Source organism: Streptosporangium sp. DT93, from assembly GCF_049844535.1.
Classification (GTDB): Bacteria; Actinomycetota; Actinomycetes; order Streptosporangiales; family Streptosporangiaceae; genus Streptosporangium.
In genome coordinates this window covers 170,215-214,143 of the sequence record NZ_JBNCLF010000002.1, presented here as the reverse complement: position 1 = coordinate 214,143, position 43,929 = coordinate 170,215, and the positions used below count along the sequence as shown (strand labels likewise).

General features: G+C 74.2%; 31 protein-coding genes (1 of these 31 only partly in view). 13 read left to right on the top strand and 18 right to left on the bottom strand.

Translation table 11 applies throughout. The annotated features are described in order from the left end of the window. Positions 1 to 104: 104 nt before the first annotated feature. From ACLQ2R_RS06205 to ACLQ2R_RS06195, 3 genes are all read left to right on the top strand, one after another. Positions 105 to 701, top strand: coding sequence for a hypothetical protein (locus tag ACLQ2R_RS06205; protein ID WP_425958663.1), 597 nt, complete (start codon positions 105 to 107; stop codon positions 699 to 701). A gap of 572 nt (positions 702 to 1,273) precedes the next feature. After that, positions 1,274 to 4,381 (top strand): chromosome partitioning protein ParA, encoded by a 3,108-nt coding sequence (locus ACLQ2R_RS06200; protein WP_425958344.1) that lies wholly within the window; start codon positions 1,274 to 1,276, stop codon positions 4,379 to 4,381. 127 nt (positions 4,382 to 4,508) lie between these two features. Further along, the gene (locus ACLQ2R_RS06195; protein ID WP_425958343.1) at positions 4,509 to 4,943 is read left to right on the top strand and encodes a YkvA family protein; all 435 of its coding nucleotides are present in this window, start codon (positions 4,509 to 4,511) and stop codon (positions 4,941 to 4,943) included. A 42-nt stretch (positions 4,944 to 4,985) separates the two neighbouring features. On the opposite strand, the gene ACLQ2R_RS06190 is transcribed toward ACLQ2R_RS06195, so the two are convergent. Next, positions 4,986 to 6,203 (bottom strand): winged helix DNA-binding domain-containing protein, encoded by a 1,218-nt coding sequence (locus tag ACLQ2R_RS06190; protein ID WP_425958341.1) that lies wholly within the window; start codon positions 6,201 to 6,203, stop codon positions 4,986 to 4,988. A 115-nt stretch (positions 6,204 to 6,318) separates the two neighbouring features. On the opposite strand from ACLQ2R_RS06190, the gene ACLQ2R_RS06185 reads away from it, so the two are divergent. Together ACLQ2R_RS06185 and ACLQ2R_RS06180 are read left to right on the top strand one after the other, a co-directional pair. After that, positions 6,319 to 6,945 carry a TetR/AcrR family transcriptional regulator gene (locus ACLQ2R_RS06185; RefSeq protein ID WP_425958340.1) on the top strand — a complete coding sequence of 209 codons (627 nt, stop codon included), beginning with the start codon at positions 6,319 to 6,321 and terminating at the stop codon, positions 6,943 to 6,945. Positions 6,946 to 7,208: 263 nt separating this feature from the next. Beyond that, positions 7,209 to 7,670: a VOC family protein gene (locus tag ACLQ2R_RS06180; protein ID WP_425958339.1), complete on the top strand. Its 462-nt coding sequence runs from the start codon at positions 7,209 to 7,211 to the stop codon at positions 7,668 to 7,670. Positions 7,671 to 7,717: 47 nt separating this feature from the next. Here ACLQ2R_RS06180 and ACLQ2R_RS06175 read toward each other — a convergent pair whose 3' ends face one another. The 4 genes from ACLQ2R_RS06175 to ACLQ2R_RS06160 all read right to left on the bottom strand — a co-directional run bounded on the left by ACLQ2R_RS06175 (position 7,718) and on the right by ACLQ2R_RS06160 (position 13,424). After that, a complete protein-coding gene (locus ACLQ2R_RS06175; protein ID WP_425958338.1) occupies positions 7,718 to 8,083 on the bottom strand; it encodes a VOC family protein in 366 nt (121 codons plus the stop codon). Positions 8,084 to 8,148: 65 nt separating this feature from the next. Beyond that, the gene (locus ACLQ2R_RS06170) at positions 8,149 to 9,870 is read right to left on the bottom strand and encodes an MDR family MFS transporter (RefSeq protein ID WP_425958337.1); all 1,722 of its coding nucleotides are present in this window, start codon (positions 9,868 to 9,870) and stop codon (positions 8,149 to 8,151) included. A gap of 340 nt (positions 9,871 to 10,210) precedes the next feature. Beyond that, positions 10,211 to 11,740: a hypothetical protein gene (locus tag ACLQ2R_RS06165; RefSeq protein WP_425958336.1), complete on the bottom strand. Its 1,530-nt coding sequence runs from the start codon at positions 11,738 to 11,740 to the stop codon at positions 10,211 to 10,213. 418 nt (positions 11,741 to 12,158) lie between these two features. Next, entirely contained in the window at positions 12,159 to 13,424 is a 1,266-nt protein-coding gene (locus tag ACLQ2R_RS06160) for a pentapeptide repeat-containing protein (protein ID WP_425958335.1), read from the bottom strand. A 259-nt stretch (positions 13,425 to 13,683) separates the two neighbouring features. Between ACLQ2R_RS06160 and ACLQ2R_RS06155 the strand changes: the two genes are divergently transcribed. Beyond that, positions 13,684 to 14,352: a hypothetical protein gene (locus ACLQ2R_RS06155; RefSeq protein ID WP_425958334.1), complete on the top strand. Its 669-nt coding sequence runs from the start codon at positions 13,684 to 13,686 to the stop codon at positions 14,350 to 14,352. A gap of 156 nt (positions 14,353 to 14,508) precedes the next feature. On the opposite strand, the gene ACLQ2R_RS06150 is transcribed toward ACLQ2R_RS06155, so the two are convergent. The 3 genes from ACLQ2R_RS06150 to ACLQ2R_RS06140 all read right to left on the bottom strand — a co-directional run bounded on the left by ACLQ2R_RS06150 (position 14,509) and on the right by ACLQ2R_RS06140 (position 20,729). Next, on the bottom strand, positions 14,509 to 15,174 hold the full coding sequence (locus tag ACLQ2R_RS06150) for a tetratricopeptide repeat protein (RefSeq protein WP_425958333.1): 666 nt from the start codon (positions 15,172 to 15,174) through the stop codon (positions 14,509 to 14,511). Positions 15,175 to 15,308: 134 nt separating this feature from the next. Further along, complete coding sequence (locus ACLQ2R_RS06145) at positions 15,309 to 19,601, bottom strand: AAA family ATPase (RefSeq protein ID WP_425958332.1); 4,293 nt, start codon at positions 19,599 to 19,601, stop codon at positions 15,309 to 15,311. Continuing rightward, positions 19,602 to 20,729: an exonuclease SbcCD subunit D gene (locus ACLQ2R_RS06140; RefSeq protein WP_425958331.1), complete on the bottom strand. Its 1,128-nt coding sequence runs from the start codon at positions 20,727 to 20,729 to the stop codon at positions 19,602 to 19,604. Positions 20,730 to 20,868: 139 nt separating this feature from the next. Here ACLQ2R_RS06140 and ACLQ2R_RS06135 point away from each other — a divergent pair, with 139 nt between their 5' ends. Continuing rightward, positions 20,869 to 22,383 (top strand): alpha/beta hydrolase family protein, encoded by a 1,515-nt coding sequence (locus tag ACLQ2R_RS06135; RefSeq protein ID WP_425958330.1) that lies wholly within the window; start codon positions 20,869 to 20,871, stop codon positions 22,381 to 22,383. A gap of 114 nt (positions 22,384 to 22,497) precedes the next feature. Here the strand turns inward: ACLQ2R_RS06135 and ACLQ2R_RS06130 are convergent, their stop codons facing one another. Together ACLQ2R_RS06130 and ACLQ2R_RS06125 are read right to left on the bottom strand one after the other, a co-directional pair. Continuing rightward, the gene (locus ACLQ2R_RS06130; RefSeq protein ID WP_425958329.1) at positions 22,498 to 23,541 is read right to left on the bottom strand and encodes an alpha/beta hydrolase; all 1,044 of its coding nucleotides are present in this window, start codon (positions 23,539 to 23,541) and stop codon (positions 22,498 to 22,500) included. 5 nt (positions 23,542 to 23,546) lie between these two features. Continuing rightward, a complete protein-coding gene (locus ACLQ2R_RS06125) occupies positions 23,547 to 24,428 on the bottom strand; it encodes a crotonase/enoyl-CoA hydratase family protein (RefSeq protein WP_425958328.1) in 882 nt (293 codons plus the stop codon). 139 nt (positions 24,429 to 24,567) lie between these two features. Between ACLQ2R_RS06125 and ACLQ2R_RS06120 the strand changes: the two genes are divergently transcribed. Beyond that, positions 24,568 to 26,139 carry an LCP family protein gene (locus ACLQ2R_RS06120; protein WP_425958327.1) on the top strand — a complete coding sequence of 524 codons (1,572 nt, stop codon included), beginning with the start codon at positions 24,568 to 24,570 and terminating at the stop codon, positions 26,137 to 26,139. A 79-nt stretch (positions 26,140 to 26,218) separates the two neighbouring features. Here ACLQ2R_RS06120 and ACLQ2R_RS06115 read toward each other — a convergent pair whose 3' ends face one another. Further along, the gene (locus ACLQ2R_RS06115) at positions 26,219 to 28,660 is read right to left on the bottom strand and encodes a polysaccharide lyase 8 family protein (RefSeq protein WP_425958326.1); all 2,442 of its coding nucleotides are present in this window, start codon (positions 28,658 to 28,660) and stop codon (positions 26,219 to 26,221) included. A gap of 155 nt (positions 28,661 to 28,815) precedes the next feature. Between ACLQ2R_RS06115 and ACLQ2R_RS06110 the strand changes: the two genes are divergently transcribed. Beyond that, positions 28,816 to 30,225, top strand: coding sequence for an Ig-like domain-containing protein (locus tag ACLQ2R_RS06110; protein WP_425958325.1), 1,410 nt, complete (start codon positions 28,816 to 28,818; stop codon positions 30,223 to 30,225). A gap of 63 nt (positions 30,226 to 30,288) precedes the next feature. Here the strand turns inward: ACLQ2R_RS06110 and ACLQ2R_RS06105 are convergent, their stop codons facing one another. From ACLQ2R_RS06105 to ACLQ2R_RS06085, 5 genes are all read right to left on the bottom strand, one after another. After that, positions 30,289 to 33,528 carry a poly(A) polymerase gene (locus ACLQ2R_RS06105; RefSeq protein WP_425958324.1) on the bottom strand — a complete coding sequence of 1,080 codons (3,240 nt, stop codon included), beginning with the start codon at positions 33,526 to 33,528 and terminating at the stop codon, positions 30,289 to 30,291. A 2-nt stretch (positions 33,529 to 33,530) separates the two neighbouring features. Then, entirely contained in the window at positions 33,531 to 35,519 is a 1,989-nt protein-coding gene (locus tag ACLQ2R_RS06100; RefSeq protein ID WP_425958323.1) for an RNA ligase family protein, read from the bottom strand. 148 nt (positions 35,520 to 35,667) lie between these two features. Next, complete coding sequence (locus ACLQ2R_RS06095) at positions 35,668 to 36,681, bottom strand: enolase C-terminal domain-like protein (RefSeq protein ID WP_425958322.1); 1,014 nt, start codon at positions 36,679 to 36,681, stop codon at positions 35,668 to 35,670. 327 nt (positions 36,682 to 37,008) lie between these two features. After that, on the bottom strand, positions 37,009 to 38,361 hold the full coding sequence (locus ACLQ2R_RS06090) for an MFS transporter (protein ID WP_425958321.1): 1,353 nt from the start codon (positions 38,359 to 38,361) through the stop codon (positions 37,009 to 37,011). A gap of 80 nt (positions 38,362 to 38,441) precedes the next feature. Beyond that, a complete protein-coding gene (locus ACLQ2R_RS06085) occupies positions 38,442 to 39,491 on the bottom strand; it encodes an aldo/keto reductase (RefSeq protein WP_425958320.1) in 1,050 nt (349 codons plus the stop codon). A gap of 216 nt (positions 39,492 to 39,707) precedes the next feature. On the opposite strand from ACLQ2R_RS06085, the gene ACLQ2R_RS06080 reads away from it, so the two are divergent. The 3 genes from ACLQ2R_RS06080 (at position 39,708) to ACLQ2R_RS06070 (ending at position 41,985) form a co-directional block, all read left to right on the top strand. Next, entirely contained in the window at positions 39,708 to 40,124 is a 417-nt protein-coding gene (locus ACLQ2R_RS06080) for a MerR family transcriptional regulator (protein WP_425958319.1), read from the top strand. A gap of 281 nt (positions 40,125 to 40,405) precedes the next feature. Continuing rightward, positions 40,406 to 40,768 carry a YciI family protein gene (locus tag ACLQ2R_RS06075; protein WP_425958318.1) on the top strand — a complete coding sequence of 121 codons (363 nt, stop codon included), beginning with the start codon at positions 40,406 to 40,408 and terminating at the stop codon, positions 40,766 to 40,768. Next, positions 40,765 to 41,985, top strand: a complete 1,221-nt coding sequence (locus ACLQ2R_RS06070; RefSeq protein WP_425958317.1) for an RNA polymerase sigma factor — start codon at positions 40,765 to 40,767, stop codon at positions 41,983 to 41,985. Before ACLQ2R_RS06075 ends, ACLQ2R_RS06070 begins: the two co-directional genes overlap by 4 nt. Positions 41,986 to 42,339: 354 nt before the next feature. Here ACLQ2R_RS06070 and ACLQ2R_RS06065 read toward each other — a convergent pair whose 3' ends face one another. Then, entirely contained in the window at positions 42,340 to 42,858 is a 519-nt protein-coding gene (locus tag ACLQ2R_RS06065; RefSeq protein WP_425958316.1) for a CGNR zinc finger domain-containing protein, read from the bottom strand. Positions 42,859 to 42,884: 26 nt separating this feature from the next. Here ACLQ2R_RS06065 and ACLQ2R_RS06060 point away from each other — a divergent pair, with 26 nt between their 5' ends. Further along, a complete protein-coding gene (locus tag ACLQ2R_RS06060; protein WP_425958315.1) occupies positions 42,885 to 43,061 on the top strand; it encodes a hypothetical protein in 177 nt (58 codons plus the stop codon). Between the two features lie 290 nt (positions 43,062 to 43,351). On the opposite strand, the gene ACLQ2R_RS06055 is transcribed toward ACLQ2R_RS06060, so the two are convergent. Continuing rightward, positions 43,352 to 43,929 carry the 3' portion of a VWA domain-containing protein gene (locus ACLQ2R_RS06055; protein WP_425958314.1) on the bottom strand. Its footprint extends 577 nt past the window's final position, so 578 of the gene's 1,155 nt are visible here — the last part of the coding sequence; its start codon lies off the right edge, out of view; the stop codon is at positions 43,352 to 43,354.

Sequence of the window (43,929 nt, the reverse complement as noted above, 5' to 3'; positions counted from 1 at the left end):
CCGGGGAGATCGAGCCCGGCAGGTCCGGTGACGGGGAGATCGAGCCCGGCAGGTCCGGTGACGGGGAGATCGAGCCCGCCGCGAGCGTCACCGCTCCCGAGGGCATGGACGAGGACCTGCTCGGCCCCTTCGACGAGCGGCGCAGGGCCGAGATCGTGGCGGCGTTCATGGCGGTCGAGCACGCGGCCGAGCCCGTGCACGAGGCCCGCTTCCCGGCGCTGCGGGAACCCTCGCTGCGCCACACGCTCGCCGGGATGCTGGAACGCCGCGGCCGGGTCCTGGTCCACGAGCGCGAGACGTGGACGTCGGGGTACGCGGACGGTGTGGCCGGGGCGGTCCCGGCCCTGGGCGAGGCCGAGCGGGCGGTGCTGGTGCTGGTTCTGGTCCATTCGGTGGCCATCCCCCGGGCCGACGGGCTCCTTCCCGCCGACAGCTGGCTGTCGCCGTTCCCCGCTCAGGCCGACGAGTTGCGACGGCACACCCGGCTGCCGATCGGTGAGCTGGAGGCGGCTCTGCGCGTCCTGCGCCACGCGGGGCTGGTGACCCAGGTGAAGGCGGGCGAGGAGGCCGGCGGCTACGTGCCGGGGCCCCAGTTCCATCGGCTGACCCCGCAGGCCAGGCGCCGCCTGCAGGAGGAGCTGATCCTCGCCGCGGGTCCGCACACGCCGCTGGCCGCGGCCGTACGGGCGAGCCGACGATGACGCCGTCCGGCGACGGAGGAGACGGGTGGCGACGGGTGAGACGGACGGCGACGGGTGACGGGCGGTATGCCGGGACGAACGGCATCCCGGGTGCCGGCCGGTGAACGTCACCGGGGCGGTGCTCCGATGCCACGAACATGACGCAGGGGCCGTGAACACGATGGAAGAGGGGAACGGGGTTGACCGACCAGCGGAACCAGGCCGCGAAAGGCTCACGCGGGGGCCGAGCGAGGACCGCGTCCCCCGACAGGGGCACCTCCGGGGCCGAAGCCGCTTCGGCCCCGGAGTCCCGGGGCGAGCCCGCTGCGGCCGAGCTCCCGGCGACCCCCGAGAGCGCCGGAGCCCCCGGGAACTCCGGAATCCTTCGCACCCCCGGGGGTTCCGGAGCCGCCGAGAGCACCGGGGGTTCCGGAGCCGCCGGAAGCGCAGGGGGTTCCAGAACCGCTGGTAGCACCGGGGGTTGCGGGGCCGCCGGAAGCGCAGGGATCACCGGAACCCCCGTAACCCCCGAGAACTCTGCGAACTCCCGGAGCTTCGGGAGCGCGGCCGGGACGCAGGCGACCCTGGTCGCCGTGGACGTCCGGGCGGGCGCGCCGACGGAGAACGTGGTGGGCGACCGGGTGCTGGTCGCCGTGCAGCCGGTCAACATCTCCCGGCTCTCCACCCATCCGGTGCCGACCGTGCCGGGCACCCTGATCGTGGTCGCGGGCGCCGGGCCGAAGGACTCCAACGGCGCGGGCAAGTCGTCGTTCATCGCCATGATCACGGCGCTGCTCGGGGACGAGCAGTGGCGGTTCGCCTCCGGTGCCAAGTCGGTCGCGGAGCTGCTGTTCAACGCCGAACTCGCCGCGGGCGGCGGCGGGCGGACCTGGGCCAGCGCCGACCACGGGTACATCATCGGCGTCTTCGCGCCGGCCGACCCGGTGCCCGGCGCCTTCCCCGCCCCCCGCCACGACGCCTCTCACGCCTCCCGGCAGGATGCCTCTCAGGACATCTCTCGCGACATCTCCCGCGACGCTTCTCGCGGTGTCTCCCACGATGCTCCTCCCGGCACCTCCCCTGACGCTCCCTCGCGTGAGGACGTCTCGCTGGACGCGGTCACCGTGTGGCTGCGCGTCAACCAGGAGGCGCCGCACCTGGAGATCCGGTGGGTCCCCGGCGTCCACCTGGCCTCGGCCGCCTCGGAGGCGGAGCGGGTGGCGCGGGCGGACGAGCTCTGGGCGGCGCTGCCCCGCTCGGCCGGGCGCCGCGACGTGGTGGCGCGCGACCTGACCAGGTTCCTGTACGGCGACCGCGTCCGGTGCGTGTCGTTCCTGTCCACCTCGGTGCGGAGCAAGGTCGCCACCAACCTGCTCTCCCAGCCGCTGAACGAGATCTCCCCCGAACGCGTCTTCGAGGCGATCGCCGCGCTGACCGGCCTGGACGCCGAGCTCGACCAGGAGCGGGAGGCCCGCCGCGACGAGCACGCCCGGCGGGTGCGCGCGACGCGGGCCGTGGAGCTGCTGCGCGAGTTCGAGGACGAGTCGCGGACCCTCCTGGAGACCTTCGACCGGCGCGACCGGGCTCGCGTCCGGCTGGCCGACGCGCTGCGCTGCTGGCGGGGACGGCTGGCGCGCAGGCTCGCCGACGCGGCGCGGCGGGACGAGGAGCTGGCGCTGGAGCTGGAGCGGGTCCGCGCGGCGGGCGACCGCGCCGTCGAGGCGATCGGCCAGGTGCGGGCGGAGATCGCGGCGCTCAAGGACGACACGCTCGAACGCGGCCTGGCCCAGGCCCGCAGGGAGCTCGCCGACCTGCAGTCGCGCGCGGCGAAGCTGGACGCCGACCGGGCGGTGGCGGAGAACTCCGCGGACGAGCTGCGCGGCTGGATCCCCGGCCTGGAGGAGCAGCGGCGCCTGGCCGACGGGCGTGACGTGACCACGGCCGGCGCCGAGCTGGCCGAGGCCAGGGCGCGGCTGAACGAGGCGCTGAAGGCGCTGGGCGTGGCCGACCGCGAGAGCGAGGGGGCCAGGGCCGCGCTGGACGACGCCGAGGGCGGCCCGGCGGCGGCCCAGCTGAACGCGCTCGCCGGGGCGGGCGTGGGGGCCACCGGGCTCCTGGACGCGATCGACGTCGCCGAGCAGGCCCGCGACCAGGGAACGGCCGGCGGCCGGGCGGTGCCCGCGCCGGGGGCCCGGGGGTGGCCGCACGAGCACGCGGTGATCGTCGACGCCGCCGACCTGGAGGCCGCGGCGCGGGCGCTGGACGCGCTGCCCGGTTCGGTGCTGGTCAGCGCCGCCGGTGTGACCGTGGTGGGATCGTTCGAGGTGGCCGTCACCGGCAGGGAGGCCAGGATCAAGGCGGCCGAGCAGCGCCTGCACCGGGCACGCGACGTCCAGGAGAGCGCGTCGGCGGCCGTGCGGGCCGCCGAGGACGCGGTCGCCGAGGCGGGCAGGCGGCTGGAGGGGGCCAGGGCCGCCGTGCAGCTCACCGACATCGAGCGGCGGCTGTCCGAGCGCCGGCACGCGCTCATCGAGCTGGCCGAGGCGCTGACCGCGATCGCGCCGAAGGTGGGCGAGGCGGAACGCGGGGTGAGTTCGCTGGACTTCCGGGCCCGCACGCGCAGCATGGAGGCCGAGCGGCTGGAGGGCCGCCGGGCCCGGTACGAGGCCGACCGGGACCAGGCCGCGGAGCAGGCGGCGCGGACCGCCGCCGACCGGGAGGCGCTCGGGCTGGACGCGCTGGCCGGGGAGTGGGGCGGCACCGCCGACGGGGCCCGCGACTGGCTGGAGGCCCTCGACGAGCAGGAGCGCCCGCTGACGGCCGAGGAGTGGTGGCGGTCCGCCGAGCGGCGGCTGGACGAGGCGATGCGCGACACCTTCCCCGGCGAGGACGAGGAGATGCCCGAGGAGTTGCGCTTCCTGGTCAGGGAGCGGGCCGCGCCCGGCGCCGGGCGTACCGCGCGCGAGCAGGCGACGTTCCCCGGTGTCTGCTCGGCGCTCGCCTCCTACCTGCGCGGGCAGGAGGAGTACGAACGGCACCGGCGGCGTCAGATCGAGACGCAGATCGTCACCCGGCAGCGCGACCTGACCGCCGCCGCCCGGGGCGCGGAGGAGGCCGCCCGGTCCACCGCCGCGCACCGGGCCGCGCTGACCGCCGCGATCAGGGCGCGGCTGGCCCGGGTGGCGGAGGAGTTCGACAGGCTGGACACCTCCTACGGAGGCTACGGGGCGACGCTGGAGTTCCCGGTGCCACCGGCCCCGGCCGATCCCGAGCAGCGCTGGGCCTGGCGGGTGACCCCCACGTGGCGCCGGGGCGAGGGCCAGGGGTTCGTGCCGTACGACCGGCGGGCCAACACCGCGCTTATGGACGAGAAGGCGGTCAAACTGGTCTGTGCGGCGGCGATCGCGTCCTCGGGCGGCGGGCACCTGTGCCTGGTCCTGGACGAGCTGGGCCGCAACCTCGGCAAGGAGCACCGCAGGGAGGCCGTGGCGCTGTTCCGCCGGATCGGCGAGACGTACGGGATCACGGTGATCGGCGCGCTCCAGGACGACATGGAGCCCTACGCGGTCGACGCCTGCGGGCAGTACGTCAAGCTGCGCCGTTCCTCCGACGCCATGCCGTACAACGAGCCGCCGGTGATCATCGGCCATGACGGCCACGCCGCCCGGGTACGCGCCCTGGCGGCGGCGGTCGGCCGGTGAGCCGGTCACCGGGCGCCGCGATCCGGGAGCACGCCCGTCCGGCCCGTCGTGGAGTGGGACGGGCCGGGACGTGGCCCCCGGGTGATGAGGCGGCGAGAAGGACCGAACGGGGCGGGAAGGACTCACCGTGGATTGGAACGTCGGGGGCATCGGGAACGTCGCGCTCGGCGTGGGCGTCGCGCTGGTGGCCGGGTGGCTGCTGCTGGTCGTGACCCTGGTCGTCGTGCGACCGGAGACCGGGTTGTTGCGGGAGGCGCTGCGCATCCTGCCCGACCTGCTGCGCCTGCTCCGGCGCCTGTCCGCCGACGCGGGCCTGCCCCGTGGCGTGCGGGTCCGGCTCGGCCTGCTGATGCTCTACCTGGCGATGCCCATCGACCTGATCCCGGACTTCATCCCCGTGCTCGGCTACGCCGACGACGTCATCGTCGTCGCCGCGGTCCTGCGCGGCGTGGTGCGGCGGGCCGGGCTGGAGGCGGTGCGCGGCCACTGGCCCGGCACCCCGGCGGGGTTCGACGTGCTGTGCCGCCTCACCGGCCTGGGCCCCTCCGGCCCCGGTCGCTGACGCCTCTTCGAGACCGTCTCCCCGGCGCGTCACCCGCGACCGTCACGGGATCGTCGTGGCGGGCGGACCGGATCGCATGGCGGGTGAGCTGTGGACGGACGGGCCGGCCTTCATGGCGGGTGAACTGTAGACGGACGGGACGCGGAAGCCGCCGAGCCATTCGGTCAGGCGCGACGCCTCGTCGTCGAGGGCACGGCGCGTGGCGGCCGGCACCGGCTCCAGCAGCCGTACCCGCACGACCCCGGCGTCGTCCTGCACCCAGCAGCCCACCACCCGGCCGTCGGCCCAGGCGGTCGTCCCGGCGTTGCCCCGGCGGTCGAAGAGCAGGTCGCGGTGCGGGCCGAGGTAGAAGTCGCGCCCCTGCCAGCCCATGACGGTCGGATCGAGCACCGGCAGCAGCGCCGCCCACGGGCCGGGGTCGGGGGTCGCGTCGAGGTCGTCGGGCAGCACCCAGCCGGTGGCGCCCCGGTCGAGCGAGACCGCGACCGCGCCGAGACCGGCGAGCGCCGCCCGTACCACCGTCTTGGTGGCTCCCAGCCACCACGCGAGGTCGTCCACGGTGCCGGGGCCGAACGAGTACAGCCAGCGGCGCACGATCTCGCGGTAGCCGTCGGCGGCGCTCATGGGGGCGGGGACCTCGTCGAGCCAGTGGCGCATCAGGGTCCAGCGGGGCCGCGAGGTGTACCAGCGGGCGCCGTTGACGCCGCGCACGATGTCGGCGGTGGCTCCGAGGTGGGTGAGAACGCGCGACGCCGACCAGGGGTCGCCCGGCGAGGCCGTCACCCTGACGTCGATCATCGGTACCGCCTGGCGGATGTCGAGGGCCGAGCGGCCCTCGGGCGCGTCGGCGAGTGCCGCGAGGACCTCGGCGCGGGCACGGTCGAGCCAGTCGTCGCCGTCGGCGGCGAGCCCCGCCCTGACCGCGTCCTTGGCCATGCGGGCCCGTTCGGTGCCCGCGACCCTGGCGGACGCGCTGGACCACGCCGCGGGCAGCAGGTCGCGCGGGAAGACGAAGAGGGTACGGCGCATGGCCAACTGCTTCACGAGGTCGCGGTCGTCGTAGAGCGCCCGGTCGACGTCGGCGAGCGCGAGCGAGGCGACGCGCGCCCGGCAGGACAGGTGAACCGTCGCGGCCTCGGTGGCGTGCAGCACGGTCATCGCCCGGGTGGCGGCCTGCGGGGAATCGACGCGGAACGCCGGGGCCAGCGCGTGCCGGACGGCGAGCCGGGCACGGCGTTCGTCGTCGGACATGTGGAGCATCGCGCCATCGTGCCACACCGGGCCCCCGGTGGCACCAGTATCGGAACTACGCAGTTCCGGAACTTGTCAGTTTCGGAACTGCCCGGTATCGTTTCTTCATGAGAGGAGTTCGCCCATGACACCTGGCACGCCTGACGGCACGTCCACACCCGAGCAGACCGGACGTACCGGCAGGAAGCGCGACCACACGCGGGACGCCCAGATCCTCGACGCGACCCTCGACGTCCTCGCCGAGGTCGGTTACGCGGGCATGACCATGGACATGGTCGCGGCACGGGCGAAGGCGGGGAAGGCCACCCTCTACCGGCGCTGGCCCTCGAAGGGCGAGCTCGTCGTCGACGCGGTCGCCCGGATGAAGCACACCATGGCCGGCGTCGAGAGACTTCCCGACACCGGCACACTCCGCGGCGACCTTCTCGCCCTCCACAGGCCGCAGTCGGTCGGGGAGGGCGAGCGAACCCTGAGGATCATGGCCGGGCTCGCCTCGATGATCTCCATCGACGACACCTTCGCCGAGGCCGCCGACACCGCGGTCGTGAAGCCGTGGGCCGACGCGCACCTCGCCTTCATGCGCCGCGCCGTGGACCGCGGCGAGATCCCGGCGACGGCCGACATCGAGACCCTCTCGCAGGTCGTCCCGTGCATGGCGGCCCACCGGGCGCTCGTCCAGCGCAAACCCTTCGACCGCGCGTTCCTCGTCACCCTGGTCGACGGCGTGATCATGCCCGCACTGCTCGGATAACCGCGACCGCGCCGCTCGGATAACCGCGCCGCTCGGACAAGCACGCCGCTCGGACAAGCACGCCGCTCGGACAAGCGCGCCGCTCGGACGATCCGGTCGGCCGCGCGCCGATCACCCGATCGGCGCGTCGTAGCGAAATCCCCCTCATCCCGCTCGTCCCATCTCGTCCCATCTCGTCCTCTCCGGCCGGCGTCATCCGTCACCGGGCAGGCCGGGCGCGTGACCGCGCCCGAAAACCCGTCACCAACGACCGAGGAGCCGTCATGGCCATCAGCACCACCGTTCACCTCAACTTCCGCGGCGACGCCCGTGCGGCGCTGGAGTTCTACCGGACCGTGTTCGGCGGCCACCTCACCGCCGTCGCGTACGGCGACTTCGGCATGCCGAAGGACCTCCCCGACGCCGACAAGATCGTCTTTGGCCAGGTCACGGCTGGCAACGGCTTCAGCGTCATGGCCTACGACGTGCCCGGCCAGGCACCGGCCGCCGCCGCGCCCGCCGCCACCACCCGCGAGCACGGCATGACCCTGACCGGCGAGCGGTTCTTCGTGTCCGTCCGGGGCGAGACCGTCGAGGAGGTCGGCGCGCTGTGGGACAGGCTCGCCGACGGCGCCGACCTCATCGAGAGGTACGGCCCCTCGCGGTGGGCCCCGGGCTTCGGGATGCTGACCGACCGCTTCGGCGTCACCTGGATCCTCGACGTCGCCACCCCGTACGCCGGCTGACCACCGGCACGCCTATCCGGTCCGGGCCTGCCCGCCCTGGCCGGTCGTCACCCCGGTCCTTCGTCCGGGGACGTGTCGGTGTAGAGGCAGAAGGGGTGTCCGGCCGGGTCGAGGAGCACCCGTACCGTCTCCTGCGGCTGGTGGTCGGGGAGCGTCGCCCCCACCTCGATCGCGTGCGCGACCGCGGCCTCGAGGTCCTCGACCTCCACGTCGAGGTGCATCATCATCTGCTGGCGACCGCCGGTGGCCGGCCAGACCGGCCGCACGTACTCCGGCTCCGTCTGGAAGGACACGTAGGCGACCCCGTCGGAGGGCATGAGCACCACCCATCCCGGTTTCTCCGCGGTGATCCTCCACCCGAGGAGACGCACGTAGAACCGTGCGAGCTCCCCCGCGTCGGGTGCGTCGAGCACCACTCCCCACCACTGAGACCCTGATCGTCCGCGCATGAGGGGGTGGTTGCCCGAGAGGATCGCGACTATGCGGCCCCGCCCGCCTCGCCGTCCTCGTTCGGGACCGGGGTCCCGGTGAGCGGGCGCTCCTTCAGCAGCAGCGCCAATACCAGCCCCGCCCCGAAGATGCCGGCCAGCCAGAGGAACATCGGCACCAGGCCGTCGGCGTACGCGGTGGCCACGAGCGCGCGACCGGCGGAAGGCAGCGCGGCGACCTCCTCCGGGGTCAGGCGGGACGGGTCACCGGCCCCGCCGGGAACGGACCCCAGCGCGGCCGCCACCCGGGCCGCGAACACCGAACCGATCACCGCCGCTCCCACCGTCACCCCGATCTCCCGGACGAAGACGACGGTCGAGGTGGCGGTACCGACCGAGGACTGGGGCACCGCGATCTGCACCGCGGTGATCGACACCTGCATGAAGCACCCGACCCCGAGACCGAGCAGCACCAGGTAGACGCCCAACGCCCAGGCGGGCGTCTGCGGGGTCATCGACCCGAGAAGCAGCATCGAGACGGCCGCCAGGGCGGTACCGGCCACCGGGAAGATCTTGTACCGCCCGAACCTGCTGATCAGGAAGCCCGTGCCGACGTTGGTGGCCAGCAGGCCGAGCGTCAGCGGGACCAGGAACAGGCCCGCCTCGGTGGCGCTCATCGAGTAGACCATGCGCATGTACGACGGCACGTAGCTGACCACGCTGAACAACCCGGCCCCGACCACCAGGCTCAGCCCACCGGCGACCAGGACGGTGCGGTCGGCGAGGATCCCGAGCGGGATGAGCGGATCGGCGGCACGGCGCTCGGCGAGGACGAACAGGAACGTTCCCACCAGGGTGAACGCCACCAGGCCGAGGATCACCGGCGAGGCCCAGCCGTACAGCGTGCCGCCCCAGGTGCCGATCAGGACGAGTGCGGTCGTCGTGACGGTCATCAGCACGGTGCCCGTCACGTCCAGGGGAGCCGAGAGCCGCCGCTTCGGCAGCCGCAGCGACGTGACGGCCAGCACGAACGCCACGATGCCCAGCGGCAGGTTCAGCCAGAAGATCCAACGCCAGCCGGCACCGTCGGTGAGCGTCCCGCCGACGAGGGGGCTGATCACGGTGGCGATGCCGAAGACCGAGCCGAGCGGGCCGAGGAACCTGCCCCGGTCACGCGGCGGGACCAGGTCGGCGACCACGGCCTGCGACAGGATCATCAGCCCCGCGGCTCCGAGGCCCTGCAGGGCGCGGGCCAGGACGAGCTGGACGATGTCCTGGGCCAGCCCGCAGAACATCGACGCCGCCAGGAAGACGACGATCGACCCGAGCAGCAGCGACTTGCGCCCGAGGGCGTCGCCGAGCTTCCCGAACACCGGCATGGCCACGGCCGCGGCGAGCGCGTAGGCGGCCACCACCCACGACATGTGCTCCAGGCCGCCGAGTTCCCCGACGATGGTGGGCAGGGCGGTCGCGACGATCGTCTGGTCCAGCGCGGCCAGGAAGGTCACCAGCAGCAGGCAGACGAAGACCCGCCAGAGCCGGGGAGCGGGTGCCGCCTCCTCGACGTTCCCGGCGTTCCCCGATGCGTCTCCCGGTGGGACGACGGCGGACGGTGAGGCGGTGGCGGTGGCGGTGGCGGTGGCGGAGGCCGGGACGGTCACGGACGTCGGGACGGCGGCTCCGGCCGGAAGGGCGGAGGACGCCGGGACGGCGAGAGGGGGAAGGGCGTCGGCCCCGGCGGGGATGCCGGGCACGACAGAGGAATGATCCACGAGAGACGTCTCCGCGGGGCTCCGCGCGCTCTGTGCGGCGGTGACGGCGGCAGGAGGCGCGGCGCGGAACACGATCGTCCCGGACCGACGGGCTGCGATGGCGACAACGCGCCCCGTCGTCGATGCGAGTGTCCCACGCCCCGCCCCGCCACTCCCGCGCCGGGGTGCCCCGCTGAAGGCGGACCTCGTCACGAGATCGGCGCGGGCGGCGGCCCCGACCCGCCTGCTCGTGAAGCACCTTCGTCGGCGACAGCGGGGACTGGAGCTGCGAGAACGGCGCGTTCGGCCCATCCGGCCGGCTCGGCCGACTCGACCGGCCCGCCACCGATCCCGGCTCCCCTCAGGGGGTGATCTCGACGACTTCCGGCTCCGTGGCGCTGACGCGGTTTCCGGTCACCGGGTCGATCCGGAAACTGCCACCGGCTCCCCGGATGACGTTGTTCCCCTGGAAGAGATAGAGCTGACTCCTGACCGCGCGGGGGGTGGGCACGGACCGTACGTCCCGGGAGCCACCGGCGACGGCGTTGTTGACCGCGGTGATGGCGGTGAGCATCGCGTCGTGAGCCATGATCCCCCAACCGTCGTCCAGGTGCCGGAGAGGGAACACCTGTCCGTGATGGTTCCGGGAGAATTCCGCCGCGAACTCCCGGTAGTGGACATGGTGGGGATTGTTCTCGCTGTTGAGATACACCGGGTCGGCGAGGGGAACGTACATCAGCGAAATCGGGATCTTCGCGTCGTGAAGTGCGGGGGTGTCCTTGGGCTGAGCGGCGGCATCCGAACCGGTGACCACCGTGATCGGACCCAGGGGGCAGGGACGGCCGTGCAGCTTCTCCAGGAAGGTCGACAGGTACGTCTGGCGAGCGGCGTAGAAAATCATGTCGGGATGCCTGCCGCACAGGCCGTTGGTGATGGTCTCCAGCGAGTGCGCCTCGTCGCCCTTGCCCTCGGGATTGAAGGGGAACTTGAGCCTTCCCCTGTCGAGGTAGGGCTTGAGCAGGAGTTGTGGGTTCTGGAACGCCTTGCCGAGGGAGACGGTGTACAGGTCCGGGGTGTCCTGGGGGGTCTTGTCGGACCACACCAGGACCGCTTCCTTCAGTTCACGGCGCTGCTTCAGCCTCTTACCGATCACCCGAATTTGATCGTCGACATCGGGAGCCACCCGGACCAGTCCGTCGATCGGCCCGCGCCAGGAGGCCCGGTCGTCCTTGTCGATGGTGCCCGTGGAGTTGAAGCCCCTGGCGGTGATGATGTCACTGACCATGGGAATGGCCGGCACGGTCGCCAGGAGACGGGCCGCCTCGACGCTCTCGTACTGGCTGAGGCCCATTCCGGTGACCGCCACCAGCGAGTCGGGGGCTTCGACCATGGGCTTCAGGTGATCGACGGCGGTACGCCAGTGCGTCTCGTCGCTTCCCATGTTGGCGAGCACCAGCCGGATCTTCGGGTACTTCGTGGAGGCGTTGGCCCTGCGCTGGGCGACGAAGGCGCCTTCGACCTCGTGGGCGGTCCGCCCGCCGGTCAGGTCCTTGGCTCCGGACCCCATCGGGGCCATGAAGGCGACGGTGACGTAGGTGCCGGGACCTCCCTTCTCCACCTCGCGGTTCTCGGCGGCGATGGCCGTCAGCGCCGGCTGCAGCTCCCGGCCGAAGACGGCCGGGCCGGCACTGCCGTCGGTGACTCCAACGCACTCGTCCGTCGGGGTGGTGACCAGGGTGGGGGTGGTGGTTCCGCAGTGCTGGGCGCGGGAGGACCGCCACCAGGCACCGGCGGCGCCGACGACCACGATGCCGGCCAGGCAGACCGCGAACAGCGGCCTGACCCGGCGGCCGTTTCCGGCGCGTCGCTGATCCCGTTGCGGGAAACTCATTCTGACCCGGCGCCGACGCGATTGAAAACCGGTGATCTCTTCCTCCTCGAAGTGGTCCTCGTCCTTCTCGCGCGCTCCGGCCGGAGACGTGCTCCACGGACCGCCCCGGCCTCACCTTTCCCGCGCGCCGACGCGAGGAAAGGCAGACCGCCAGGGTCCGTACGGGCGTCGCGACGCCTCGTCTCGTTCGACGCGACGTTTCACTCGCGACGACGATTACGTGGTCGCGGGTCCGGTCGCCGGGCGCATCCCGGACCGCGCGTTCCGAGCGTCACCCGACGACTACACCGAGGTTCAGGATTTCAGGTTTTCCCATCCCTGCGGGGACCTTTGCGGAAACCGCCCCCGATTCATCGCGACGTCTCCGGGTAATTCCTCCGAACCGCCGGGACATCGGCTGTCCGGGCTGCGGGGCCGGTCAGGAGAATTGCGTTTCCGCGTCCGTCCGCGCCTCCAGCGTGATCGCCTCCTGCGACTTTCCCCTGATCTTTCTCAGGTCGGCGCCCTCCAGGATCGCGCCTCCCAGTTTCGTACCCTTCAGAACCGCGTCTCTCAGATCGGCACCGGTCAGATCGGCACCGGTCAGATCCGCGTCGGTCAGGTCCGCACCGATCAATTTCGCGCCCCGAAGTTTCGCGTCCTTCAGGCTTGCTCTGCTCAGGTAGGAACCGGTCAGGACCGTATTCGTCAGAATCGCCTTACCCAAATTCGCCTCTACCAAGATCACATTTTTCATTTCCGCGCCGGTGAGCGTGGCACGGGACAGCCTCGGCCCCGGAGAAAGGACCCGCCCTCCCGCTCCAGCCGCGGCGCCGGGCAGGTCGGCGCGGCTCAGGCGTACGCCCGTCAGGTCCGCCCCGTCCAGGGTCACGCCTCTGACGATCTTCTCGTGCAGGGTCGCACGCCGTAGGTTCGCGTCGCTCAGATCCGAGCCCAGCACGTTCACCCGGGTCAGGTCCAGGCCGTGGAGGTCGACGGCCCTGAGGTCGAAGACGCGGTCGCGGGCGGGGTCGGGATCCAGCTGAACGATCACGGTCAGGGCGGCGAACACGTCCACGGCGGCCTGCTCCCCGACGACCTCGGAAGCCTGCTTCCGGACGACCTCGGAGGCCGGCGGCCGGGCGTGGACGCTGACGTAGGCGGTGAGGACCTCGAGAACGGTCGGCCGGTCGCGGGCGGAGTCGACGCCGAGGCGCTGGAGCGCGTAGATGCCGCCGAGCCGCACATCGATCTTCGGTGATCCCAGTTGCTCGACGGCCCTGGTGTACCGGTCGGCGATCTGCCCGTCACGCGTCGCGTCCAGGGTCCTGGCCGACACGTCCAGGGTACGGGCGGTGTAGACGAGGCCGGCCCCCGTGAAGATCAGGCCGCCGACGACCACCAGGCCCGTCGCGGCCTGAAGGAGCGTGGTGCGCGCGTTGCCGACCGCGTCGATCCTGTCCTTCACCGACAACTGCTCGCGATCCTGGGCGGTGAGGGGTTCGTGCTCCCCGGCCATCCGGCGCGCGACCGGTCCCAGGAGAACCGCCATGCTCAGGCCGGTCCCGGCGGCGACGACGACACCGGTGATCACCCAGGACGACCACTCCGGGAGCGGCGGGCCGAGGATCGCCCACCAGATCACCACCGGGGAGACGACGGCGATCACCGCCGGCAGGCGCCACATGCTTCCGATCCGCCGCATCGTTCCATTCCAGCCGAATCCCGCGGGGGACGCGTGATGTCGGGAAGGTCGTCGCCCGAGTGTGATCTGAGACGGCATCGGAAGGACCGACGAGAACGATCGACGGCAGAATACGGGGGTGGGCGAACGCGACACGGAGATCATCCGGTTCTCCGGCCGGATGAGCGACGGTCCGGTACGTCGTGTCCGTTCACCGTGAACGGTGTCAGGCGCTCGTCGAACACGGCCGCCGGTGCCGCCCTCCCCGCGAAAGGAATCCATGAACCTCGACAAGGCGATCTCCCCCCGTACGGCCGCACGGGCCGCGGCGGGCGCGGGCCTGGCGACCGCGCTGGTGTCCACCCTCGTGGTCACCGCTCCCACCGCCGTCTCCGCCGCCGCCACCCCCGGCACCGCCGCCGTCTCCACCACCGCCGACGTCGCCACGGTCTCCGCCACCAGGGTTCTCCGCCTTCGCGCCGGCCTGACGCTGCGCCTGCCGGACACGTGGAAGGTGTACGGCAAGGGCGACAGGATCCAGGTCGTCACCGGCGCCTGCGCCAGGCCGGGGGCGGGATGGGGCGTACCGGGATGCGACGGGTTCCTGGTGCTCGGCCCTGCGGCCATCAAGACCGGCAACGAGCTGTTCAGGCCCTACACCGCCGAGCGGCCCTACTACCCGGCCACCGACGTCCAGCTGTGCCCTCGCGACCGTAGATGGACGATCCGGCTCGGCGCCGCCGGGGTCAGGGGCCTGCGCCAGGTCGGCGCCGGTCACAGGGCCCACTACCGCGAGTGGAAGGCGACGTGCGTCCCCATGACGGGCGGCACGGTCAAGGCGAGGTTCGTCCAGCGCGAATGGTTCCTGCCCCGGAGCAAGGTGCTCGTCGTCGACCAGTGGAACACCCCCGGCCTGGCCGGCGTGCTGAGGCGTGCGACCTGGAGGTGAGCACCGGCCCGCACCGGCCCGCACGGCCGCGCCGCGCGGGCCGGTGACCGGTGACCGGGTCCCGGCCGGGGACGGCGCCCGGTCTCCTCCGGCGTCCCCGCACCCGCGTGCGCGCCGGACAGACCTGGAACATCCGGCCTGGTGGGCCCGGAGTCCCTACACCCGCGTGCGCGCCTCCTGGAGTTGACGCGCGACGGCATGGGCGCCGGTGGCCCCGGCGATCGCGCTCGCCTCCTCGATCAGGGACAGCGCCTCGTCCCGGCGGCCGCTTCCCGCGGCGATGTAGGCGAGCCCGACCATGTTCGCGGCCACACCGGGCAGGAGACCGATCTCCCGGCGCAGCCGCGTCGACTCCTCCAGCCGCTCGCGCGCCGCGTCCAGCCGCCCTGCCATGTGCTCGGCGACACCGAGGTGCCGCAGCGCGTACGACAGCGTCCGCCTGTCGCCGGTCCGCGTGGCGAGCTCGCGCGACCGTTCGAGCAGGGGCACGGCGGTGGTGTCGTCCTGCCGGATGACCTGGTGGAACAGGCCGATCCAGAGCACCGCCTCCCCCTCGCCGCGCACGTCGCCGAGCACCCGGTAGAGCCGCGCCGCCCGCTCGAACAGCTCCAGCTCGCGTGACTCCTCCTCGGCCGTCCCCCGGGGCGGGCCGTCGCGCTCCTGGAGGAGCCGCTCGTGGACGACCCGGCCGCGGGCCAGCGCGAGGTCGGCCTCGACCGCGTCCAGCTCCGTGTCCGCGGCGTCCAGAGCCCCGGCCTCCCCGCCGAAGACCGCGCGCTCGTGAAGCGCCCGGGCCCGTTCGATCCGATCCCCAGTGCTCATCGCCACCCCGTCCGCACCGTCCGCACCGTCCACGCCGTGTGCCGCGCCGGAGCCCGGCGTGCCGGCCGGTACGGCTCCCCTGCCCACATCCGGAGGGCGAGTCTAACGCTCCGGGCGGGGAGCGGCCCGGCCGATCACTGACGGACGGTCGAGCCGCGGCGCTCCTTGCGGATGCGCAGCTGGGCGGGCACCCGGGTGCGCAGCTCGGCGACGTGGCTGACGATGCCGACCGCCCGGCCGCCGTCGCGCAACCCGTCGAGGATGTCCAGCACGCCGTCGAGGGTGTCCTCGTCCAGGGTGCCGAAGCCCTCGTCGACGAAGAGCGTGCCGATGTCGGCTCCCCCTGCCTCGGCGGTGACCACGTCGGCCAGGCCCAGGGCCAGCGCCAGTGAGGTGATGAAGCTCTCCCCGCCCGACAGTGTCGCCGGATCGCGTCCCACACCCGTCCAGCTGTCCAGGATGTGCAGGCCCAGGCCGCCGCCGGACCTGCTGCGGTCCCCGGCGGTACGGTCGCGGTTGTGCTCCAGCAGGTAGCGCCCGCCCGACATGTGGTCGAGCCGCTCGTTGGCCGACTCGACCACCTGCCGCAGGCGCTCGCCGAGCACGTACGACGACAGTCGCATGTTCCACCGGTTGTCGCTGGAGTTGCCGCCGGTCAGCGCGGCGAGCCGCTCGGCCAGGCGGTGCCGCTCCGCGGCGGGACGCCACCGTTCCAGGCAGGCGGCCAGCTCGGCGCGGAGCGCGGCCAGCCGGGTCAGGCGGGCGGCGGCCTGGCTGCGTTCGGACAGCAGACGTGCGTGGGAGGCGTCGGCCGCGTCCCGTGCCTCGCGCAGGCCCGGCAGGTCGGGCTCGGGTTCGGCCGCGGCGGCGACCAGTTCGGGGTCGGCGAGCATCGCGGCGACCGCGGCGCTCTCGGTGCCGAGCTCGCGGAGCCGGGCCGTCTTGGCCGCCCGCTCGGCGGGAGGGCGGACCGCGGCGCGGGCGTCGCCGAGATCGAGGAACCCCGCCTCGACGACGGCGGCCAGTGCGCGGTCGCGGGCCGCGACGAGCTCGGCGGCGGTGGACCGTTCGTCCCTGACCGCCTCGACGGCCTCCCGGAGCAGCGCGGCCTCGTCGGCCAGCCGGTCCAGCCTGGCCGAGAGCGTCGGGTCCTGGCCGCGCGCCTCGTCGATGCGCCGCACCAGCCGCCCGGCCTCGGCACCGAGCCTCTCGACGTCCGTACGGCGGGAGGCCAGCGCGACGGCCAGCTCCCGCGAGCGTTCCCGGAGCCGCTCGGCCTCGGCGGCGATCTCGCCCGCCCGCGCGGCCAGCTCCGGCTCGGTGCCCGCCGACTCCCGCAGCGCGGCCAGTGCCCGCTCCGCCCCGGCGAGGCCGACGGCGGCGTCGTGCGCGTTCAGCGTGGTCCGCCCGCTCGCCTCGCGGTGTGCGGCGACGGCCTCGACGACGCGGCTCGCGGCGCCGACGGCGGCGGACAGCAGCGCCGCCTCCGTGGCCAGCCGGTCGCGGCGGGCCCGGACCGTGGGGTCGTCCCCGCGGGCCGCGTCCAGGCGGGCGGTCAGGCGTTCGCGTTCGGCCTGCCCGCCGGCGTGGCGGGCCCGGCCCTCGGCCAGGCGCCGGGCGACCTCGGCGGCCGTCTCCCTGGCCGCGTCCAGCTCGGCCGCCAGGCGCGCGGCGTCCGCGGTGAGGGTCTCCTCGGCTCCCGCCGTCTCCAGGAGCGCGGCCAGCTCGCGTTCGGCCTCGGCGAGGGTCCGCCCGGCCTCGTCGGGCGTCCGCTCCCCCGCCGTGGCGACGGCCTCCTCCAGGCGGAGGGAGAGCGCCGTGACGTCGGTCTCGGTGGCCCGGCGCCGTTCCATGGCCGTCTCGAATTCGGCCTGGGCGGCGCGCTCGTCCTCGGCGGTGGGCGCCTCGTCGGCGGTGGCGGCCGGGGCCGGGTGCTCGGGCGAGCCGCAGACCACGCACGCCTCACCCGGGACGAGCTTGGCGGCGAGCTCCGCGGCCATGCCGTCGATCCTGGCCTGCCGGATGTCCTGGTGCCGGTCGCGGAACCGCTGGGCGAGGTCGGTGGCCTCGGTCCTGGCGGCCTGGGCGGTCCCCAGCTCGGCGCGGAGCACCTCGCGGCGTCGTGCCGCGCCGAGCACCACACCTGCGGCCTCGGCGTCCGCCCGTACCGCCGGGACCCGCGCCGCGGCCGTCCTGGCCTCCCGCAGGCGGGCGGCCACCTCCGCCGACGCCGCGGGCAGCCCCCGCAGGGTCTCCTGGATCCCGGTCTCGGTCCGTACGGTCTCGCGCAGCTCGGCGTCGAGCTCGTCGAGCCGGGTGTCGAGCTCGGCCAGCCGGGCCTCCTCGGTCCGCAGCCCCTCCAGCCCGGCCAGCTCCTCCCGGCGTTCCCTTTCCAGGGTCGCGAGGACCGCGCGGATCCGGTCCGGCTCACCGGACGGATCGGTGTCGGCGCCGGTCCCTGCTCCGGCCGTGTCTTCCGCCGTTCCGGCCGTACTCCCCGCCGGGTCTTCCGTGTGCGCCACGGCTCCGGCTGCCGCTTCGACGGCATGTCGCCCCGGAGCGGTAGTGCCGTCCGGCCCACGGTCCTCGGAGGGCTCGTCACGGAATCCCGGGGCGAGCTCCTCGTCGAGGCCGGGCGGGAGGGCGGTCAGGCGGGAGGCGAGGTCGGCGCGGGCGGCGGCCAGCCCGATGGCGAGGCGATCACGCTGCTCGGCCGCCCGCAACCGGGTGACGGCCGCCTCCACCGCCGACTCGGCGGCCGGGATCCGTGCGGAGTCCAGGCGGGCGGCGGTGAGGCGCTCGTCCACCCCGCGCCGGAGATCCGGGATGACCTCCAGGCGAGCGTCGGCCACGGCCTGGGCGGCGGCCAGCTCGGCGATCTCGTGACCGGCCCGCTCCCGCTCCCGCCCGATCTCCGCCAGGCGTGCCTCCTCGGCGCGCAGCTCCCCCAGCCGGGTGATCTCGCTCTGGCGGTCGCGTTCCAGCGCGGCCAGGTGACCGAGCACGGCGCCGCGACGGCCGGCATCAGCATCGGCGAGTGCGTCGGCGTCGGTGTCGGTGTCGGCGAGGGTGCTGGCGTCGGTGTCGGCGTCGCGAACGGACCGGGTGACGTCACCGGCGTCGTCGGCGTCGCGGCCGGTACCGGTGTCGGTGTCGGACAGGACAGGGGTGGCGTCGCGAACGCCGGGGGTGGCGTCGAGCAGGGGCAGGGCACGGGCGACGGCGTCGGCGGCCAGGCTCTCGGCCTTGGACGCGGCCTCGGCGCGCTGCTCGGCCTCCTGGACCAGCGGCAGCACCCGGTCGGCCGCCGACGCCTCCTCGAGGACGGCCTCCAGGTGTGCCCGCTCCTCGGCGGTCTCCTCCAGCGCCCGGCTCCTGACCAGCGCCTCGGCATGGCGCCGTCGCCGGTCGGCCAGGGCGGCGCCGCGCTCCAGGCTCTCGCGTGCCCGCCGCACGGCGGCCTCGCTCCCGGCGTCCCCCAGCTCCAGCCGCGCGACCTCCCGGCTCGCGAGCTCCTCCAGCGCACGGGCCCAGCCCAGGGGGTCGTCCTCCGCCGAGAACTCCACGGAGAACTCCGCCGGGGCTCCCGCCGACGGCCCGGACGACCCCGGCGACCCCGGCGACCCCGGCGACTTCGCTGATCCCGCCGGTCCCGCCGACGCCCCCGCCGAGGACTCCGTCCCGACCTCGAACAAGGCCCCCGTCGTGGTTTCCGGCGCGGGCTCCGTACCGGCCGCGAGTGTGGCGGTCAGGACCGGACCCGCGGCCTCCTCAAGGCGCTTGACCGCGAAGTCGACCTCCTTGCCGAGGGTCTGCTGCTCGCGGAACGCCTCGGTACGCCTGTCCGCGAGCCAGGACTCGGCCGTGGCGTAGACCTTCACCGAGAACAGGCGCTCCAGGACCCTTCTGCGGTCCTCCCCGTCGGCACGCAGGAACTTGGCGAAGTCCCCCTGGGGCAGCATCGCGACCTGGAGGAACTGCTCGGCGTTCATGCCGAGAAGGGTGCCGACGAACTCCCCGGCCTCGTCGATCCGGGTGGTCAGCCCCACCCACTCCCCGGCGGGGGACAGTTCCTGCAGCAGGGCCTTCTCGTTCTCCCTGGTCGTGCCGGTGCCCCTGAGCTTGGGACGCTGCCAGGCGGGCGACCGGGTGATCTTCAGTCGCCGGCCCCTGACCGTGACCTCCAGCGCCACGCTGGGCCCGCGGCCGGGGGGCGCGTGGTCGCAGCGCAGACTCTTGGCGCTGTCGCGCCTGCCGGGCACCCTGCCGTACAGGGCGTAGCAGAGCGCGTCGAGCACGGTGGTCTTGCCCGCGCCGGTGGGGCCGTGTATCAGGAAGAGCCCGGCCTCGGTGAGGGCGTCGAAGTCGACCTGCTCCTCTCCGGGGAAGGAGCCGAACGCGCTGATCCACAGACGGTGCGGGCGCATCTACGCCATCGCCTCCTTGGCGCGGGACGCCTCCACGGCCTCCCGCAGCAGCCGGGTCTCCTCGGGGTCGGCGGCCTCGCCGCGTACCTCTCGGACGAAGTCGAGGGCGACGTCGATCTCCGCGCGCCCCGCCACCCGGGGACGGGTCACGGTGTTCTCCGGGCCGCCCTCGGGTTCGAAGGACAGCGCGAGCGTGTGCGGGAAGCGGGCCCGCAGCCGCTCCATCGCCCCCTTGGGACGGATCCGGTCGACGAGCGTCACCTGCAGCCAGTGGTCCTCGTGGCGGGCGTGCCCGGGCGAGGAGAGCAGGTCGTCGATGCGGCCGGTGAGGCGGGCGACCGGCCTGGGCACCGGGGCCTCGACGAACACGGCGTCCTCGAACCCGCCGGGGCCGAGGTCGACCAGCCAGGAGCCCTTCACCTGGCCGGCCTCGGAGAAGGAGTAGGCGATGGGAGAGCCGGAGTAGCGGACGGTGTCGCTCATCCGCTGGCGGCCGTGCAGGTGGCCAAGCGCCGCGTAGTCGACGCCGTCGAAGACCCGTACCGGCACGTGGGCGACGCCTCCCACGCTGATGTCGCGCTCGCTGTCGCTGCCGTGCCCGCCGGTCACGAACGCGTGGGCCAGGACCACCGAACGGCCGGCGCGGCGCGCCAGGTCGGCGCGGATGAGCGACATGGCGTGCCCGATCGCGGCGGTGTGGGTGCGTTCGGACAGCTCCCAGGCCACGCGCACCAGCTCGGGCTCCAGGTAGGGGATGCCGTAGAAGGCGACGTCGTCGACGACGACCGGCTCGCCGACCCGTCCGGGGTCGGTGCGCAGGTGCACGCCGGCCGCGTCGATGAGCTCGGCGCCGAAGCCGAGGCGGCGCGCCGAGTCGTGGTTGCCGCTGATGAGCACGGTGCGCACGCGGGCGTCGACCAGCCGGCTCAGCGCCTGGTTGCACAGCTCGACCGCGTCGACCGAGGGCAGTGCCCGGTCGTAGACGTCGCCGGAGACCACCACCACGTCGACCCGCTCCGACCTGACCGTCTCGATCAGGTGGTCGACGAAGACGCCCTGGGCGGCCAGGAGACTCTCCCGGTGGAACGAGCGGCCCAGGTGCCAGTCCGATGTGTGCAGCACCCGCATGTCGCACGAAGCTAACAGGACTCAGCGACAAATGTGGCCACTGGCGTCACTCGGATCCCCCGTCCCCGCGGGGTTTCCGGACCTGAGTAGGCTGGAAGATCGAGGGGAACCATACCGGGGAACGGCGGGCGCGGAGGCAGTGACGAGCGAGGACCGGATCGGCCTGCAGGCCGGCCGTGGCGTTCTGAGCGTCGCCGCCGGCCTGATCCTGGCCGCCCTGGCGACGGTGGGCTACACGCTGCCGCCGCCGTTCGACCCGACCCCGCTGCGCGCCGACCCGGTCTTCCAGACCCTTCCCCCGCAGCCTCCCGCCGAGGTCACGCCGGTCGCGGCGACCGCGCGGATCAGCGTTCGCGAGGTCACCGTCACCGCCGAGGACGGCACGCCGCTGCGGGCCACGATCCGCGCGCCGCTCACGCCGGGCCGGCACCCGGCGATGGTCTTCGTGCAGGGGGCCGGCGCCGGGACACGGGGCGAGTTCACCAGTCAGGCCGAGTGGCTGGCCAGGGCCGGGATCGTCACGCTCGCCTACGACAAGCGGACGGCGGGCTACGACTTCCGGCACCGCGACTTCGCCCTGCTGGCGAGCGACGCCGTGCGCGTCGTGCGGGAGCTGCGCGGGCGCGTGGACGTCGATCCGGCCCGGGTGGGGCTGTGGGGGGTGAGCGAGGGGAGCTGGGTGGTGCCCATCGCCGCCTCGGAAAGCGACGAGGTCGGGTTCACCGTGCTGGTGTCGGCCCCCAACGTCTCCCCCATGCGGCAGGTGACGTGGGCGCTGGGCGAGCAGCTGGAACGGCTGCACGCCCCGCCGGGCGTGCGCGAGCTGCTCATCCGGGCGATGGGCTCCGTCGACATGAACTTCCTGCGCTACGACGGCCTGCCCGCGCTGCGCGGGGTGCGGCAGCCGGTCCTGGCCCTGTACGGCACCCGCGATCCGTCGATCCCGTTCGTGGAGAGCAGCAAGACCCTGACCGGCGCGCTCACCGAGGGCGGCAACCTCGACTACACGATCCGCTACCTGCAGGGCGCCGACCACGGCATGCGCCTGCACGGCGGCCCCTTCGCGCCCGGGTACCTGCAGACGCTCGCCAACTGGATCCTCGGCCTGCCGGGCACGGCCACGCCGACGGTGCACATCGCCGGCGCCACGCCCGTCCAGCGGCTGGAGGCCAGCGACGTGCCCGCCGCCCCCTGGTACGCCGGGGGGACGATCATCGGGCTGGCGCTCTGCCTGGCCGCGGTCGGCTACGTGGTCGGCCCGGTGGCCGAGATGGCCGCCCGGTTGCGCGGCCGTGCTCCGGCGGAGACCAACGCCCGTGTCTGGCCGCCGATCCGGCGCCGGTTCCGCCGGATGGCGTGGACCGGGGTGGGGCTGCTGGTCTCGGTGCTGGCGTTCATCGTGCTGCTGGTGCTGTTCTCGGTCAACCAGGCGGGGGCCTGGCCGGCGGTGCTCGCCGGATGGCTGGTCATCAGGATCCTGGCGCTGCTGATGCTGCTCCAGGAGGTCACGGGCGTCGCGGCCGTCGTCGAGGGGATGCGCGAGGGCTGGCAGCCCTCGCGTCCCCAGAGCTTCGCCGTCGCCGGGGCACTGGGCGGCAACGGCCTGCTGCTGGTGGCCGCGGCCTACTACGGCCTGTTCTCGTTCCCCCTGTAGGCCCCTGACCTGACCGAGCCTGGCCTGGCCTGGCCCGGCCCGGCCTGGCCGCCCCCGCCCCGGGCCGCGAAGGGCCATCGGCGCCGCTCCGGGGCGGGGTGGCCGCCGGGCCGGTCAGAGGTAGCCGGTGAGCCAGCGGTCGATCTCGGCGAGCACGCGCTCGCGGACCGGCCCGGGCGAGAGCACCAGGTCGTGCATGCCGCCCGCCACCCGCACGCACGTCACGTGCGGGCCGATGCTGGTCGACCAGCGGGCGATCTGCCGGGGGTCGAGCACCACGTCGGCGCCGCGCGCCTCGGGGGCGAAGGCGCGCAGCCGCAGCCCCTTCTCCGCGCACAGCACCAGCACCGGCACGTCCACCCGCAGGCCGCCGTGCAGCCTGCGCTGTGCCCGGCGGACCGCCGCCAGCCAGGCCGCGTGCACCGGGAACCCGCCGACGGGTTTCCACTCCAGGTCGAAGTCCCACTCGCCGTGGTGGGTGCGGTGCAGGCTCGCGCCGTACGCGGTGGCCGCCGCCAGGGGCAGCACGGCGCGGGCCGGCAGCCTGGACAGCGGGCCGCGCAGCAGGTCGGCCGCCACCCGCAGGGGGGACGGGACGTTGAGGTCGAGGAAGGGGCTGTTGAGCACCAGCGCCTGGACCAGGCCCCGCCCGCGGACCCGGTCGGCCCAGAGCGGGGCGATCAGGCCGCCGGTGGAGTGGGCGTTCAGGACGACCCGCTCGTGCCCGTCCCGCTCGCGGATGACCCGTACCGCCTCGTCGATCTCGGGGAAGTACTCGGTGAGGCTGCGCACGAACCCGCGGGTCTGGTGCGGCAGCAGCGATCGCCCGTACTTGCGCAGGTCCAGGGCGTAGAAGTCGAAGCCCCGGGTGACGAAGTGGTCGGCCAGGTGGGTCTGGAAGAAGTAGTCGGTGAAGCCGTGCACGTACAGCACGGCCCCGCGGGCGGGCCCGGTGGCCCGCCCGGCGGCCCGCCGCACCAGCGAGGCCACCACCGGCCCCTCGCGGTCGTCGGGCATCGGCAGGACCGTGAGCTCGTAGCCGTCGCCCAGGACGTCGGGAGCGGGAACACCGGGAGCGCCGGGAGCGCCGGGGCGGGGAACACCGGGAGCGCCGGGAAGGGCGGGAGGGGGGACCTCGGGGGCGGGTACGTCGGACATGACGGTCAGTGCCGCTCGTAGGGGTTGTCCGGCCAGGAGGGGACCGCCCCGGGAAGGTCGCCCGAGACCTTCATCGGGAACGTCGCCGCCCGCTTCTCCAGGAACGCCGTGACGCCCTCGGCGGCGTCCGGGGCGGAGCCGAGCGCGTGCATGAGGACCGAGTCGGCGCGGTGCGCCTCCCACGGGGAGGCGGCCGACAGGCCCGACCACATGAGCCTGCGGATCGCGGCGACCGAGACGGCCGAGGTGTTGTCGGCGATCTCCCGGGCGAGCGCGTACGCGGCCGGGAGCAGCTCGTCGGGGGCGAGGACCCTGGAGACCAGCCGGCCCCGGAGCGCCTCGTCGGCGGGGAACACCCTGCCGGTCGCGGCCCACTCCATGGCCTGGGAGATGCCGACGAGGCGGGGCAGGAACCAGCTGGAGGCGGCCTCGGTCACGATGCCGCGGCGGGCGAAGACGAAGCCGAACCTGGCGGTGTCGGAGGCGAGCCTGATGTCCATCGGGAGCGTCATCGTCACCCCGACGCCCACGGCGGGGCCGTTGATCGCGCCGATGACCGGCTTGAGCGACCCGGCGATCCGGAGCGCGACCGTGCCGCCGCCGTCGCGGGGCGAGCCGTCGACGGTGTCCCGCCCGGCGTACATCTCGCCGGTCCTGCGGTGGTCGAAGGTCTCTCCCCCGCCCGAGAGGTCGGCGCCCGCGCAGAAGGCGCGGCCCCGGCCGGTGACGACGACGGCGCGTACCTCGTCGTCGGCGTCGGCCAGGTCGAAGGCGTCGATCAGCTCGCCGCGCATGACGTAGGTGAAGGCGTTGAGGCGGTGCGGTCGGTCGAGAGTGATCGTGGCGACACCGTCGGCCACCTCGTACTGGATCTCCGTGAAAGCCATGACCGAATCTTATTCCAGAGAAAAAGTCCGATAAGTCCGTATGAGTTTCTTGAGTTGTTCACCGACTTGTCGCTCACGGCGGTGTTTCACCCCCCTAATATCTCCCTGCGACAGCGAAGGGCGAGCGAGCGGGGGGCAGGTGCGGGACAGACCACGACCGCCCGGGGTCGGCACGGTCATCGGCTGGACGGCACTGGCCGCCGTCGCCCCCGGCGCGGCGCACCTGCGCGCGGGCCGGCGCAGGACCGGCCTGGCACTGCTGTCCGGGTACGCCGTGCTGCTGCTCGCCCTGCTCTGGGTCGCGCTCACCGCCGACCTGGGCGCCCTCGCCGGGCGACTGGCCGCCTCCTCCTCGAACGTGACCCTGGTCATCGCGGCCTCGGCCCTGCTGGGCATCGCCTGGTTCGCGCTGATCGTGCACTCGTTCACGGTGATGAACCCCGGCCGCCTGCCCAGGTCCGGGCAGGCGGTCGCGGGGAGCCTGGCCGGTCTGCTGGCGGTGGCCGTGCTGCTGCCGTTCGGCCTGGTCGGGCAGTCCGCGGCGGTCTCGCAGTCGGCGGTCACCGACATCTTCAACGCCCCCTCCACGCCGGGCCCCAGCGGCGGCACGGGCAAGGCGGACGACCCCTGGTCGGGACGTTCCCGGGTGAACATCCTGCTGCTCGGCGGTGACGCCGACACCCACCGGGTGGGCGTGCGCACCGACAGCGTCAACGTGGCCAGCGTGGACGTCAGGACCGGCAACACCGTGCTGCTCAGCCTGCCGCGCAACCTGGAGAACGTCCGCTTCGTCCCCGGCTCGCCCATGGCCAGGCGCTTCCCCGACGGCTTCCGGCTCCCGGCCAACCCCGACGGCTCGCGCGAGGACCTGCTCTTCGCGGTCTGGGAGTACGCCGACGCCCACCCGGAGATCTTCGGGGGGCGCAGGCACCAGGGCACCAGGACGCTGATCGACACGGTCGGGTACACGCTCGGGCTGAAGATCGACTGGTACGCCCTGGTCAACATGTGGGGCTTCGCCCGGCTGATCGACGCGATCGGCGGCGTGACGCTGACCGTGCCCCAGGACGTGGTCTTCGGCAGGTACAACGAGGGCCTGGTCAAGGCGGGCACCCGGCGGCTGCGCGGCGCCGACGCGATGTGGTTCGCCCGCTCGCGCACCAACAGCGACGACTACACCCGGATGGGCCGCCAGCGCTGCGTGCTGGGCGCCCTGCTGTCCCAGGCGGATCCGGCGACCGTGCTGTCCCGGCTCAACCAGGTGGCGACGGCCACGAAGGAACTGCTGAGGACCGACATCCCGCGCCCGATGCTGGAGCACCTGGTCCCGCTGGTGCTGAAGGTGAAGAACGCGAAGGTGACCAGCGTCCAGTTCGTCCCTCCGCTGATCAACACCGGCTACCCCGACTGGGACAGGATCCGCAAGGTCACGGCGAAGGCCCTGCGCGCCTCGGCCACTCCCCGGCGCCCGCTCACCGCCGCCGCGTCCCCCTCGGCCACCCCCGTGAGCACCCTCGCGGTCACGCCCTCCGTCCCGCCCTCCGTCCCGCCCTCCGCCACGCCCGGCACCGGCGGGAACACCGAGACCGCCGGCGGCGGCCCGCGGGCCGGTGAGGGCACCGCGTCCGCCCGGACCCCCCGCCCCCGGGCGAGCACCACGGTCAGGCCGGACCCGGCCGCCGCCAAGGGCATCACCGAGGGCTGCGCCTGAACATCGCGTCCGGGCATCGATGCTCGTCGGGCATCCGGCGCGGCGCGTCCGGCGCGGCATTTCCGGTACGGCACATCCGTCACCGGCTCCCTGCCTCCCGCCTTCGTCCGAGCCGTACGCCGACCGTCGCCGAGCCCCCGTCCCGCAGGGCCGCCCCGCCGAAGGTGAGCGCCAGACCGGCGCCGGTCGTGGCGCCCGCCAGCGACCCGTGCCCGTGCAGCACCCCGGTCACCGGCCGGTCCCACGTCACGGTCAGGGAGTCCAGGTCGCGCCTCGGGTCGGACACGGTCAGCGTGGCCGTACCGTCGCCCGCCTCCCTGACCAGGAGCGCGCACGGGGCGGAGGCCCCCAGGCCGCCGACGGCCCCGGCGTTCCAGAAGACGACGGCGGACAGGCCGAGTGACGGGACCCGCACCCCCTGCCGCCGGGCGGTGTTGTCGAGCACCCGTATCCGGCCGGGGTCGGCCGCCCGTGACCGGGTCGCGGCCAGGCTCGCACCCGGCAGGAGCACGTAGAGGTACCCGGCCGAGACCGGGTCGACGCCGTGGTCGAACCACAGCGTCGTGTAGTCGCGCGCCGACGTCCCCGCCTTCGGCCCGCCCGATCCACCCACTTCATCCGATCGGCCCGGAGCGCTGGGCCCGTCAGACCCGCCAGGCCCGTCCGGGGTGCGCCTCTCGCGCAGCGTGCGCAGCCCCGAGGCGCAGGGGAGGACGTAGCCCCCGTGACCCTCCAGGTGCGCCCAGCCCGCCTCCTCGTCCAGGGTCAGGCGCGCGCCGGTCCTGCGGTTGTCGACGACGGTCTCGACGGGAACGCCGTCCTCGCCGGTGATGCCGGCCCCCAGGCAGACCACGGCGTCGTCGAGGAAGAACCACGACTTGAACGCCTCCATCGTGCTCTCCAGGCCGTTCAGGTGCTGGCCGACCGCCGCGTACACGCCGTCGGTGGCGCCGCCCACCCAGCGGGCCGGCGGGCGGGTGTCACCCCACGCCCCTCCGGCGCCGTCCGCGAGCCGCCGGGTGGAGACGGTCGTGCCCGGCAGCCGGTAGGGGTCGACCGTGGACCAGAAGGAGTCGGAGTACTGGTCGCCGTGGCCCTCGCCCCACCAGTAGAGCATTCCCGAGCCGGTGTGCCAGCCGCGCGGGTTCTCGCCGTTGCCGTGCTCGTAGTGGCCGATCCGGTCCGAGGCCATGCTGAGGCCCGCGCACCAGCCCGGCCGGCGGTGGACGGCACGGGCGCTCGACGGCAGGAGCCGGTGCCCGGCGGGTTCGGCGGCGGCCGGGATCGCGTCGTCGTCCAGGACCGCGGCCAGGCGGGCGTGCGCTCCCAGGTCGTCGCGCTCGGCCGCGGCGAGCATGGGCCGGTGGACGTCCCGCAGCGCCCACCCCTTGACCATGGAGCGCCAGCGGTCCCGTTCGGCGGCGGAGGCCGCCTCGCCCAGCAGCAGGATCGACAGGGCGATCCCGCGCCCCCTGTCGTGGTCGCCGTACGGCCGCCTGCCGATCGCCCGGCCCGCGACGAGGTCCATGCAGAAACCGTCGTGGACGAACGGCGCGAACGACCTCTCGACCATGTCGAGGACGACCTGCCTGTTCGGGTCGGCGATCTCCCACGGCGAGCCGCGCAGCACCGCGAACAGGGTCGCCAGCCCCGACAGCAGCACCGCCCCGTACCCGCCCTGGTAGGGGACGGAGGTGTGCTGGAGGAACGAGCCGTCCCGGTGGAAGCCGTCCCCCTCCTCGACGTGGGGGAAGACCGGGGACAGCGCCGAGGCCGCGAGCGCGACCCCGCCCGGGTCGGACCCGAGGACGGCGCGCAGCAGCGTCACGACGCACAGGTCCACCCGGTTGGCGCCGGTGCTGGTGCCGTCGTAGTCGTCCAGGCGGCACGCGGGCACGAAATGCTCCGCCGCCCGCCGCAGCGGCCCGCTCTCCCGCTCGGTCAGGTGCGGGCCGATCAGCACGGCCGCGTCCAGGAGCCTGCGGGGCACGCCGATCTGCCAGTCCCACCAGTTGCCCGCCGCCTCCGCGCCCTCGGCGTACACCCGGCGCCGGTAGTGGTCGATGCCGGCCGCGACGGCCGCCGCCAGGCCCGCGTCACCGGTCAGGCCGGTCCCGGGCAGGGCGTACGCGCGGGCCATGGTCCGCAGCCGCACCGGCGTGGCGGTGAAGGACGGGAACGGCAGGCCGGGCCAGAGCGACGAGGCGGCCGGCGCCATGGTGTCCCGGTATCGGGTGGCGGTCCCTCCCAGCCTCGCCAGCCGGGTCCGGTAGGGCTCGGCCGAGGCGTCGAACCCCGACCCCGCCGTGACGTCCCGCCACCGGCGTCGCAACAGCGCGAAGACGTCGTCCCGCGCCGCCACGGGCAGGAGATCCGGCGCGGGCGGGAGAGCCCGTACGGGCGGGAGGGCCGGCGCGGCGGCGGACCGGTCCGGGGCGCGCGCGCCCTCCGCCGGGATCAGCGCCCCGGCCGCGGCGACCCCGCCGAGCCGGAGAAGCGATCGCCTGGAACATCCACTCACCCCCGGATTGTCGCTCAAGGAGGGCTTTCGTCCCGCGTGTCGGGTGAAACGCGGGACGTCGGCGCCTGCCGTGATGTACCGATGACCGAGAGTAACGTCCGTTCTGAAGTTGATCTATGAGGCATCCCTCATGACAGAACGGGAGTTCAACGTTGGTGTCACGACGATTCACATCCGCGCTCGTCGCGTCGGCCTGCGCCCTGTCGACGCTGCTCGCCCCGTCGGGTACGCCGGCGACGGCGGCCGGCACCGGTGCGCACACCGCCACCGCGCGCGCCGCCGCGCCCTGCTTCCGGCAGGGGCAGACGGTCTATCCCGTCGACTACTACTGGAAGAACGCGTTCGGCATGAGGCTGGGCAGCGGGTCGGCCGTGGTCGACACCTCCCCGCCCCTGTGGGGCGGGCAGATCGCGCCGGGCGGCACCTTCACCCTCACGCTGACACACCGTACGGCCCAGTGGCCGCTCCTGGTCAGCCGCTACACCACGACGTGGGACCTGTCGTCGCTGCTGGCCTACGCCGACGTCGTCGGCCAGTCGGGGACGGGCACCGTCGTCGGCAGCGTCCTGTCGATCCCCTCGCAGGGCACCAAGACCGACCCGTCCCCGAAGGTCATCACCTTCCAGGTCAGGCAGGGCACCACCGGGAACGCCATGACCATCCGGCCGACCGGGATCAGCAGCGTCCTCGCCGCCCCCGGCCGGCTCGGCGGCAACGCTCCCGCCCCTCCGATCCGGATCGTGAGCGGGCAGTCCGTCTCGCCCACCAGGGCCGCCGACGACACCGCCACCACCACGCCGGGCACGGCCGTCAGCGTGCCCGTCCTGGCCAACGACACCGCGACCTCACCGACGATCACCGGCCTCGGCCTTCCCGGCAACGGCACCGCGACGATCTCCGGTGGCGCCGTCGTCTACACGCCCGCCCCCGGATTCACCGGCACCGACGGTTTCACCTACACCATCACCACCGCCTGCGGGACCGGCACCGCCACGGTCACGGTCACCATCCCGTGCGTCTACACGCCGGTCGACCTGGTCAACGGCAGCTTCGAGGCGCCGCCCGTGGCCACGATCGACAGTGCGGTCCCGGACGCCTCGTCCGACCCGGCCGTCGGCTGGCGTACCACCGCCACCGACAACAAACTGGAGTTCTGGCGCAGCGGCCAGACCGGGGGCGGGAGCGTCGCCGTCCCGGCGGCCGACGGGCAGCAGTTCGCCGAGCTCAACGCCAACCAGGTCTCCACGCTCTACCAGGACCTGCCCACCGTTCCGGGGACCCGGATGACCTGGTCGCTCTACCACCGGGGGCGCCAGGGCACCGATGTGATGCGGGTGCTCATCGGCGCACCGGGGACGGCCATGGCGCAGGTACCCACCGGCGCCTCCTCCACGGACATCTCCGACGGCAACACCGCGTGGGGTTACTACAGCGGGGTGTACGTCGTCCCTCCGGGACAGACCACCACGCGGTTCGCCTTCGAGTCGGTGTCGGCCGCGGGCGGTAACCAGGGGGCCGGCAACCTCCTGGACGGCGTGATGTTCAGAACACCGACCTGCCCGTAGACCGACCTGCCCGCAGGCGGTCCTGCCCGCAGGTGCCCGGGGACGCGACCGGCCGTCCCGCCGTCACCTGAGCGTCGGCACCTCGCCGCACGCCGCCCATCCGACGTCGACCCCACGCAGGCTCGCCGCCCACGGCCCGGCGATCGCGGCGAGGCCGGCCGCGTCCGGCGGCGTGCGGCCGAGGCCCACGGCGAACCGCACCGCCTCCGGCCCGCTCTCGAACGGCCGGGGCCACGCGTGCGCGTCACGCGTACCGGCCCGCTCCAGCGAGGTCAGCAGCGCGCGCATCCTGCCACGAGCGCGGCCCAGCGTCCTGCCGGGGTCACCGGCCCCCTCCTGCCGTACGGTCACCACCGCCCACGCCGCGTGCCTGCGGTGCAGCGGCGGGGGCGACAGCAGCGCGGACCAGGGAACCGGTCCGGTTCCGGCCGCCTCCAGGATCTCCCAGGCGTGGTACAGCTCCTGCGTCAGCAGGTCCCGGCCGCCGGCGCCGACCTGCTCGGTGCACGAACGGACCGGGGCACTGGGAGTCATGATCGTCACAGCCGTGTCGCCGTCCGACGGGCCGCCCCCCCGGGCGGATGCCCTCTCCTTGCCGGAAGGCGCCTGCGGCCACAGCCCGACCGGACGGCTCCAGTCCCAGGCGGCCCAGGTGCCGAAGAAGTGCCGCAACAGGTCGCCGGACGGCAAACCTCCCGGTTCCCCCGGTTCCCCCGGTCCTTCTGGACCCCCCGCCTCGCGCGCCGTCCGCGCCGCCAGGACGGTCCAGGCCAGGCCGGGCAGCCCCCCGAAAGGGGCCGAGTCCAGGCCCCGCGCCCTCGCCCAGGCCTTCACCTGCCGTGCCAGGGCGAGAAAGGCCGCGCGGTCCGCGCCCGCCGCGGCGAGTACCGCGTCGGCGTCGCTGATCGCGCTGAGCGCGAGGGCGGCCGCCTCGTCCAGCTCGGCACGGCGCGCCACCGCCTCGGCGGGAGGAAGGCCGCCGGTCGCGACGACGGCCAGGTCGACGTCGAGGTCCCCGGCACGCAGCCGCAGGCCGGGTACGCGGGCGCCGTGGACGCGCCGCACGCCCGTCGCCTCCGGCAGCGCCGCCCGGACCCTGTCCTCGACGCTCCCGATGCTCCCGGCATCTCTCACGTTCCGGCTGCTCCCGGCGTCCGCCGGATCGGCCGGGCCGGGCAGTGCCGCCACCAGGTCCAGGTCCGCGCCCGGCAGCGCGCAGCCCAGGCGGCGCGATCCCGCGACGTGCACGGTCCCCTCCGGCAGCGAGGCCCGCAGCCGTTCCAGGACCTCCCGTGTCCGCGTCTCCTCCTCGGGGCCGCAGGGCCCCGGCCCCCACCCCGCTCCGGAGCCCTCCGCTTCGGAGCCCTCCCTTTCGAAACTCTCCTCCGTACCGAGGACCTCCGCCCCGGAGTCCTCCGTCCCGGCCTTGCGGCGCGGTGAGGAGCCGTTCCCGGGTACGGGCGCCCGCTCCGGCCGGACCCGTCCGGAGGCGTCGGGCACGGGCGCCGCCCGGTCGAGCCAGGTCACCTCACCGGTTCCCAGAGCGACGGTCGCCCTGGGGCGCATGGGCTCCTCGCCCCGTCGCGACAGCAGGACGATCTCGCCGACGCGCGCGGACACCGCGCCGAGCCGGGCGGCGAGATCGGCGGCGAGCCGCCCGGGACGGCGCGTCCTTCCCAGGGTCAGGTGCGGGACGTGGTCGTCGGCGCGGCCGGCGCAGCGGGGGAAACCGTCCGCCAGCGCGCCGTACAACTCGGCCCACGGCCCGGCTCCGGTCGCGGCCGGATCGAGCCAGAGCGTGAAACCGTCGCGGTGGGAGAAGGAGCGCACGCCCTCCAGCAGCGCGGTGAACGGGGCGACCCCCGCCACGGCGGTGGCCAGGACGGCGGCCGCCTCCTCGAAGCGGTCCTCCGGCACGAAGCCGAACAGCAGGGTGACGTGCGGCGGCCACCGGCGATGACCGGGGTCGTGTTCGGCACGGATCTCCTGGACGGCCGGCCAGACCCGTCGCGGCGGGATCCAGACGACCGCCGTACGCCTGGTCGGTGCCACGTCGAGAACGTCCGCGAGGGCGTGCGCGTCCTCGCCCGCACCGGCGGCGGCGGTGACGTCGGCGGTGACGCCGTAGTGATCCGACAGGAACAGGCCGTCGCCGGTCGCGGGAGAGTCTCCCCGCACGGTGGCGGCGACGGTCCGCAGGCCGTGCCCGCGCAGCAGCACCCGGTCGAGCCGGGCGGCCCGGCCGGAGAGCGAGGAGACGGCCGCCAGCGGGTTGACCCCGGGGTCGAAGGTCGCGGTCCGGTCGCCGGGCCCGTGGAACTCGGTCCACGCGTCCCGCAGGCCCAGCACCCGTGCGGGGCCGTCGCCGCCGTCGTTCAGGTCGCCCGTCAGGATCAGGTCACCGTCGACGGAGGCCAGCACCTCGGCGAGGCGCGACAGCTCGGCGTCGCGCCGGGCGGGGCCGTCGTCGCTGTGGTCGCTGGTGAGATGGGTGGCGGCGACCACGAGCGAGCCGGTCGCGGACCGCACCGTGAGCGCCGCGACGGCCTTGTGCGGGCCGAGGACATGGCGTCCCGCCTCCAGCACGGGCAGGCGGCTGAGCAGCAGGACCCCGCTGTCGTCGATGTCACGGCCGGCCGGGTCGGTGCTCAGCGTGTACCCGTCCCTGACCCAGGCGGCTTCCAGCAGGAGGCCGAGCAGCCCGGCCTCCACCTCCTGCAACGCGATGACGTCGGCGTCGGCACGCTCCAGCTCCTCGACCAGCAGCGGCCTGCGGCGGGCGGTGGAGATCAGGTGGCCGTCGTAGCGGTCCCAGAGGGTGTTCCAGGTCAGCACACGCAGGCGGGCGGGCACCGGCACCCGCCTGGCCCTCGCCTCCGGCGCCTCCGTCCCCGACGGCGCTGACGGTCTCGGCGGCCCCGCCGGACCCGACGGCACTGACGGCACTGACGGCCACGACAGACCGGACGGCGCTGCCGGGGCGGGGCGCCAGCCTCCGGCCGGATCCCACGCGAACGGTGTCGCGGCGGTGAAGAACGGCGCCCGGAGCCTGCGCGGCTGCCGCACCCGGCCGGCTAGCGAGGCGTCGACGCGGTCCAGGCCCGCCGCCCGGTCCCAGAGCACCTCGCCGTCGGCCTCGACGAAGAGAACGCGGTGCCAGGGGATGTCGCCTCCGGGCACGAAGGCGGGCAGCGGGACGCGCTTGGGGGCCGCGCCGCGCACGTTGATCCCCAGCACGAACCGGGCCGGGTCGAAACGCGGGTCCCAGCGCACCCGGTGGTAGATCTCCTCGCTCGTGCGCATGCTCACTCCTCCTCGGCGTCCAGTGTCCCGGCGACGTCGCCGACCTCTCCGCCGGGCCCGACGTACCAGGTGCGGTGCGCCTCTCCGGGGTAGGGCGGGGAGAACCGGCGGAGCTGCGCCGAGAGCACCTCCGGGGGTACCGCGTACGCGCGTCCGGCGTTGCGCCCGGCGAGCAGGTCGTCGGGGACCAGCAGGACCGCGTGCGTCGTCAGCGCGTCGCGGCGGCGGGCCACGGCGTGCACCAGGGAGCGCTGGTGGCGGTTCAGCGCGGTGGCGTCCCACACGACGGTCCCGCCGGCCGCCAGGAGCGTGTCGAGCCGGCGCAGTCCCTCGGTGAGGATCGCCGGGTCGGTACGCCGGTTCGTCCCTCTCCCGCCGGCCCTGCGCAGCTCGTCGAGCGAGACGACGGCGTCGGCGCCCGCCAGGTGGCGGGCGAAGGTGCTCTTGCCGCTGCCCGAGGGGCCCACCGTGACGACGAGCCGGGGAAAACCGCCCGACCGCCACCGCCAGGTCAGCGCCCGCCCTTCGGCGGCCGTGGTGATCCGGCCCAGCGCGTACGCCTCCCTGGCCTCGGCCCAGCACCGGTCGGCCGCGTCACGGTCCTCCCCGCCGGGCCCCCGCCACCGCTCCCCGGCGTCCTCCGCGTCCGCGTCCCCGCCCGTGGCGGGAGCGGGCGCCTCGCGGCCCCCCGCGCGGACGCCGAGCACCTCACGCGTGCCGAGCACCTCACGCGTGCCCGCGCGGGCACCGGACGTCTCGTGGATGCCGAGTGCCTCGCGCATGCCCGCGCGCAGCGGCGCCAGCGGTGCCTCGCCGAGCAGTCCCGCCTCCTCGGCGTGGAGCTCGGACCAGCCGGTCTGCTCGCGCGCCTCGGCGACCGCCTCACCGCCGCGCCCGGCCAGGACCGCGGCGGCGACCGCGTGCAGGATCCCCAGGTCGGCGGCGGCCGACAGCCGTACCAGACCCTCCCGGCGTGCCTCGTCGGGCAGGGAGCGGTGCGGGAGGGAGTGGAGCCCGACCAGGTCGGCGACCCTCCGCGCCAGCGGCATGCCCAGCGGCGCCACCAGCCGGGGTGCCAGCCGGGAGCGGTACGTGCCGTGGAACAGGGCCGCCAGCACACCCGCCAGCCGGGCGTCCCCCGTCCGGCCCAGCAGGTCGAGCCGGGCGGAGACGTCGGCCACGGCGGCCTCGGCGGCCTCGGCGTTCCCGACGGCCTCGGCGTGCCCGGCGCGTCCGGTGGGCCCGTCGTGCCCGGTGGTCTCGGCGCGTCCGGCCTCGAAGGGCCCGGCCGGGTCGCCGGGTTCCGTTCCCAGCGCGGCCAGCAGTGACGGCACGTCGCGATCGGCTCCCGAGCGCACCTCCCACAGGGCGGCGACCGGGCTCAGCCCGTTCTCGACGACGGGGCCGAGCATCCAGTGCTCGTCGGTCCGCACGTGCCGCGGGCGCACCCACTTGGCCACCCGGCCGGCGAACTCCTCACGCCGGAAGCCCTCGGCGGTCCGTACGACATAGCCCTCCCGCCGCGCCGTGTCCAGGCGCAGCGCCCGCAGCGCGCGCTCGTCGAAAACGCCGCGCCACAGCACCGGCGGGACGGGCAGCCCCAGCCTCCGAGTCAGGCGCACGGTCCGGTCCCAGCCGAGGCAGTGGTCGCCGTCCCAGACGGAGAAGGCGTAGAACCAGCTCTCCAGGTCCCGGTACTCGATCGAGTGGCGGGCGTAGAGGTTCTCCCCGCACACCCGCATGCCCGGCGGGATGGAACGGGCGATCCTGCCGTGCAGCGCCTTGATCCACGCGCGGGAGGGATGGTGCGCCGAGTCGAGCGAGCGGGCGTGCAGCCCGTCGGGGTACAGGGTGGTGTTCTCCCCGTCGAGCTTCTCGGTGACGACGACCTCCCGGCCCCGCAGCTCCGTCAGCCCGGTGGCGCGCAGGTCGTCGGTGGTCGCCCCCGGCGACCACGGCAGGTGAGGGGTGCGGGGGTAGTGCACGCGCATGTTCCACTCCCCTGCCGGTACGACGTCCCGGCGACGATACGGAAGAGGAAACCGGCGACGCCACCGAATAAACGACCGGACGCCCTCGTGGGAAGGCGCCGGTGCCGCGTTCGGCGCCGTCGTGCGCCCGCAGACCGGCCGTCACCCGCTAGACGGCGTACGACTCCTTGGCCAGGCGGCGGACCCGGTCCTCGTCGATGCGGTGGCCCAGGCCGGGCTGGGTGAGGGGCACGGCCACCACACCGCCCGTGATGCCGACCGGCGGGTCGACGATCTGAGCGCTGCGCGGCGGCTCGGCCACGTCGCAGGGCAGGCCGCACCCGGGCAGGCTGGCGGCGGCGACGGTGGCCGCGCGGGCCAGCCCGGTGCCGCGGCCCCCGGCGCAGGCGATCTCCCAGCCGGCGCCCACCGCGCGGTCGTGCACCCGGCGTACCTCGCGCAGGGATCCCAGGGTCGCGGGGCGCAGCAGCAGCGCCCGGCCCGCCCGTACGGTGATCGCCTCCTCCAGCTCCGTGTCCGAGGAGACCTCGAGCAGGACCGGCGCGGCGACCCGTTCCTGCAGGTCGGCGTGGTCGGCCAGGCCCGAAGGGCCGGTGAAGGGACGCTCGATCGCGGAGAGCTCGTAGGAGTCGAGCGCCTGCAGGGCGTCGATGCCGGTGTAGGCGCCGCGGGCGTCCACGCAGATGCCCAGCACCGGGTACGCCTGGCGGACGGCGCGCAGCGGCTCGACGTCCCAGCCGGGATGGATGTCCAGGGTGACGTGGGAGTACCCGGCGCAGACGTGCCGGTTCACCCTGGCGACCAGGCTGTCCAGGTTCCGGTCGGCGCCGACCCTGACGGTGGCCGTGAGGGAGGTGCGGGTGCCGCCGAGCGCGTGGGCCAGCGGGACGCCGCGCATCCTGGCCCACAGGTCCCAGCAGGCCATGTCGGCGGCGGATCCACCCGGGATCGGGCCCAGCTCGTCGGGGTGCTCCCAGTCCACGCCGATCAGCGCGTCGCCGAGCCCCTGCTCCAGCGAGACCCAGGTCTCGGGGTCGGCGTCGACGACCTCGCCCCAGCCGGTCATGCCCCCGTAGTCGGTGAGCCGGACGAGGATGCTCTCCGGCCGCCTGCCGTAGGGCAGGATCAACCGGAACACCTCAAGCTCACGGACTCGCGGCATGGACCCCCCTTGGTCTCTCCCGGCCCGGAGCGCTCCGAGCTCCGGAAACACGAATCCCGCCCGGAGGCGGGACTCCCTTCAACACCGGCAAGCACGGCGTTCTTCCCATCGTGCCACGAAGACCCACGGGCATCCCGGCCCCCGGTGGAATCAGGCCCGAACCGATGGCGGGGCCGATGATCACGGCCGGGAACAGGGACCGGCCCGGGAGAGCGGCCAGGGCCGAGGCCGGGCCGGGACCAATACCGGGCCGGTGCAGGGCCGGAAGCGGGAACCGGTCCGGGAAGACGGCCGGGGCCAGGACAGGAGCAGGGACAGGGGCGAATGTCAGGCCCTGACCCGGCCCGCGACGACGATCCCGGTGGCCGCCAGCACCGCCACCAGCGCGAAGCAGAGCATGTAGACGACCCCCAGGGTCCCCAGGGCGGCCAGGAGCGCACCGGCGATCGCGACCGAGACGACCGTGTAGACCGACTCCGCGACCCCCAGCGACGCGCTGTTCTCCCCCTCCTCCCCCGGGGGCGACAGCTCCAGGACGAGCACCGAGAGCGTCGGGTACACGACGCCCATGCCGAGCCCCAGCACGATCTCCCCGGCGAAGGCCGCGGCGACCGGGACGACGGCGAAGACGGTCAGGGCCATCAGCACGAGCCCCACGGTGATCAGCAGCGAGCCGAGGCGCAGCAGCGGGACGCGCTCGAACCGCCTGCGGCCCACCACCCACGAGCCGAACGACCAGCTCAGCGCCCCGCCGGTCAGGACGAGCCCGGCCATGGTCAGCGACAGGCCCCGCTCCTCGTTGAGCATCAGCGGCAGGAACGTCTCGCCGCCGATGACCGCGCCCGCCGCGATGCCGCGCAGGGAGATCACCGAGGGCAGCCCGCGGGCCGCGCGCAGGGTCCCGGGGGGCAGCAGCCGGGGCAGCGCGGCGCCCAGCACGGCCAGGCCGATGAAGAGCAGGACGAATCCGGCGCCACGCGCCGCGCCGCCGTACTGCATGAGCGCGGCTCCGGCCGCGACGAGCAACGCCCAGCCCAGCCTTCGCATGATCGGGGAACGGGCGGGGACGGGCGGCTGCTCCGACATCGGCGCGGAGGCCAGCCCGCGCCACAGCAGCAGCGCCGCGGGGAGGAGGATCACCGCCACGCCGTAGAAGACCCAGCGCCAGTCCACGTTCTCCACCACGAGGGCGGTGATCGCGGGCCCCACCATGGAGGGCACCACCCAGGCGGTCGCGAAGATCGAGAACACCCGCGGGTGGAGCTCGGCGGGGTAGACCCGCGAGACCAGGACGTACATCGAGACCTGGAGCATGCCCGCGCCGAAGCCCTGGACGAACCGGCCCGCGACGAACAGGTCCATCGTCGGCGCGGCCCCGGCCAGGATCAGCCCGGCGGCGAAGACCGCCACCCCGGTCCACAGCGGCGCGACCGGCCCGCCGAGGTCGCCCCAGCGCCCGCCCAGCACGGTCGCGACCACCCCGGCCGCCAGTGCCCCGCTGAACGCCAGCCCGTACAGCGCGTGCCCGTTCAGCTCGGCGGCCACGACCGGCATGGCGGTGGCCACCGCCAGGTACTCGAAGGCGGCCAGGGTGATCAGGGCCACCATGCCGATCGTCAGTGCCCGGTAGCGGGGGGCGAATATTCCGGCGGGACGCTTCTCGGCTGTCGTGCTGACCATGCAATAGAAGGTACGTGCGCCGCCCGGCACCGGTCATCGGCCCCCCGGCTCCGCCCATGGTCGTAGGACCGGGGGCGGCCTCACCCGGCGGCGCGCCCGGCGAGCGGGCGCCGCCGCAGCGTGGCGTCCACCAGCGACGGCGGGCGCCAGGCACCATCAGGTTCGTACAGGTTCGTCCCAGGCGGCACGATCTCGTCGATCCGGTCGAGGGCGGCGTCGTCGAGGGTGAGGGAGGCGCCCTCCAGCAGTTCCTCCAGGTGGCCCATGGTCCGCGGCCCGGTGATCACCGAGGTGACGGCGGGGTGCGCCGCGGCGAAGGCCACGGCGAGCGCGGGGAGCGAGCAGCCCAGGTCCTCGGCGAGCGCGACCAGCCTCTCGACGGCCTCGAACTTGGCGGCGTTCCCCGGGAGGGCGGGGTCGAAGCGGGCCGGGGTGAGGGCGGGGCGGCCGGTGGACAGGTCGACGGGCCGGCCCTTGCGGTACGCGCCGGACAGGAAGCCCGAGGCGAGCGGGCTCCAGGTCAGCACCCCCATCCCGTACCGCCCGCAGACCGGGAGCACGCCGGCCTCGACGCCTCGGGCGAGGAGGGAGTAGGGCGGCTGCTCGCTCCTGAAACGCCCCAGGCCGCGACGCTCGGCGACGTGGTGCGCCTCGACGATCTCCTCGGCCGGGAAGCTCGAACAGCCGAAGGCGCGGATCTTCCCCTGACGGACGAGGTCGCTCAGCACCGAGAGCGTCTCCTCGACGTCGGTCGAGTGGTCGGGACGGTGGATCTGGTAGAGGTCGATCCAGTCGGTCCGCAGGCGCCTGAGGCTCTCCTCGACCTCCTTGAGGATCCAGCGGCGCGAGTTGCCGCTCCGGTTGGGCCCCTCGCCCATCCGGAAGTGCACCTTGGTGGCGAGCACGACGTCGTCGCGGCGCCCCCTCAGCGCCTTCCCGACGATCTCCTCGGACTCCCCCGCCGAGTACATGTCGGCCGTGTCGACGAAGTTGACGCCCCGGTCGAGGGCGGCATGGACGATGCGGACGCAGTCGTCGTGGTCGGCGTTGCCGACCGCGCCGAACATCATGGTCCCGAGGCAGTGGACGCTCACCTCGATGCCGGTGCCTCCGAGAACGCGGTAACGCATGTGATCAGACTCCCTTGCCGATGTCCGGCGAGTGCCGGTGAGGACCCGCCGGGAGGGACGTCGCCGTGCCGGGCGGGGTGAACGAGGCGGCCCGGTGCGCGTCGTACCCGGCGGCCGTCGCCGCCGCATCCCGTGCTCACCGTGACGAAAGGGCCGCCCGGGTCCGCATCCTAGGAGCTGGAGTCGCCTCTAGATCAAGTCCGTATCCTGGACGGCATGCGTGACATCACACCGGATCTGAGCATCGGGCAGGTGGCCGAGCGCACGGGGTTGAGCGTCCACGCCCTGCGCTTCTACGAGCGCGAGGGCATCCTGGTCGATCCGGTACGGCGCGGCCCCGGCGGGCGTCGCGTCTACGGCGAGGGCGACGTGGAGTGGCTGACCCTGTGCGTCGTCCTGCGCGCCTCGGGCATGCCACTGCCCGAGATCCGCCGTTACACCGAGTTCGTCCGTCAGGGAACGGGCAACGAGGAGGAGCGGCTCGCCCTGCTGCGCCTGCACAGGGAACGGGTGATCGCCCAGATCGACGGCCTCTCCCGGTGCATGGATCTGATCAACCACAAGGTCGGGGTGTACGAGGACCTCCTCGACGGGGGTGGCACGGGCCATCCGTGCTCCGCGCCGCCTTCGTGACGTCGCGGATCCCGGGGGCGTCGGGGGCGTCGGGGGCGTCGCCGGCGGGCAGGGGCGAGTCCCGCCGGGAACGCGCGGGTCGCGGACCGGACGGCTGTGCGGGCGGAGCCGGGGTGCGCGAGCAGCGGGGAAAGAATTCCGATCTCCTCGTGTGCGATGTCGATCCGATCGGGGGCCGTTCGTATAGGAGACGAGAGGCCCGCAGCGCGCCATGCCCGGCGTCGACGGGAGCCGCCACCCGGGGGACGGCGCCGGGGGGCACGAGAACGAGGAGACCGACCGTGAAGCAGTACCTGCTCAGCATTTACCAGCCCGACGGCACTCTTGCGTCCGGCGATCTGGAGCCCATCATGCGGGACGTCGAGGCCCTGGACCGGGAGCTCAAGGAGGCGGGGGCGTGGGTCTTCGCCGGGGGGCTGCACCCGGCGAGCTCGGCCACCGTGGTCCGGGTCCGCGACGGTGAGTCGCTGACCACCGACGGCCCGTTCACCGAGGGCAAGGAGCACATCGGCGGGTTCACCGTCATCAGGGCGTCCGATCTCGACGCCGCCCTGGCGTGGGGGCGCAGGCTCTCCCGCGCGACCACGCTCCCGGTCGAGGTGCGCCCCATGCACGGCGCGGACGGCGACCTCGACCCGGCATGACGGACCTCTCCCCGGCGCGGATCGAGGACGTGTTCCGCCGGGAGTACGGCCGCGCGGTGGCCGTCCTGGTCCGCCTCCTCGGCGACATCGACCTCGCCGAGGAGGCCGTCCAGGACGCGTTCACCGAGGCGGCACGGCGGTGGCCGGCCACGGGGCCGCCCCCGAGCCCGGCGGGATGGATCATCACCACCGCCCGCAACCGGGCGATCGACCGCCTGCGGCGCGAGTCCACCCGCGAGGACCGGCACGCCCAGGCCGCCCTGCTGCACGTCCCCGCCGAACCCGCCGAGGAGGGTCCCGTGCGCGACGACCGGCTGAGACTGATCTTCACCTGCTGCCATCCGGCGCTCTCCACCGGCGCCCGCGTCGCGCTGACGCTGCGCCTGCTGGGCGGGCTCACCACCGCCGAGATCGCGCGCGCCTTCCTGGTCCCCGAGCCGACCATGGCGCAGCGGCTGGTCAGGGCCAAGAACAAGATCCGTGACGCGGGGATCCCGTACCGGATCCCCGCCGAGGCCGAGCTGCCCGACCGCCTGCGGGCCGTGCTGGCCGTGATCTACCTCGTCTTCACCGAGGGGCACACGGCCGGTTCGGGTGAGCGGCTGATCCGCGAGGAGCTGTGCGCCGAGGCCGTCCGCCTGGGGCGGCTGCTGGCCGAGCTGATGCCCGACGAGCCGGAGGTGCTGGGACTGCTCGCGCTCATGCTGCTCGTCGAGTCACGCCGGGCGGCCCGCGTCACCCCCGGCGGCGACCTGGTGCTCCTGCCGGACCAGGATCGCGGCCTGTGGGACCGGGAGCTCGTCGCCGAGGGCCAGGCCATCGTCCGGGGCTGCCTGCGGCGCGGCCGGCCGGGCCCGTACCAGATCCAGGCGGCGATCAACGCGGTGCACGGCGACGCGCCGGTCGCGTCCGCCACGGACTGGGGGCAGATCCTGGCCCTGTACGACCTGCTGCTGGAGCTCTCCCCGGGGCCGGTGGTGGCCCTCAACCGCGCGGTCGCCGTGGCCGAGGTCGAGGGACCGGGCGCGGCGCTGGTCCTGGTCGACGGCCTCGACCTGGACGGCTACCACCTGTTCCACGCCGTCCGCGCCGACCTGCTGCGGCGCCTGGACCGCGCTCCCGAGGCGGCCCTGGCCTACGACGCGGCGCTCGCCCTCGCCGGCAACGCGGCCGAACGCGACTTCCTGCGGCGCATGCGCGCGACGGTGGAGCCCTGAACGTCACGGCGCCCCACCGGTCGTCACCCGGGTCGTCGCGTGGGTCGTGACGCGAGTCGTCGCGCGGGTCGTGACGCGGGTCGTGACGCGGGTCGTGACGCGGGTCGTGACGCGGGTCGTGACGCGGGTCGTGACGCGGGTCGTGATCGTCGCGCACCTCACGATCCCGGTCGTCACGCGGGTCACGATCCCGCCGCATGTCACGATCCGGGGGGCTGCGTCGTCATAGTGCGGGGTGACGGCCGGGCAAGGGGGCCTCGGCCGTCACCCGGGACGGCGAGGCCGGGAGCGGGGTCCCGCCCGTTCCGGCAGGGGTGCCGGACGCGTGGCGTCACGGCCCGTCCGGCCCGTCGGTTACGCCTGACGGCTGCGGTGACCGGCGACGTACACCCGGTTGGCGCAGCGGAGGGCGCAGAACCGGCGCCTGCCGTTGCGGGAGGTGTCGACGTAGACCATGCCGCACCCGGGCCGCCCGCACACCCCCAGCCGGGTGTGGTCCTGGCAGATCACGTGGGCGAGCCCGGCGGCGGTGTAGGCCCTGAGCCGGTCCACGATGGGATCTCCCACGTGCGCGAAGTGCAGGTGGGGCGCCCGGCCGTCGTGCCGGGAGACGAAGGGGCGGCTGGCGGTGAGGGCCAGCAGGTCGTTGACCGCGTCCACCCGCCGGTCCAGGTCGTCGTCGGTGAACACCGGCCGCAGCCGCTCCGCCCAGCGCAGCAGCTCCGCCGCGTGGCCGGGCTCCACGACGCCGAGAGGCCGGTAGTCGTGCGCCCGCAACATCTCCTCGATCGCCTCGGGCGGCGCGCCGGGCCCCATGTTCACCAGCGCGGCGGCGAGCTCCGCCGCCGCGCCACCGTAAGGGTTGAAATGCATTGAATGATTACATCACGCTGGGAGGCATGACAGATGAGATCTCGGCCGGACATCGGCCCGCCTGCCCCTCGTGCGGACGGGCCACGGCCGTCCCGGCGTCCGCCCACTACACCTCGGAGGGAACGGTCAGCTACGCGCGGTGCGAGTGCGGCCGCTGGCTGATCGTGCTGGCCGGACGGGTCATCGGCGCCGACGCCGCCTGAACCCTCACACCTGATCGTTCACCGCGCCCCGCCCGCCCCGGCCCTGTTCCGAACCGGGTCCCAGTGGTGTCCCGGCCCCTTTCCCGGACCGGATCCCCGTGCCGTTCGTTGTCCTCGTCCCGGGGCTGGGGCCGGTTCCTGTTTCCCGACCGGGACCTGACCCCGTTCCCGGCCTGGCACCCGGTGCCGTTCGCGATCGGGAGCCCGGGACCGGGCCCGAGTCCCGGACGGGACCACGGAGCCGGAACCCGGAGGCCGGGACCGGGCCGGGCACGCTCACCGGCGCGCGATCACCCCGCGCTGCGGCCCAGCGCGCGCTCGGCCCACTGGCCGACGTCGCGCCGCTCGATCGCCGCGGCCATCAGGTCGGGGAACGCGTCCGGCGTGCAGGCGAACGCCGGAACCCCCAGGGCGGCCAGCGCCGCGGCGTTGTCACGGTCGTAGAAGGGCGCCCCCTCGTCCGAGAGGGCGAGCAGCACGATCACCTGCACCCCGGCCGCGGTCATCTGGGCGACCCTGCGCAGCATCTCCTCGCGCACCCCGCCCTCGTACAGGTCGCTGATCAGAATGAAGATCGATTCAGTGGGGCGGGTGATGAGGCCCTGGCTGTAGGCGATGGCCCGGTTGATGTCGGTGCCGCCGCCGAGCTGGGTGCCGAACAGCAGCTCCACCGGGTCGTGGAGCTGGTCGGTGAGGTCGACCACCGCCGTGTCGAAGACGACCAGCGACATCCTCAGCGAGCTCATCGAGGCGAGCACCGCGCCGAAGACGCTGGAGTAGACGACGGAGGCGGCCATCGACCCGCTCTGGTCGATGCAGAGCACGACCTCGCGCTGGACCGCCCGCTGCCGCCTGCCGTACCCGACGA

Coding starts and splice junctions, on each gene's coding strand:
- ACLQ2R_RS06205 (WP_425958663.1), top strand. CDS start 105: ATGGACGAGGACCTGCTCGGCCCCTTCGACGAGCGGCGCAGGGCCGAG.
- ACLQ2R_RS06190 (WP_425958341.1), bottom strand. CDS start 6,203: ATGCTCCACATGTCCGACGACGAACGCCGTGCCCGGCTCGCCGTCCGG.
- ACLQ2R_RS06185 (WP_425958340.1), top strand. CDS start 6,319: ATGACACCTGGCACGCCTGACGGCACGTCCACACCCGAGCAGACCGGA.
- ACLQ2R_RS06180 (WP_425958339.1), top strand. CDS start 7,209: ATGGCCATCAGCACCACCGTTCACCTCAACTTCCGCGGCGACGCCCGT.
- ACLQ2R_RS06165 (WP_425958336.1), bottom strand. CDS start 11,740: ATGAGTTTCCCGCAACGGGATCAGCGACGCGCCGGAAACGGCCGCCGG.
- ACLQ2R_RS06160 (WP_425958335.1), bottom strand. CDS start 13,424: ATGCGGCGGATCGGAAGCATGTGGCGCCTGCCGGCGGTGATCGCCGTC.
- ACLQ2R_RS06155 (WP_425958334.1), top strand. CDS start 13,684: ATGAACCTCGACAAGGCGATCTCCCCCCGTACGGCCGCACGGGCCGCG.
- ACLQ2R_RS06150 (WP_425958333.1), bottom strand. CDS start 15,174: ATGAGCACTGGGGATCGGATCGAACGGGCCCGGGCGCTTCACGAGCGC.
- ACLQ2R_RS06145 (WP_425958332.1), bottom strand. CDS start 19,601: ATGCGCCCGCACCGTCTGTGGATCAGCGCGTTCGGCTCCTTCCCCGGA.
- ACLQ2R_RS06140 (WP_425958331.1), bottom strand. CDS start 20,729: ATGCGGGTGCTGCACACATCGGACTGGCACCTGGGCCGCTCGTTCCAC.
- ACLQ2R_RS06130 (WP_425958329.1), bottom strand. CDS start 23,541: ATGTCCGACGTACCCGCCCCCGAGGTCCCCCCTCCCGCCCTTCCCGGC.
- ACLQ2R_RS06125 (WP_425958328.1), bottom strand. CDS start 24,428: ATGGCTTTCACGGAGATCCAGTACGAGGTGGCCGACGGTGTCGCCACG.
- ACLQ2R_RS06105 (WP_425958324.1), bottom strand. CDS start 33,528: ATGCGCACGAGCGAGGAGATCTACCACCGGGTGCGCTGGGACCCGCGT.
- ACLQ2R_RS06100 (WP_425958323.1), bottom strand. CDS start 35,519: ATGCGCGTGCACTACCCCCGCACCCCTCACCTGCCGTGGTCGCCGGGG.
- ACLQ2R_RS06095 (WP_425958322.1), bottom strand. CDS start 36,681: ATGCCGCGAGTCCGTGAGCTTGAGGTGTTCCGGTTGATCCTGCCCTAC.
- ACLQ2R_RS06090 (WP_425958321.1), bottom strand. CDS start 38,361: ATGGTCAGCACGACAGCCGAGAAGCGTCCCGCCGGAATATTCGCCCCC.
- ACLQ2R_RS06085 (WP_425958320.1), bottom strand. CDS start 39,491: ATGCGTTACCGCGTTCTCGGAGGCACCGGCATCGAGGTGAGCGTCCAC.
- ACLQ2R_RS06080 (WP_425958319.1), top strand. CDS start 39,708: ATGCGTGACATCACACCGGATCTGAGCATCGGGCAGGTGGCCGAGCGC.
- ACLQ2R_RS06070 (WP_425958317.1), top strand. CDS start 40,765: ATGACGGACCTCTCCCCGGCGCGGATCGAGGACGTGTTCCGCCGGGAG.
- ACLQ2R_RS06065 (WP_425958316.1), bottom strand. CDS start 42,858: ATGCATTTCAACCCTTACGGTGGCGCGGCGGCGGAGCTCGCCGCCGCG.
- ACLQ2R_RS06060 (WP_425958315.1), top strand. CDS start 42,885: ATGACAGATGAGATCTCGGCCGGACATCGGCCCGCCTGCCCCTCGTGC.